Raw genomic sequence first — 56,963 nt, forward strand, 5'->3', positions numbered from 1 at the left:
TGCGTCTTCAGCTCGACCCGATCGCCCAGTTTGACCTGAGGACCCACGTAGCAGAACGGACCAATCACGCAGTCCTGACCGATCTGCGCACCGTCTTCGATGATTGCGCTTGGGTGAATGCCGCTCATGTTGTTTTTTCCATGTCCCAGTCGACATAGGCCGAGAATTCGGCTTCGGCTGCGACTTCACCATCAACGGTCGCGCGTCCATTGAACTTAAACAGCTTGCCGCCCTTCTTGCCGCGCAGGGTTTCGACATTCATCTCAAGCACGTCACCCGGCACCACCTTGCGGCGGAATTTGCATTTGTCGATGCTCATGAAATAGATCAGCAGCTCGGTATCAATGACATCCATGCCAACGCCCAGCATCACGCCCGAGGTCTGCGCCATCGCCTCGACAATGGTGACGCCCGGCATGATCGGCGTTCCAGGGAAGTGGCCCTGGAAATGAGGTTCGTTCATGGTGACATTCTTGATGCCACGGGCCGATTGATAGCCGTTGATGTCGACCACCTTATCGACCAGCAGAAACGGATAGCGATGCGGCAATATCCGCTGAATCAGCTGAATGTCGGCGCTTTTGGTTTCCGTCGTCATCGTTCACTCGTCCCGTTATTTGGATGTGTCAGTTTCCGCGTGGTTAGCAATACCGGCCCCCGAGGGCAAGCGAACCTATTCGCCTGTACCGTCCTGCAGGCCGGTTCCATCGCCAATTGCGGCATTGATGCGGGCAATCGCATCGTCGGTGATGTCGGAGGTGTCGGCGCTTAGGAATACGTTCGCGCGCTCCAGCACGACGGCGGCCCCTGTTTCGCGCATAAGCTCGATTAGAACAGGCTGCGCCAGGGCATAAAACGTCTGGCGGCTTTCTTCGCTACGCCGGGCCAAAGCGTCCAGTTTGGCGCGCTGGCCTTCGCGATGCGATTGCACCTTTTCGTCAAAGGCCTGCGCAAGAGGGCGGAAATCCTCTGGAGCCAGCTCGGCGCGTTTCTGCGTCAGGTCTTTCTCTTCGCTGCTGAGTTCCGCGACGATCCGTTCATTCTCTTCCGCGAGTTGCGCGCCCTCGGATTCGATCTCGCGCAACACGCGCTGACCGAACGCTGAATCCGCAAACAACCGGTCGCTTGAGATGGTCAGGACCAGCGGATCTCGCACGCCCAATTGCTGCGCCGCTGTTTGGGACGCAAGCACAAGGCCCAGCAAAAGGCAAAGGGCCCGAACCGGGCCCCATGCGCGTCTAGATATTCGCAACCGCATGCCGGATCAGAACCGAGCCTGAACGGTCAGGTCGAAATTCTGTTCCTTGTCGAAGTCTTCCTTCTTCAACGCTTTCGAGAAGTTGAAACGCAGCGGGCCAAATGGTGTTTCCCATAGAACCGACACACCGATGACGTGACGAATAGAGCCATCCGCACCTACAATATTTGCACCTGCGGTATTTACGTCATTGATGTTGTAAAGGTTGCCAACGTCGTAGAACAAACCGCCCCGCAGGCCAAGCTCTTCCGGCAGCCCCAAAGGGAAGTCGCTTTCGAACCGCGCAACCCAGTAGTAGTTGCCGCCGATGGCGTCGTCTTGCCCATTTGATAGATCACGCGGGCCGAGACCGGCCGGTTCAAACCCTCGGAACGTGTTCGGCCCCAGAACGAAACGGTCGATGGTACGGCTGAAGTCATTCCCCGACCAGTGAAGCGCACCGGCCTCAAGTGTCGCGCGCAGAACGACCTCTTCGTTCCATACACGGGTTTGCGCGATCGTGCGCGCCGTGGTCTTGAAGTACTTGTTGTCGCCACCCAGGCCAGCTGCATCGAAGCCAAGTTCGAACAGCACACCCGCATTCGGGTTCAGTCCGCCGATACGGCTGTCATAGACATAGGTCAGGCCAAAGCTACTGTTGACCCGCTCACCCTGTGCGATCTCCGATGTGATGACCGCACCGTTCGTCTCGTTGTCCTGTTGGGTCATTTCCGAGCGTTCCCAGCCATAGCGTACGCGCAGGGCCGACAGTTCGCCGATCGCATAGGTCAGCTGAGGGTTAAAGAACAACCGATCCGTATCATAGCTGGCAAAGCTGGAGTTCGTGGTCGCGATACCCAGGCCCAGATCAAAGCGCAGTTTGCGGCCCAGAAGGTACGGCTCGGTGAAGCTTAGCGAGTATTGCTCGGAGTCCTGAGCAGTCGAGATGGTCAGACCAAGGTTCTGCCCCCGGCCCAGAAAGTTCGATTCATTCAGGCCGATGGCGACACCGAAACCATCCGAAACCGAGTAGCTACCACCAAGGCTCAGCGAGCCGGTAGGCTGTTCCTCGACATCCACATCCAGGATCACCTGGCTTGGCGAAGACCCTTCGCGCGGCTCGACCTCTGCGTTGGCAAAGAAACCTAGTGCGTTGATCCGCTCAGCCGCTTGACGGATTTCACGTGGGTTGAACGGGTCGCCTTCCACGGTGTCGAACTGACGACGGATCACCCGGTCCAGCGTTGTTGTGTTGCCCTCGATATCAATCCGTTCCACGAAAATCCGTGGCCCACGGCTGAGGACGAATTCCACATCCAGCGTCAGATCACGCGGGTTGCGTGTTACGCGCGGTTCGACCCGCAGGAAATCCACGCCCTGCTTAACACCCAACCGCTCCTGACGCGCAATCGAGTTCTCGATCAGGGTCGGCGAATAGGTCACGCCCGGTTTGATCTTCAGAGCATCCTGATAGATCGACGGATCCACACCCGGGATCTCGCTTACGGTCGTGATTCTGCCGAACGAGAACTTCTGCCCTTCGGTGATATTCATGACCAAGAAGAAAGCATCCCGCTCGCGGGTGAATTCAACATTGGCACTGTTCACACGGAAGTCGACATAACCACGTGACAGGTAGAAATCCCGGATGACCTGTTTGTCGAACTCGATCCGGTCCCCGATGAACGTATCGTTGCGGAAGAATGTCCGCAGGAAGGTCGCCTGTTTGGTCTCAAGCACGCGACGCAAACGGCGGTCCGAGAAGGCACGGTTGCCCACGAAGCTGACGCGTTCAACCTCAATCGTGGTGCCTTCTGCAACTTCAAACACCAGATCGACGCGGTTGTCGTTTCGCCGGATGACGCGCGGGATCACAGTTGCCGATACCCGGCCTTGGGCGGAATAGACTTCGGCAATCAGGTCGGCGTCCGCCTCGGCCGCCTGCGGAGTGAATACACGGCGCGGCTCGGACGAGATCACATCCAGCAGAAGATCATCTTTGACGCGACGATTCCCTTCGATGCTGATCTGGTTGATTGTCGGGTATTCCTGCACCTCGATCACCAGAGTCGTGCCACGAGGTGTCAATTCGACTGTCTCAAAAACACCACTGTCAAGTACACGCTGATAGGCGTCGTTCAACTGACCGGCCGAAACCGTCTGCCCGGGTTCGATTCCCGTCCGTTGGATGATTGTACCTGTCTCAATGCGCCGGTTCCCCTCAACCTCGAAGGAGTTGATGGTAAAGTTTTGCGCCTGTGCTGCATGCGGCAAAGCCAGTAAACCCATTGCCGCAGTAAGAAAAAGAAATGATCGTGTGCGCCACAAAATCTTGTTTGTTGTCATCTGCCCTCCGCAGGATATACCCGCGCCTCGCCCGTCAGCCATTTTTTCTCTACCCAAAAATTTAGGACTTAATGCTGAGTAACGAGATTGAATGCGCTTGTCAAAACTCCAAAACCATCGGGGCGACGATAGGTCACCTGACACGCATTCTTATAGGGTTTTGGGGAATCAGAGACCGGCGAGATACGCGCCGCCAGCAAGCGCCAGCGCCGTTAGACCAAAGCACAAAAGCACATCCCAGTTCAGAACAAACAGGACGCTGACACTCTGATAGGATTTTTGAATAGCTTTGGTCATGGCCGCCTCATTTTCAGCGGCTATTTTTTACCTCCGAAATGAGGCATCAATGCGGCGCGATTGCGCCGCTTGCGCCACAATCAGCAAAATAGATCGTTACTGACCGAGAAGACCATGAGGCTGAGAACTACCGCAATCCCGAGGGTCATCAAAATCCGCAGGGCTTTGTCGCTGGGCGGTTTGCCCGAGACCGCCTCATAGGCGTAGAAGACGAGGTGCCCTCCGTCCAACGCCGGGATCGGGAAAAGGTTCAGAAGACCCACGGCCGTTGACAGCACCGCGATGAAGAAGATGAAGTTTTGAGCGCCCTGGCTGGCCATAGCGCCTGAGGTCTCGGCGATACCGATCGGACCCGAGATGTTACAGGTGCTGATCGCACCGGTAATCATGTGCCACATGCCGGACAAAGAACCTTCGATGATGCGCCCGGTCTGACCCACGCCACCAACCAGCGAATCCCAAAGCCCCGCAGGCTCGGTCGCGGGTTGCAGCATCATACCGCCAACGATCCCGATCCGCCAATGGGTGACGAACCCGCCATCCGGCTGAGGCTCATCGGTTCGACGCGGAGCAAGCGCGAATTCAAGCTCCGCCCCTTCACGCCAGACGTTCAACAACAACACGCGACCGTCCGAGCCTTCGACATGTTCTTTCAACTGCTCGAAGGCAAAGATCGGATCTCCATCGACCGAGGTGATGACGTCGCCCCCTTCCAGTTGGATATCAAACGCCGCACTGCGCGGTGTGACCTGCTGAATCAGCGGCGGGAACAGCCAAGGGGCTGAGACATCCAGCGTTTCGCCATCGCGCAGGACTGTATAGTCTAGCACCGGCTCGACCGGCAGCGCATCGGTGAAGTCGCTCCACGCGCCTTCTTCGTCGAAATCAGGGACTTCAATCCCGGCAATCGCCAGAATCTCATCGCCCTCCTGCAGCCCCTGCTCTGTTCCCGGCAGCGGCTTCAGTTCTCCAACCGTCAGCGGCTCACGCGTGACGCCCTGAGACCAGAAGATCAGGCCAAAGACCAGAATCGACATGACGAAATTGAACACCGGCCCTGCCGCCACAGTGGCTGTTCTCGCCCACAGGGGTGCTCCGTGCATGGTGTGGCGCAGATATTCCGGCTGCTGCTGCGCGATGTCACCCATCGCCTCTTCATCCTTGCCTGAGGCTGCATTGGCATCGCCAAGGAACTTCACATATCCACCAAACGGCAACAGCGCGATCTGCCATCGCGTGCCGCGTTTATCCACGCGGCTCCACAGAACAGGGCCGAACCCGATCGAGAACACCTCGGCATGAATACCGGACCAGCGGCCGACGATGTAGTGCCCGTATTCGTGAACCGCGACGATCGCGGACAAGGCAATCACAAAGGCCACAATCGTCCAGAGCAAATTTCCGAACTGAGGGATCAGCGAAAGTACGTCCAAAACTCTATCCTGCTCGTTTGATCACGGCTTCATCCGCCCACTTCCGTGCGAGATGGTCCGTTTGCTGTACGTTATCAAGGGTCAAAGGGGCGTTAATAAGGCCATCTTCGGCATCAAATCGGTCCAGAACGCATGAGACGACATCCGCCATGGTCGTGAATCCGATTTGGCCTGCGATGAAGTGATCCAGCGCGCGCTCTTTCGCCGCGTTAAAAACCGCCCCGGACAGACCTCCACGCGCCATCACGTCTCGGGCCAGTTTCAGCGCGGGATAACGGTTCAGGTCGGGATGGGAAAAGCGCAACTGGCTGAGCTGCGCCAGATCCAACCGCTCAACCGGCAGATCGCGCCGTTCGGGCCAGTGCAGAGCATAGCCAATTGCATGCCGCATATCCGGTGGACCCAGATGTGCCATCAGCGCCCCGTCCCGAAACCCGACCATCGCATGCACAATGGATTCGGGATGTACCAAAACCTCGATCTGAGCGGGGTCGAAGCCAAAGAATTCCCGGGTTTCAATGACTTCGAGCGCTTTATTGAACATGGATGCACTATCAATCGTGATCCGCTGCCCCATGTCCCAGTTCGGATGTTTGGAGGCCTGCGTAACGGTCGCGGACGCCAGATCCTCGAGCGGCCAATCCCGGAACGCCCCGCCGCTTGCAGTGATGATCACGCGTTCGACCGCGTCCATATCCTCACCGACCAAAGCCTGAAATACTGCCGAATGCTCACTGTCAACAGGCAGCACACGCGCATCGTTCTCGCGGGCCGTCTGCAAAACCAGGGCGCCCGCACAGACTAAAGTTTCTTTATTGGCAAGCGCCAGCGTTGCCCCCTGTTTTAGCGCCTCAATTCCGGGGGCCAGACCGGCGGCGCCAACGATCGCGGAAAGCACCCAGTCCGCGGGGCGCGCGGCGGCCTCAACGATCGCGCGCTGACCCGCCGCCACCTCAATCCCGCTGCCCTGCAACGCATCGCGCAGGTCATGTAGCCGATCCTCAAACGCGGTGACCGCGAGTTGTGCGCCAAGCCGCTTCGCATCCTCGGCCAGTTGCTGGATATTCGCGCCACCTGTCAGGGCGACCACGTCATAGGCTTCGATATCCCGCGCAATGAGGTCAATCGCATTCTGACCAATGGATCCGGTCGCCCCAAGGATCGAGACCTTGCGCATCACATCGCTCCGGGTGCGTAAACCAGCCCTGCGATCAGCACAAACAAAGCCGCGCCCATCATGCCGTCAAATCGGTCGAGAAACCCGCCATGCCCCGGTATGAGGTTCGAGCTGTCTTTGACGCCGAATTTCCGTTTGACCGCGCTTTCACAGATATCGCCCGCCTGGCTGGCCATGGACGCCAGAACCGAGACCAGAACGAACGGTACCCCGAACCCGCCATGCATTGCGAAACCCGCGCCAATCAGGCCCGCCGCGACCCAACCACCTGCCGTGCCCGACCATGTCTTCTTGGGGCTGACCTTGGGCCAGAATTTCGGGCCACCAATGGCCTTGCCCACGAAATACCCGGCAACATCCGTGGCCACGACAACCGCGATCAGCCAGACCATCCAGCCGAAGCCCATGTTTTCACGGATGGAGATGAAGCCCAGACCAGCGCCTGCAATCCACAAGGCAAACAGAAAGTACAACCCGCGCGAACGGGTGACTTGCCCAGCACCGACCAGCGCCGGAGCCACCAGAAACGGTAGCTTGTAGAGTGGCGGCACGTGATAGCTGATAATCACCGCAACCCCGGTCAGGATACCGAGCTGCACGGCCATGCCGCCGCGCTGCGGTTCGATCATGCGTACCAGTTCCCAGGTCATCAAACCGCAGGCAACCGCGATGAAGCTTTCAAACCACAACCCGCCCAGCCAGACCTCAACGGCGCCAATTGCGACCAAAACGACTGCGGACAGAATCCGTGCTGTCAGATCAGACCATCGGCCTTCGCTCATGCCAGAACCGCTCCGAAACGCCGCTCGCGCGAGCCGTAGTTCCGGCATAGACGCTCCAACTCGGCTGCGGTGAAATCCGGCCAGAGGGTGTCGATAAATTCGTACTCGGAATAGGCGGACTGCCAGAGGAGAAAGTTCGAAATCCGCGCCTCTCCGCTGGTGCGAATGACAAGATCGGGATCAGGAAGAACGCGCGTATCCAGATACTTGGGGAGGGTCTCTTCATCCACATCCTCGGGCTTTAGCTGCCCTTCGGCCACATCCCGTGCAAGACGTTTCGTGGCCCGCGCCACCTCATCTCGGCCGCCATAGTTCAACGCAACGGTCAAATGGACCAAATCGTTGTCCTTCGTCGCCTCTTCCAGCGAATCCATCAGATCGATCAGCTTGGCATCCAAGCGGACCCGATCGCCGATAAAGCGTACGCGAATGCCGTTCTCGGCCAGAGTGCGGGTTTCCTTGATGATGTAGCGCCGAAACAGGCTCATGAGGCCAGCCACTTCGACCTGAGTCCGCTTCCAGTTTTCCGTCGAAAACGCAAAAACGGTTAGGTATTTGATGCCCAACCCCGGACAGGCCTCGACCACCTCACGTACGCGCCGCGCACCTGCGTGGTGACCAAAAAGCCGAGGGCGGCCACGCGCCTGCGCCCACCGACCATTGCCATCCATGATAATTGCGACATGCTTTGGGCCAGTCTGCACGTCCGTATGGGGATCTTTGGGCATCAGTACCGGCTCAGACCTGCATGATTTCCGACTGCTTGGTCTCAAGCGCGGCATCAACAGCTTTGATCATCGTGTCGGTCAGATCCTGAACTTCGCTCTCCCAGAACTTCTGGTCATCTTCGGACATTCCGTCCGATTTCGCTTTCTTGATCTGATCCATACCGTCCCGGCGCACGTTACGGATCGAAACCCGCGCGCTTTCGGCATATTGCCCGGCAACTTTGCCCAACTCGCGGCGGCGCTCTTCGTTCAGTTCCGGGATCGGCAGCATGATGATCGTGCCGTTCAGCTGCGGGTTGATGCCCAGCCCGCTTTCACGGATCGCCTTTTCAACCTTGCCCACAAGGCCCTTGTCCCAGACATTCACCGTCACCATCCGAGGTTCAGGCACATTGACCGTGCCAACCTGGTTGATCGGTGTCATCGAGCCATAGGCATCCACCATCACCGGCTCCAGCATCGAGGCCGAGGCCCGCCCGGTGCGCAGAGAGGCAAATTCAGTTTTGAGATTGGACATCGCGCCGTCCATGCGGCGTTTCAGATCGTCGGTGTCCAGTTCGAAGTCGTCAGACATGCTGCTCACTCCCCGTCTTCAAGTGCTGTTTGGATGGGTCTTAAGCCATCGCATTTGGGATGTATAGCAATCATGAGCATGAATTGTGGCAATGACCAGAACTGTTTCGGTCCTTTTGCCGCCCAGAAGGTTAAGCCAGGGCAGTTCTGCCCCGGCTAATTTTTTAATCAGGCGTTTACGTCGACAACGACGCGGCCCTTGACCTGACCTTTCAGAATATCCGCACCCAGCTGCGGTAAATCGGACAGAGCGGCCGGATGCACCATAGCCTCCAGCTTGTCCATCGGCAGGTCGGTCGCGATGCGCTGCCAAGCCCGCAGGCGGTTGTCATAGGGCTGCATCACGCTATCGATCCCCAGAAGGTTCACACCGCGCAGCAGGAAGGGAATCACTGTTGCAGGCAACCCCGCACCGCCAGCAAGCCCAACCGCGGCGACCGAGCAGCCATACTTCATCTGCCCTAGAACACGCGCCAGCATGTCACCGCCAACTGCATCGACACAGCCCGCCCAGGTTTCGCTTTCAAGCGGGCGTTTCGTGGTTTCGTTCAGCTCTTCACGCGGCACGATGGTCGTGGCGCCAAGCGATTTCAGGTAGTCGCCGGTCTCGGGACGTCCGGTCACAGCTGCGACCTCATAGCCCAACTTGCCCAGAATGGCCGTCGCCACCGACCCAACGCCGCCTGCAGCACCAGTCACCAACACAGGCCCACGATCCGGCGTCAACCCGTGATCCTCCAGAGCCATCACCGCCAACATGGCCGTAAACCCGGCTGTTCCAACGGCCATCGCCTGCCGAGCGTCCAGACCATCCGGCAAGGGCACCAACCAATCGGCCCGAGCGTTAGCCTTTTGCGAATATCCGCCCCAATGGGCCTCACCAACACGCCAGCCGGTTAGAACCACCTTGTCACCGGGCTTGTAACGGTCATCCGAAGACGCCTCGACCGTTCCGGCATAGTCGATACCGGGAATGTGCGGATAGTTCCGAACCAGACCACCACCCTTGGCCGACAGGCACAAACCGTCCTTGTAGTTCACCGTCGAATACTCAACAGCAACCGTTACCTCTCCGTCAGGCAGATCCTCCAGCGAGAGCTGCTTGACCGAGGGGCTGGCCAAACCGCTTTCTTCATCCTTTTCCATAACCAAAGCATTGAACATATTGCTATCCTTTCATTTTTGGCGGCCAGCCCAATCCTTCACCTGGCCCAAAATATCTCGGGGGAATCGCGCAGCGACGGGGGCAAAGCCCCCTGCCTCCGCTAGATCCAAAACTGCCCCTGCACTGTCGCGCCTCGCATACCGTCAGGCGTTTCAACCTCGACCTTGGTTCCGGCGTCCCAATGGCTCAATTTGACCATACCTATCGAAACATTGGTCGCGAAATCCGGAGACCAGGCAGAAGACGTCACCTGACCCACCTGCTTTCCGTCCGCAAGAACAGGCCACGGCTGGACACAAGGCGGCACTGCATCTCCGTCAATCGCGATCGGACGTATCTGCTGCACTGGACCTTCTTTGGCCACACGCAACAACGCATCCCGGCCCACACAGCCAATTGCGGTATGCGTATTGCAGAACTTGCCCAGCCCACATTCATGCGGTGTGTTGTCGTCGGTCATGTCATTGCCGTAGGAGAGTAACCCACCTTCGATCCGCTCAATCAGATTGGGACACCCAGCCCGCACGTCCAAGTCTTCACCCGCTGAGAACAGAGCATTCCACAGAGGCATACCGATGTCGCTGCCCTCGACATAAATCTCGAACCCGCCCTGTTTCGAGTAGCCCGAGCGGGCAACTGCAAGGTCGCGCCCTTCGAATTCGAACATGTCGAACTTGAAGAAACGTATATCGCGCACACGGTCTCCGAAAACGCGGGCCATCAGCTCATCTGCCTTTGGCCCCTGAACGCCCAAGGGCGACACGTCCGGTTCATCAACCAGCACATCCAGACGATATCCGTTGGCCAACCCCTTGACCCAAAGTAACAAATCGCTGTCGGCGATAGAGATCCACCAACGATCCTCCGACAGTTTCACCGCCACGGGATCGTTCAACATACCGCCGGTTTCGTCCACAATCGGCACATAGAAGCACTGTCCGGGCAGCATGCCGCGCAGGTCACGCGGTGTCAGCATTTGCATCAGACGCGCAGCATCGGGCCCGCGCAGTTCAACCTGACGTTCGCATGAGACGTCCCAGACCTGAACATTCTTTTTCAGGTGATGGTAGTCGGCCTCGACACTTTCAAAAACCGTCGGCAACAACATCCGGTTGTACACCGTGTAGCCTTTGACACCAGCGGCTTCGACGCCTTCGGAGAACGGCGTGCGGCGCAGGCGACGAGACAGGGATATTTGCGGCATTCAGCCCTCCTTTGGCATGAAGCAAAGATCGCTGACCGGGGCCTCGGAACCGGCTTCGGTCAGCATTTTGTGTAATTGTCCACGATGATGGGTTTGATGGTTGAAGAAATGCATCACGCATTGCGCGTAAGGCAAAGTAACATCAGCCTCTTTTGCGGCTGAGTACCAAGTGAAAGGCCTCGACAGAACCTCATCGCCAAGCGTATCCGCCCAATCCGAGATCCGGTCATCCATAGCCACGCGCATAGCCAGCCAGCTGTCGAGATCGGGGCAGAGATGCACGCTTTCGTGGATGCCGCCTCCGGGTCGGTGGATATTGCTCTCTGGCCCCGGCCCTTTGTCAAAGCGTGACATCCAGATCCAGTCACCCCACAGCAAGTGGTTCGCCGTGCCCATGATCGAGCCGAAAAACGCACCGCGTTCCTGCATCAGTTCCTCGGGTGAGAGTGCTTGAAGAAATTCCGCCAACTGGCTGTTTTGCCAGTGGTTGTAGCGTGCCATTTCCCTTGCATAGGCTCCGGTGATCATCACTTAGGTCCATGCCAGTCGATCGGGCAAATCTCTGCTGATTTACCACCGAAATCCCAGACGCGCCCATAATCGCGCACTTTCGATTTGTTTCCGCGAGCCACGATGATGTCCGGCCCCATCCAGTATTTGGAGTTCGACACCATCACCGGATGCTCGGGGTCTTTACCGCCCAGCATCTCGATCTCGCCTTGGATTTTACGACCGATCGCGATCCTGCGCTTGTTGCCGTCCCGTTCGATCTGGACCGGAGCACGCTCGGCCCCGATTATCTCGCTCACCAGCATGGTGAACAGGCCCGTGGTGCCACCGGCCTGACCGCTGAAAATCTGCAGCAGCCCGTTATAGGCCTTGCCGCTCGCGCGTTCATCGACATAGGCGGCGACTTTCCACTGTCCCTCGCCCATGCGGCCCGGAATATCGACCAGAAGACCAACATTCAGGCCCGACAGATCTTCACCCTCATAATGCCCTTCGTCGATGATCACACCCATCCATGCGTGGCAGTGCCCCTCGGTCGGAGGGTGCGCACCCAATGAGACCACGCAGGGGCAGAACACATCGCATGAGCAGTTCAGGATCAACTCACCTTTGATGGACCAGTCCGTCGGGCTCATCTCACGCCGTTTGGGGTTGGGCATACGGCTGTCGATCCGCTGACTAATCGGAAGCCGGTCGGCCTCGGGTTTTCTGTTTTTCGCCATCAGCTTATCCTCCGTAAGCAAAGGGATAGATCAGCAGCACAACACCGCCTGCGATCAGTATGAACCCCATGGGTCGGGTCACAGCATGCCCGATCTGAGGGAGTTTTTCCAAAACCATGAACAAGGTCGCCAGACCCATCCATAAAAGGCTCATGACGCCACCAACAAAGCCGAGCGCCATGAAGCCCCAGCAGCAACCGACGCAGAAAGCGCCGAGCCCCAGCCCCATTCTCACACCTCCCGCAAAGCCGGTTTTCCAGTGGCCCAGGAAATAGGTCATTGGGGCGTGACAGACGCCGTGGCAAACCTCTTTCGCTCGGGTGAACTGGAAGGCGCCGACAACGATCAGCAGCCCTCCGGCCAGCCAATTGGACTTGGCAATGCCCAGCATATCGACAAACCCACCGAACAGCAGGGCAAGTTGCAAACCTGCGATCAGCGCCGCAAATCCCACCCAGACGATGAAATACCCGGCCAGTACGCCCAGCCATCCAGCCCGCGTGCCATTGGCGCTGCGGATAAGGTCGTCATAGCTGCGGAGCGTCGGCACCAGCGTAGGCAGCATCATTGCCGCCATCATGATCGCCCACATCCAGAACAAAGGTCCGAACTCGGCCATGGGCATATACATATCCATGCGCGGATCCATCGCCGCCATAGCCTGTCCCATCGGCCCTGGCCGGCCAATGAAGTCGAGGTCCATGTCTCGGCTCATCGAGAACATGACCCACCACGCCCACAGGATCACAGCATAGAACGCCAGCCACATTCCGCTGCGGAATAATGCGCGACTCATGTGATCCTCCGACTCAACTCTCTTGCTTTTCAAATGTCAGACTTTTAAATGTCAGACAAATAAAATTTTCAGACTGGCCACAAATGAAGATAGACCCCGCCAATCCCGCAGACCTCTCTGCCCAGATCGCACAGGCCATTCGGAACGCGATTGTGTCCGGCGAATTGATCGTGGATGAGCGCCTGCCCTCCGAATCAGAGCTTGCGGATCAGTTCCAGGTGTCGCGACCTACGGTGCGCGAGGCGCTGAAGCGCTTGGCAGCGCAGTCCCTGATCCGAACCCAACGCGGTGCAACCGGCGGGGCCTTTGTGAACCGGATCAGCTTTGAGGACGCCTATTCGCAGCAAATTACCACCTCGACCCTGCTGCTGTCGATGAACGCCGTTAGTTTCGACACAGCGTGCGAGGCGAGGTATGCGCTGGAGCGCGCCTGCGCGCCCTTGTCGGCCCAACGTCGCACTGCGGATCAACTGGCAACGATGCGGGCCGAGATCTTTCGTCAGGCTCAGCCAGGTCTGACCGATGAGGCTTTCTGCGCCTCGGACGTCGCCTTTCACCGCGCGCTGGTCGATGGCGCGGATAATCCAGTGTTGTCTTATCAACTGGCGGGTGCAGTCGAGGCCATGCAGCCTCTGATGAACATGATCACCTTCACCGCGCGCTCGCGCGAAGAGATCATTGCGCTGCACACCAAGATCGCCGACGCGCTTGAGGCGCGCGATGCCCCATCGGTAGACGCGACACTGATCGAACTTGAAACCTATACACGCCAACTGGCCCGAGATGTGGCCGAGCGCAAACGTAAAACCGCCTGACACTCAGGCCCGAAATCTGACGCAGACCAACAGGCAGAAAGGAAGCACGAGCAGGCAGGATGTCACCCGGCGCCAAGACCGGAACTCTCAGAACGAATTGAAGATCAATGACTTACGGGAGGATGTTATGAATACAAGACCGGACCCAACCTTTTACCCATCTGCCAAGCTGGCGATGGAGGGCCCCACTGAGACGCTTGCTTTTACGCTGATGCTCAGCCCGGATTTTTCGCAACCTGACGGGCTGGCGGTTGTGAATGTCGATCCGACTTCCGACGACTATGGAAAGATCGTCCATCAGGTCATCATGCCGGAAAAAGGCGATGAATTTCACCACTTTGGCTGGAATGCTTGCTCTTCGGCGCTGTCGCCGCTGACGGGGCACGCGTTTCTGGAACGGCGCTATCTGATCGTTCCGGGCATCCGCTCAAGCCGGATCTATGTCATCGATGTGAAGAACCCGCTTGAGGCCAAAATCCACAAGATTATCGAACCCGAAGAAGTCTTTGCAAAAACAGGATATTCCCGCCCACACACCATTCATTGCGGGCCTGAGGGCATCTATGTCAGCACCTTGGGCGGTGGCGGCGCGGACGGGACCGATGGCCCTCCGGGTATCTTCATCATGGACTGCGAAAGTTTCGAGATCATCGGACGGTATGAGATCGAACGCGGCGTGCAGGACAAACACTATGATTTCTGGTGGAACTTGCCCCGCGACTACATGGTCAGTTCCGAATGGGGTCTGCCGCCACAGTTCGAGAACGGAATCGTGGCCGAGGATCTGCTGTCCAACAAATATGGTCACAGCATCCATTTCTGGAACCTGCGCAGCCGTACCAATATCCAAACCATTGATCTGGGCGAAAACCACCAGATGGCGTTGGAGATCCGGCCTGCGCATGATCCGGTCAAACAGTATGGGTTCTGCGGCGTCGTTGTGGACACAACCAACCTGCAAGGCGCGATCTTCACATGGTGGCGAAACGACGACGGCACGTTTGAGGCCAAGAAGACAATTACCATCGACCCGCAACCGGCTGACCCGGATGACCTGCCGGACTTGCTGAAAGGCTTCTCGGCCGTTCCGCCGCTGGTGACGGATATCGACCTGAGCCTCGACGACAAATACCTCTATGTCGCCTGCTGGGGCACCGGAGAGATGCATCAATATGACGTATCGGACCCGATGAACCCGACACTGGCAGGTAAGGTCGAGATCGGTGGGATCGTCAAAAAGACCAAACATCCGAACGGTCAGGACTTTGGCTATGGACCGCAAATGGTCGAAATCAGCCGCGACGGGAAACGGGTCTACTGGACCAACTCGCTCTATTCCACTTGGGATGACCAGTTCTATCCCGGCGAACGCGGCGCGGCGATGGTCAAAGCCGACGTCGGCGAGAACGGCGGCCTGACCCTGGATCCCAAGTTCTGGGTCGAGTTCCCCGAAGGCTATCGTAGCCACCAGATCCGGTTGGAGGGTGGAGACTGTTCGACCGACAGTTTCTGCTACCCCTCGGTCTGAGTTGGACTTTCTGATGACATCAACGGCTGGCCTTTGGCTGGCCGTTGTTCTCAGCGGTGCCTATCACGGGCTGAATCCCGGTATGGGCTGGCCGCTTGCTGTCTCTTCCGCCTTAATGGAGCAACGTCAATCCGCCCTCTGGCGCGCGTTGGCGGCCCTTGCGGGCGGTCATTTCCTGGCGATGCTGGGTGTCTTGTTGCCGTTTGCGATGATGGCCGTGTTGATCGACTACCAACGCGAAATCCGCATAGGTGCCGCGCTGATCGTCATTGCGATGGGGCTGTACATTGCCGTCACACGCAACCACCCTCGGTTTTTGTCGCGCGTGCCGCCCAGCAAACTCGCGCTGTGGTCCTTTTTGGTCGCGCTGGCCCATGGCGCGGCTTTGATGCTGGTTCCGATCTATCTGGGCCTGTGCAACTTGGATGAGCTGGACGCCGGGCATCAGGCCATCTCTCAGATCATGACAACAAACACCCTGCTGGTTCTGGCCGTGGCCGCGCTGCACACGGCGGCAATGATCTTAGGAGGCGGTCTACTGGCCTATGGCGTCTATCGCTGGCTCGGGCTGCAATTCCTGTCACGCACCTGGTTCAACCTGGAACTCATCTGGGCGCTCAGCCTGATTTTGGTCGGCGTGCTGGGACTTTGGTCCGCAATCTAGTCGCTGCACGACTACCTTGCACATGTTCCGAAAAACCGCTTTGTCCTGCTTTGAAAGAAGTTAGGAGTTTTCGAAGTGTCCCAGAACACGCGCCCCACGGAGTTTCTGCGTCAGGGCAAGGCTGCCGACTGGCAGGCCGCCACTACTCATGCTTTCACGCGTGAGCTGTCAGACGGCACTTTGCCCAAGGACAAGATGCGCTGGTATCTGCAGCAGGACTATCAGTTCGTCGATGGCTTTGTTCGCCTGCTGGCCAGCGCCATCGCACACGCGCCCACCTTGGCCGACAGCGTTCCGGCCGCCCAGTTTCTAGCGGTGATCACCGGTCCTGAAAACACCTATTTCCTGCGCTCGCTCGAGGCGCTGGGCACCCAACCGAGCACCGACCCTGCCCCCGCCACCAAAGCGTTTCAGGACCTGATGGCCGAGGCGGCAGCCTCGGGCCGGTATGAGAACATGCTGGCGGTGCTGGTTGTCGCCGAGTGGGTCTATCTCAGCTGGGCCAGCCCGGAAAATCCGCCGAAACCCGATTTACCCTTCTGGTTCGCGGAATGGATCACGCTACATGCCGGGGAAGGCTTTGAAAGCGTGGTCGAGTATCTGCGCGGGCAACTTGACAAAACCTGGCCCACCTTGACGCCAGAGGCGCAAGCCGAGGTCGCAAGGCTGTTCCACCGGGCGGTCGAGCTGGAGAAAGACTTCTTTGACGCCGCCTACGCGGTGTAACCGAATAAAGGCACGATCATGGTACATATCCTCAACGTCATCGCAGCTCTGCTGACCATCGGCTTTGGCCTGTTCGGCTTTCTCGCACCTTTGCACACCGCGACGGCGCTGGATCTGGCCCCGACGAACAGCAACATGGGTCTGAGCGAGATGCGCGCCTCGGTCGGAGGGTTGTTCGTTGTCACGGGCATCGCCGTGATCTGGCTAAACCACCCAATGGCATACGCCATGCTGGGCGTAGCCTATGCCGGGGCGGCTTTGGGGCGGTTCGTGTCGGTGCTGCTGGACAATCCACCACTTGCTAAGGCCATGATTTTCGGGGGAATTGAGCTGGTCTTGGCCGTCTGGCTGATCGCCGCAAACCTGAACCGCACCCCGTGATTTACAGTGCCCTGAGGGCATTTCCGGGTTTGCATCCCGAAATCTCCTCACCTATATAAGGTCTGTCCTTCGGGACTATGGACATAAACGCGCTCGTAATAAGCGGATCGGACCCGGGGGCGGTACCCGGCGGCTCCACCAACCATCCTTCGTTTGAGGATTCTGGGGCCGAAATAGGATCGACGAACGTCTAAAGGGGTTAGCTTTGTCTCGGCTGTCTGCCACCGTTATCGGCGAAACTAGTACAATTGCAAACGACAATCGTGCTCCGGTTGCAGTTGCTGCGTAAGCAGTAGCAAGACCGAAACTTAAGCCCTTGCGCCTAGCCGCGTAAGGCGGGGTTCGCAGGTACCTGGCAACAGAAACCTGCATTTCCCCCACCTTATGTCTGCGTTTATTTCGGCTCAGATTCAGAGTTTATTCATCTCTTTTGTCCAAAGTCATCTCGGACAGACAGGAGGGCCGGGATGACCCACTCAGATATCTTGAAAGCGTGGTATTCGGAAGTTTGGGAACAAGGGAATACCGATGCAATTGATCAGTACTTTGCGCCGGAAACCATGGCCGAGGGGCTGATCCCCGAAATGCAGGTTGGCGCAGATGATTTTCGCGATCTTGTGATGGCCTTCCGGCATATTCTGGGTGAAATCTCGGTCGAGCTGCCAAAGATCATCGAAAACGGGGACTGGGTGTCCGCCATTCTGCACGTCAAAACCTGCCGCGCCGACAACGGTGCCCCGCTGGAGGTGACGGGCCAGGTCATGGCCCGCTTCAAAGGCGAAAAGATGGTCGAGGCCTACAACCAGTTCGATTTCATATCGTTTTTTGAACAACTTGGTCAGTTTCCGCAGGATACCCTGCCCGTCTGCATGACCGGTCAGCGACTGGATTGGAGCTGAACACCCAAGCCGCCTTGACCCCCAAGTTTCTGACGCGATAGCTAAGGCCATACGTACCGCGCGCATTCGGCGCACGGCCGCCATTGCGAGGAAATGGGTCATGCTTCGTGATCGAAAAAACCAGCTGTCCGAGCGCATTTTGACCGTTGGGCTAACGTGACATGACGCCTTCAGTGCGCGACCTTGTTCTGGTCTTCGGCAGAATTGGCCTTTTGTCCTTCGGCGGCCCTGCGGCGCAGATATCCTTGATGCATCAGGAGTTGGTAGACCGTCGCGCTTGGTTGTCTGAAGAAACCTATTTGCGCGCCCTGTCCCTATGCATGTTGCTGCCGGGGCCAGAGGCGATGCAGCTGGCCACTTATGCGGGTTGGCGTCTTCGGGGCGTGACCGGAGGGTTGATTGCTGGCACCCTGTTTGTTCTGCCGGGGGCAATAGTCATCTCGGCGCTGGTTCTGCTCTACGCGAGCTTCGGCACCCTGCCCCTTGTGCAAGCCGGTTTTCTGGGGATCAAGGCCACGGTCATCGTGATCGTCCTTCAAGCGCTCCTGAAGCTGTCACGAAAGGCATTGACCGACACGGAACACCGCCTCATCGCGGGGATCGGGTTCCTGGGAATCTTCCTGTTCAACCTGCCCTTTCCACTGATCATTCTGGCCGCCGCGCTATGGGGCTATGTGTCTTTCAAAGGACCCGTTGCGCAGCAAGACACCTCCCCACGCGCAAGTTTTTCCGGCACCCTACGCACGGTTGCCATTTGGGTGCCGCTCTGGCTCGGACCATTGGTCCTCCTGTCCCTGTCCAGTTATCAATTGCTCAGCGACTTGGGATGGTTCTTCGCCCGTCTGGCCGTGGTGACCTTTGGCGGGGCCTACGCTGTTTTGGCCTACATGACACAGACAGTGGTCGATCAGTATCAATGGATCAGCACCGGCCAGATGATCGACGCGCTGGGCCTTGCGGAAACCACCCCCGGGCCGTTGATTCTGGTCACGCAATTCGTCGCGATGCTGACCGGACAAATCAACGGAGGGGTCTCGCTGGCCTTCGCCGCAGGTGCGGTTGCGCTATGGGCAACGTTCGTTCCGTGTTTCCTTTGGATCTTTCTCGCCGCTCCGTATTTGGACAAACTGGCGACGCGCCCTCGGCTCTCTGCCGCTTTGCATGGCATTACGGCAGCCGTCGTAGGTGTGATTCTCAACCTCTCCGTGTGGTTCGCCTTGAACGTTCTATTCGATGTGGTCACGCAGTACAGTTGGGGGCCTGTCTCGATACCTCTGCCTGTTTGGGAATCGCTAAACCTCACTGCGGGTGCGCTCACTATCGCCGCTGGGGTATTGATTTTTCGGGCAAAATTAGGGATGGCAACGGTTCTGGCGCTGATGTCCGTCGCTGGCATCGCTATCCAGCTATTATGATCAATCCGGCGATACCCGCCCTTTCGTTTCCAGCTAAAACGCCTATGCTGGAAGTAACCACTTTCGAGGATGACACATGTCGCAAGACATCGACTATGGAAACCTGATGCACACCGCCATGCGCGGGCTGATCAAAACCGTTCTGACCGGTGTCTCTGAAACCGGGCTACCAGGCGCGCACCATTTCTTCATCACGTTCGATACAAGAGAAGACGGCGTCGACATCGCAGACTGGCTGCGTGACCGCTATCCCGAAGAGATGACGATCGTGATGCAACATTGGTTCGAAAACCTTGAGGTCGGCGAAAACGGCTTTGCGATTACGTTGAACTTCGGCGATGCGCCGGAACCGCTCTACATCCCTTACACGGCCATCAAAACGTTCGTGGATCCGTCCGTCGAATTCGGCCTGCGCTTTGAAGGACCCGAGGATGACGACGCGGAAGAGGAGTTCGTAGAAGAGGCAATTGAGGTCGAAGAACCCGAGGTTCATCACGACGCCGACGTCGTCTCATTGGACAGCTTCCGCAAGTAGTCCATCAAACCCCGTGCTCTTCGCGGGGTTTATTGTTTTTGCAAAAAGGTCTCGACCGCGCGGGATTTGTCTCCGTTGATGAAGCGCGAGAACGACAGATTCAGCCCGCCCTCGGCCAGGGTTCGATCATATTGCTGCAACTCGTAGCCGCCCTGCGCATCAATAAACAGGGAAAACACGGTCATCGTGTCCCCTTCAATCCGGCCCCAGACAAAGGGTTCTCCTTTCATTGGGTCCAGAGGCACCTCATGGCCGAACACATTCCGTTGCATGGCTGCCGAAAACACATCGGGCCGGTCCGAGGGCACAAAGTCGACCGAGAATTTCTGTTGCTTGACCCGCCCGTCCAGCTTGTAGGTCGTTGTGGTCCAGCTGACATTGAACCCGTGGCGGGTCTCATGGATCGAAACGCTCATATCCCGAGGCGTTGCAGTTCCATCTACGTCGACAACATTGGCGGATCCGGTGTAGTCCCCGACGAAGGGCGTGATACTGGATGCGTTTGCCAGCGTGCCCAGCAGGACCAGCCCCATGGCCAACAGCATGGTTTTCAACGGGATCATCCGAGCTGAGATTGGCATTTCATCCTCCACGATGGCCACACATATATTGTAGCTCAGCGGCAGGCGCGCACAATGGGGCTTGCGCGCGCGATTGGAACAATTTCACCCGCCTTGCGCCTATACCTTGGGTTTTGTTGAGTTTAAGCTGCGCGCAACTGGCCAATTGCGTTGCGGCGCTGCCTTGGCTAAACGGCATACAACTGCATACCAGACGGAGTACCCGATGTCTCAGACCCGCACCGAATCCGACAGCTTTGGCCCGCTCGAGGTTCCCGCTGACAAGTACTGGGGGGCGCAGACGCAGCGCTCGATTATGAACTTCCCCATCGGTTGGGAGAAGCAGCCCGTGGCCATCGTGCGCGCTCTGGGCGTGATCAAAAAAGCCTGCGCGATGGAGAACAAAGCGACCGGCAAGCTGGACGCCAAGATCGCCGACGCAATCATTCAGGCCGCTGGCGAGGTGATCGAGGGCAAGTTCGACGACAACTTCCCTCTGGTCGTATGGCAGACCGGCTCGGGCACGCAGTCCAACATGAACTCGAATGAAGTGATCGCAAACCGCGCGATTGAGATTTTGGGCGGCGTCATCGGCTCGAAAGATCCGGTTCATCCAAATGATCACTGCAACATGGGCCAATCGTCGAACGACACATTCCCAACCGCCATGCATATCGCAACTGCGGTCAGCGTGCGCGACGTGCTGCTACCCGGTTTGACCAAATTTGCCGAAACGCTTGAGAAAAAGGCTGCTGAATTCGCGGGTATCATCAAGATCGGCCGCACTCATACGCAGGATGCGACTCCGCTGACGCTGGAACAGGAATTCGGAGCCTACGCCCATCAGATCCGTCAGGGCATTACCCGTGTTGAGGCTGCATTGCCCGGTATCTACGAGCTGGCGCAAGGTGGAACTGCCGTTGGAACCGGGTTGAACACCCATGGTGGATGGGACGAAGCCGTCGCCGCCAACATGGCTGAAGTCACTGGCCTGCCCTTTGTGACGGCTCCGAACAAATTTGAAGCCCTGGCCGCGCATGACGCCATGGTCTTCTTGTCGGGTGCATTGGCGACCATCGCCGGGTCTTGCTACAAGATCGCCAACGATATTCGCCTGCTAGGCTCAGGCCCTCGCTCGGGTCTAGGAGAGCTGATTCTACCGGAAAACGAGCCGGGGTCTTCCATTATGCCTGGTAAAGTGAACCCGACACAGGCCGAAGCCCTCACACAGGTGGCCGCCCATGTAATGGGCAATGATGCTGCGATTAAGTTTGCGGGCTCTCAGGGTCATTTCCAGCTGAATGTCTATAACCCTATGATGTCCTACAATCTTCTGCAGTCGATCCAACTGCTGGGCGATGCCACCGACAGTTTCACTGAACGGATGCTGTCGGGCATTCAGGCCAACGAGCCGCGCATCGACAAGCTGATGAAGGAGTCGCTTATGCTGGTGACCGCTCTGGCCCCAACCATTGGCTATGACAACGCCACCACAGTTGCCAAAACGGCGCATAAGAACGGCACGACCCTCAAGGAAGAGGCCGTCGCACTAGGCTTTGTCGATGAAGAGACCTTTGACGCCGTCGTGCGCCCCGAACAGATGATCGGCCCGAAAGACTGATGGGTAAGCCGGTCAACTTGAACCGGTATCGGAAAGAAAAAGCGCGGGCCGAAAAAAAGGCCCGCGCGGATCAAAACGCGGTCGCGTTCGGGCGCAGCAAGGCCGAAAAACAGGTCGTGAAGCTGCGAAAAGACAAGCAGAACCGCGATTTGGACAATCACGAGTTGGATGAATGAGCGGCCCTCCGGTCAAACGCTCTCTGACCCTCAAGGGGCACCGGACGTCAGTCTCGCTTGAGGATGAATTCTGGCGTGCGTTCCGCGATATTGCCGAAGAAAAACAGCAGCCCATCAATGCTTTGGCTGCCGATATTGATGTTGCACGCGACCCTGATACAGGGCTGGCATCGGCCATACGTGTTTTCGTTCTGAACTGGTATCGCGACAAGCTTTGACGCTTGTCAGAGCCTCAGCTTTGAGTGTAGGCTGAATGAGAACAAAATAGGTACATTCATGAGCAAAACCGTTTTGGGTCCTGATGGCCTCGCCCGATGCGCATGGTGCCAAGCGGCGCCTGAGTTCTTCGACTATCATGACACGGAATGGGGTTACCCGGTGTCCGATGATCGACGATTGTTCGAAAAACTGTGTCTTGAGAGTTTTCAGTCCGGCCTCAGCTGGCGAACGATCCTGAACAAGCGCGAGAACTTTCGCCGGGCCTTTTGCGATTTAGATTTCAACAAGATGGCCGAGTTTTCTGAGGCTGATATCGAACGCCTTCTGCAAGATGCAGGTATCATCCGCCATCGCGGCAAGATCGAAGCCGTGATCAACAACGCCCGTCGTGCGCAGGAGTTGGTGGCGAAGGAAGGTTCCCTCGCGGCATATGTCTGGCGGTATGAACCAACCTCACCGCCAGAGCCACAGACAGCCAGCACCTCAGCCGAGTCAGTGGCGATGTCGAAAGACCTGAAAAAGAGGGGCTGGAAATTTGTCGGCCCCACCACCGTTTTTGCCTTCATGCAGGCAATGGGGCTGATCAATGATCACGCGATAGGCTGCATCAGCCGGGAAAAAGCGGCGCAGATGCGCCGCGATTTTGTCAAACCGGTTTAGGCGTCACGCCGACGCTTTGAAGATCTTGTCGATATTGCTGCCGAGGGCGGCGTTGAATTCGGCATCCGATTGCTGTTTCGAAAGCCCCTCGGTCAGCGCGCGCGAGAAGGACGCGATCATTTTGCCGTTTTGCCCCAGCAGATCACAGGCCTGCTCGGTCGAGTAACCACCTGACAGGGCCACTACGCGCAGAACACGCGGGTGATCGGCCACTTCGTCAAAGAGGTTCGCGACGCTTGGAATAGTCAGCTTCAGCATGACCTCCTGCCCTTCGGCCAGTTGGTCGAGGTTTTTCAGGATTTCGGCTTTCAGAATATCTTCGGCTTCGGCCTTGGTTTCCGAGTTGATGTTCACCTCGGGCTCGACAATCGGCACCATGCCAGCTTCGGTCACGACGCGGGCCACGTCGAATTGCTGGGCAACAACGGCGGCGATACCTTCGGCGTTGGCTTCATGAATGACCGAGCGTTCCTTGGTGCCAAACACGCCTTCCGTTTGGGCCAATGTCTCGGCCAGCCCCGGGATGGGCTTCATCATCTGCACACCGTTTGCAGTATCTTCCAGACCCTTGTCGATTTTCAGGAACGGCACGATCCCTTTGACGGACCATAGGTAATCGGCGACCTTGCGACCTTCGATCTCTTCGCCAAGGGTGCGTTCGAACAGGATCGCGCCGATCACTTTGTCCTTGGTGAAGTCATCCGCCAGGATGATCCGCGCGCGCATGTTCTGGATTTCGCCGAACATCTCCTCTTCCGAGGCGTATTGCGCGGCATCCACGCCGTAGAGCGCCAGAGCTTTCGGGGTTGATCCGCCGCTTTGATCCAGTGCTGCAATAAAGCCTGCTCCATCTGACATCTGCGCGCGCTGTTCTGCTTTGGACATAGTATTTTCCCGTTCAAGACTGATTCCGATTTCCTTCACCGCATACAGCACAGTTATGGGTGATGGTAGTTTGTTAGCGCTCAACCACGCGCAACCATATGCCATCCCGCGATCTGACCGTCAGATGAGCCACCGGAACGGGCGTTTTGTCCGGGATTGTTTCGAATCTGAAATGGCGCAGCAAAGTGGAAAGGATCAAAGGCCCCTCGACCATCGCAAACCCGGCCCCGGGACAGACGCGCGGGCCTGTCGAGAAGGGTATATAGGCCTCACGCTGACAGGTTTTGCCGTTTTCCGTGCTCCAACGATTGGGATCGAAACCATCCGGGTTGTCCCACAGCCGCTCTTGCCGATGCAGATGCCAGGGGCTGATCACGATCTGCGACCCTTTTGGAATGTCTCTGTTGCGAAACCTCTCGGGGCAACTGGCCTGCCGGACCATCATCGGCACTGGCGGATAGAGCCTGAGGGCCTCACGGAACACGTCGCGGCTGAGTTTCAGCTTGGACATCACCGCGAAAGAACGATCGTCAAGTGCTTCAGCTTCCTTCGCTAGTCTCTCCTGCCACTCGGGGTAAAGCGCCATCAGGTAGAGCGTCCACGCCAAAGCCGAGGCGCTGGTTTCGTGTCCGGCCAGAAAGAAAATCGCAACCTGATCGACCATCTCCTCCGGCTCAAAACACTTGCCGGTTTCCAGGTCAGGTGTCGTCATGATCTTGGTTGCCAGATCATCGGGCGCGCGATGCGCAGCAATCGCCGCAGCCCGATCTTTCGTCAGTTTGGCAATCAGGGCGCGGATCTCTCGCGCGGTTCCACGCGTCTTTCGCGAATGAAACCGGGGCAACCAACGTGGGAGCGGTACAAAAGCGGCGAGGTTCAACAAAGGCTGCTCGCGCTGATACGCTCGGAACCTGTCGAAGACCTGTGCGGCGATGTCGTGTTCGATGGGCACAGAAAACAGGGTTCGGAAAATCACGTCAGCGGCGGCATGGCTGGTGATCTGTTCGCACTCGACCTGCGTTCCTGCCAAAGGGCGCAGCCGATCCACACAAGCATCCGCAGCGGCGACCATGGCCGGGAACGTATCCTTCAGCCGTCCGCCCTCAAAAGCGGGGTCAATGATACGGCGCTGGTGTTTCCATGTCGCGCCGTTGGTCAGAAACACGGACTCCCCCAGCAATGGCCGCAACCCTTCGCTGATGCGGTTGGATTTCGGAAACTCATCCGGACGTTTCTTGAGGACCTCATCCACCAAATCCGGTTGATTGATCATGTAGGACCGGAAAAACGGCGTGCGAAACTCGGCCATCCACGCGCGATAGAGGCGTTGAGGCTGCGCCGACAACAGGTCCTGCCGGAACAGTTTCAGATAGCGCCAGAGAGAGACTCGATCTAGGCGAGACTGCGGCTTGGGCGGCTTCATCGGCTCGTATCCGTGTATTTCGAGACCGGCGTCTCAATCCGGCTGTTCGACGGCGCGCGGTCTTTGAACCGTTCTGCCAATGTCAGAGGTCCCGCCGTGAAGCGGAAATAGTCATAGGTGCCCGGTCGGTCAAAGGCGCAGAGGTATTGAAAATGCAGCCGAAAGAACCTCCACCGCAGGGCTTTCCATCGCTCGGGTGACAGTGTTTGGGTGAAGGCGGCGGACAGGACCAGAGGCCATGTCTTGTCGTGGCCCGCAACACCGCTAACGGCGACCGGATCACATAGGGCGAAAGAACAGCCATCCCCGGGCGCTGAGACATCCACCCATGTCAAAGTGGTTTGCGTGGACAGGAACTGAAGGTCCGACCTGAGTTTCTGAGCCTTGGGCAGGAACGAGACCATCGGCACCACTTGCCCGAGTGTCAGAAACGACAGTGCTGGCCCACTTGCGGTCTGTCTACGCAGAACATCCGCCAGAACAGAAACGCCAAGATGCGCGCCCGAGCTATGGCCGACGACCAGAACCTCATCAACATCCGTCTTTAGCGCGGCCTCGATCAAATCCGCGAACTCCTCCAGGCGGTGTTGCAGTTTGCCCGGAATCTCCCCCTGAAATTGCGCCGAGTATGCGTAATCATGCATCAGGTAATAGGCGAAAAGGCGATTGTCGATTTTGCGGAACCAGCGCAGCAAGCCATAGGCCAAAGCCAAACCCGGCAGCAGCCCCCACCATCCAGCCAGAGTGACCGCAAGGATCACGATCAACACGGCAGCGAGAAGTTGCAACAGCAGCATCCCCACCGGATAGAGCGCAGCAATCACCGGGCCCTTCCTGAGCTGCCGCAGCCTTTTTAACGTACCCGATGAGATATAGGTCCACGCCGTCTGACCAAGCTGCAAATAGGTCGCGAGAATCGAGCCCGACATGCTGTCCTGCACGATATCGGACCAGACCAGAACCTCGACATCTGTTTGAACCTCAACCCCATCCTGAACAGATGAAACATGCCAGCCAAACGGGCCGTCGCCCGTCTTTGGCGCAAGGTTGATCTGGTATCCCGAGATCTCAGCCTGCGCTTGCGACTCGGTCCGATACAGCTCGCGGTAACGCCGCGCGGGGATCGGGTCGTAGCCGGGAATGTAAAACACATGCCGCCTGCGCAGCTGTGGCTGATTTATCTGACTGCTCATGGCCTTACCTTCTGCTGCGCAGGTTAACGCAGCATTGCGGCCAAGGTAAGGTGGATCAGCCCAGAACCGCCAGCGCCGGGAAGGTTTCCAGCAGCCACCAGCTGAATTCGGTGAAGAGGCCCGTGATCAGCATGATGCCCACGAACAGAAGAAGCCCGCCCATGACCTTCTCGATCGTGCCCATATAGGGTTTGATCCGGTTCATGACACCCATTGAGCGATTCAGGAACATCGCAGCCAGCAGGAACGGAATACCCAGACCCGCCGCATAGACGCCGAGCAACAAAGTGCCCCGCGCGACCGATGCCTCAGACGCGGCCAACGACAGGATTGCACCCAACTGAGGGCCAATACACGGCGTCCAGCCAAAGGCAAACGCAAGACCCAGAATATAAGCGCCAAAGACCGAGCCGCCGGAGTCTCCGGTTTCAACCCGCGCTTCGCGATCCAGCAGAGGGATACGGAACACGTTCAGAAAGTGCAGGCCAAAGACAATCACCACCGCACCCGAGAGCTTGGCGAAAAGCACCTGATTTTTCAGAACAAACGCCCCGAAGGCCGAGGCGGTAAAGCCAAGCAGCAGGAACACGGTCGACAGCCCCAGAACGAAGAACAAGGCGGTCAAAGTCGCCTTGCGCCGGGCGCGGGCCTGATCCTGCATCTCGTTGATGCTGACGCCGCTCATATACGCCAGGTACGGCGGCACGATCGGCAGCACACAAGGCGACAGAAAACTGATCAAACCGCCGATCAGGGCGATGAACATAGCAGGCAGCAGACCCGCGTCGATGATATCTATTCCGAACATGTTTCAGCACATATGGTATGAAGGCGGCTTCGTCACGGGGCTATTCGGTCACATCCTCGTGGTTGCGCGCTGGACACTGCGCCTTGGGCGAAATATCTGAGCCTTATGTCTAATCCTACTGAAACCCTCGATGCCCTGGGCCTGTTGTGCCCTTTGCCTGTGTTGAAAGCGCGCAAAAGGTTGAAGTCTTTGCCCGGTGGTGCCGTGTTGCGCGTGCTGGCAGATGATCCTGCGGCGATAGTTGATGTCCCGCATTTTTGCGCGGAGAGCGGCCACACCCTACTGTCCCAAGAGGAAGAGAACGGCTATCAGGTCTATCTGATCCAGAAAGCGGGCTAAGACCTTGGCTGTCAAAACGAAAAAGGCGGGCCTCAAGCCCCGCCTTTTCATTTTAGCTTCTCGCTTTAGCTTCCGAGCGACCACCAACCACGCCGTTTAGGCTTGGGCGGCTCAGCCGGTTGTTCCGGCTCTTCCGAAACCGTCTCCAGAACGGGTTCGGCTGGGGTTTCTTCTACTTCGGGTGCGGCCTCAACCTCGGCAACCTCTTCGACCGGAGCGGGCTCCTCAGCCGGTTGAGTATCGACTGGTTTTTCTGCTTCCACCGCCTTAGTAGGCTCTGCCGTTTCAACGGCCTCAAAAGGTTCTTCGGCGTCTTGCGCCAGTTCCGGTGCCGCTTCTGCAACCTCAGCGAAGTCCGCCGGAGCTTCTTCGACCTGTTCCGGAGCTGTCTCAGCCTCGGCAACCACATCGACTGCTTCCACTGGGGCGTCTTCCTTGGCCTCTGCCTCCTGTTCGGGGGCATCCTGCGCTTCGGCTTCCACGTCTTTCTTCTTGCGACGCGGCGCACGGCGACGCTTGGGCTTGGCAGGCTTTTCGTCCTCGTCCGATGCCTCAGGAGCGTCGTCCGAGGGAGCCTCAGCAGCCGCGTCTTCAACAGCTTCCGATGCCTCAGCCTCCTGCTGATCGTTGCCGCCCTTCTTGCGGCGACGCCGACGACGCTTGCGCTTGGGCTTGGCGTCTTCTTCGGCCTGAACCGCCTCTTCTTCGACCTCTTCTTCTTCGGTCGCGTCGACCAGATCCATCAGCGACGCATCGACCGAGACGACCGGAGCTGTCGCTTCGGGCACGATCCGGCTAGCGGTCTTGAACTTCTCCAAAGAGAAATCGGGGCTGACCAAATGCATGTCGCCTTCGACACGCACGGACAGACCATAGCGCCCTTCGATCTGGGCGATATGTTCGCGTTTCTGGTTCATCAGGAAGTTGGCAATGCTGACCGGGCAGCGCACCAGAACCTCGCGTGAGCGGCGGCGGGTGCCTTCCTCTTCGATCTGACGCAGAATCGACAGCGCCATGTTGTCGTCCGAACGGATCAGACCGGTGCCATGACAGGCCGGGCACGGCTGCGTCGTTGCTTCAAGCATACCGGGGCGCAAGCGCTGGCGGCTCATCTCCATCAGACCAAAGCCCGAGATGCGGCCCATTTGAATGCGCGCGCGGTCGGTCTTAAGCTTGTCTTTCATCCGCTTTTCGACGGCTGAATTGTTCTTGCGCTCGTCCATATCGATGAAGTCGATGACGATCAGACCGGCAAGGTCACGCAGACGCAACTGGCGTGCCACTTCCTCGGCGGCCTCAAGGTTGGTCTTGAGCGCGGTTTCCTCGATCGAACCTTCCTTCGTCGCCCGGCCTGAGTTCACGTCGATCGCCACCAGCGCCTCGGTCACGCCGATCACGATATAGCCGCCGGATTTCAGCTGCACGGTCGGGTTGAACATCCCGGCCAGATAGCTTTCCACCTGATAGCGCGCAAACAGAGGCAGCGCGTCCTCATACCGTTTCACATTCTTGGCGTGGGACGGCATGATCATCTTCATGAAGTCCTTGGCGATGCGGTAACCGCCCTCGCCTTCGACCAGAACCTCGTCGATTTCGCGGTTATAGAGGTCACGGATCGACCGTTTGATCAGGTCACCTTCTTCGTAGATTTTTGCGGGCGCGATGGATTTCAGAGTCAGCTCGCGAATCTGCTCCCACATGCGCTGCAGGTATTCATAGTCGCGCTTGATCTCGGATTTCGTGCGTTTGGCGCCTGCGGTCCGGATGATCAGGCCCGCGCCAGTTGGCACGTCGATCTCGGCTGCGATTTCCTTCAGCTTCTTACGGTCGGGCGCATTGGTGATCTTGCGGCTGATGCCGCCGCCGCGTGCGGTATTGGGCATCAGAACGCAGTAGCGGCCGGCCAGCGACAGATAGGTGGTCAGCGCGGCACCTTTGTTGCCCCGCTCTTCCTTGACGACCTGCACCAGCAGAACCTGGCGCACTTTGATCACTTCCTGGATCTTGTAGCGACGCGGGCGCGGCTTGCGCGGAGGACGGATATCCTCGCTGTCGTCCTCATCGGCGACCGATTCAATCGAATCATCCTTGGCAGTCGCATCAGGTTTTTTCTCTTCGTCGTCTGAGTCGTCACCTTCGGCAAGCTCTGTCTCAGTGGTTTCTGCCTCAGGCTCAGCCTGCGCGGTTTCCTCAGAGTCAGCCTCGGCTTCTTCCGCATCAGCAGTAGCTTCGGGCTGTTCTTCCGCCTCGGTTTCAGCCTGCTCATCAGAGGTCGCCTCAACGGTCTCGACCTCAACAGCCTCAACCTCAGCAGTCTCTTCTTCTGCGGTCGGCGCGTCAGTGGTCTCAGACACTTCATCCTCAGAAGGTTCTTCTACCGGCGTCTCGGCAACCGTCTCCATCGGAGAGGTCCCCTCGGGCACTGTCAGATCATCGCTCTCTTCGCTGTCGTCGAGATCAATGGTCTCCATACCCGTCGGCTCGGACGTGACATCCAATGTCTCGACCGGATCGTTCGACTTGACGTCCGCTGCCTTGCTGCGCGACCGCGAACGGCGTTTCTTGGGCTTGGCTTCCTCGGCCTCGTCACGCGCCTTCATCGCCTCGGCATAGGCGCGCTCTTCCTCCATCAGCGCCTCACGGTCGGCGACGGGGATCTGATAATAGTCGGGATGAATTTCCGAAAACGCCAGGAAACCATGACGATTGCCGCCATAGTCCACGAATGCCGCCTGCAGAGACGGTTCGACCCGGGTAACTTTTGCTAGATAGATATTGCCAGCGAGCTGGCGTTTATTTTCGGATTCAAAATCGAACTCCTCGACCTTGTTTCCGTCAACCACCACAACCCGAGTTTCCTCGGCGTGGGTGGCATCGATAAGCATTTTCTTAGCCATGTGTCCTTGATGCACCGCGCCAAACGCGTTGTCCTGACCCATCCAGGCGGACAGGCACTTTTGGGGAGGTGTCTTGTACGGGCGATATCAGACGGCGCGCGGCAGGGTCTGGCGCTGTGGCCCCCTGCCCGGTCTTTCAAACGTTGCGCGCGCGTCATCGCGGTTCTTCTCCGACAGGCGCGATCTTGGTCGCCGCCTGCCCATTTATTCCTTTCGCCCGGAATTTTCCGGGCTCAGGCACTCCATTGCCCCGATCGGGGCACAATCGGTCTGCCATGCCGTGAAAGATGGATCATCACATGCGGCACAGCAGCGAAACTCAAAAAAGCGGGACTTATGGGCGTCAAAATCGCCATGCCCGTTCGGACACAATAAAAGCAGTCCTGTGGAAAAGACAATGGGCAAACGTCACGCGACCGAGAAAGCAACATAATTGACAGCGAGGTCGCAAACAGAACAGACTTAAATCTAGCGCTGCTCAGGATGGGCGTGCAAGTCCGAGGAACTGAATGCACAACGAAGTTTGGAAAATACGTCTGATCAGCCGCACGATTGGCGCGGATCGTGGGCGTGCGGCACGGGGACGCCCAGCACAGGTCTGATTTTGCTCGCAATCTCAATCACCTGAATAATCGGATATCTAAAATGAACGAACAAACTCGCAGCTCTGCAAGAACTGGCGGACGCGCAGCGCGTCGTGCTGCCCGCGCCGCAGCCCTGCCCGACCACCTGCGCCCGGTCCGCCCGGGGATGGAGGGCGGCACCTACAAGCCTCTGACCCAAGCGCAGATGGAGCGTATTCACGAAGCGGCGCTTCAGGCTCTGGAAACTATCGGGCTGGCGGACGCCCCGCAAAGCGGGATCGACTATCTGGTGGGCGCTGGCTGCACTCTAGGCGACGATGGGCGCATTCGTTTCCCTCGCGCACTGGTCGAGGACACGATCGCAAAGGCAAACCGCTCGGTCACTCTGTATAGTCGAAACGGCAAGACGGATTTGGAGCTGAGCGGGACAAAGGTTCACTACGGCACGGCGGGTGCCGCGGTCAGCATGGTCGATGTGGATGGGCGGAATTACCGCGACTCGACCGTGCAGGACCTGCACGATGCTTCTCGCATCTGCGAGCAGCTCGACAATATCCACTTCGTTCAGCGCCCCATGGTGTGTCGTGACATCGCCGACAACCTCGAGATGGACCTGAACACGATCTACGCGGCATGCGCAGGTACGTTCAAACATATCGGCACATCCTTTACAGAACCCAGCCACGTCGCCCCAGCGATGGAGATGATCTACATGATCGCCGGCGGTGAGGATAAATGGCGCGAACGTCCTTTCATCTCGAACTCGAACTGCTTTGTTGTGCCACCTATGAAATTCGCGACCGAAAGCTGCGAGGTCATGGAAGCGGTCATCAAAGCGGGAATGCCGGTCCTGTTGCTGTCGGCTGGCATGGCCGGAGCAACCGCACCGTCGACCATCGCAGGGGCCATCACTCAAGCCACAGCGGAATGCCTGGCCGGTCTGGTCTACGTAAACGCCGTCGTGCCTGGCGCGCCCGCCGTGTTTGGCACGTGGCCATTCGGTCTGGACCTTCGCACCGGAGCAATGTCCGTGGGATCGGGCGAACAGGCCCTGCTGAGCGCGGGATGCGCCCAGATGCACAATTTCTACAACCTTCCGGGTGGAACCGCCGCCGGAGCATCGGATTCGAAACTGCCCGACATGCAGGCTGGGTGGGAGCAGATGTGTTCCAACGTCATGACCGGCCTGTCTGGCGCCAACATGATCTATGAGGCCGCTGGCATGCATGCGTCCCTTCTGGGGTTTTGTCTTGAAAGCCTGATCCTGGGCGATGACCTGATCGGACAAGCGCAGCGCTGTGTGCGCGGGATCGAGGTTTCGGACGAAACTCTGGCGCTGGATCAGATTGCTGAGGTGTGTATGGGCGGGCCCGGCCACTATCTTGGCACTGATGCGACGCTCAGCCGGATGCAGGCGGATTATGTGTATCCGACCTTCGGCGACCGCACCTCACCTAAGGAATGGGCCGAATTGGACAAGCCTGACCTGATCGAAAAAGCAATCGAGCGCAAAAACGAAATCCTCTCCAGCCCGTCTGCAGCGAATTTCGACCCTCTGCTCGACGCGGAAATTCGCGCCAAATTTAACATCCACTTACCGTTGTAAGGCGATGAAAAGCGGCCCGATTTTACTCGGGCCGCTAAAATATCTCAGCAATCAACCGTTGCTTGGGGGAAGCAGACCAGCTTCTTGTGCAATGGCGATTTCATCCGCGTCCAATGCGCCATCCCCATTTGCATCCATGGCCGAGAACGTGTCGGCGTTAACCTCGGGCACGACAGCTTGAACCTCTTCGATGGTCAACACGCCATCTCCATTTGCGTCGGCTGCCGATTGCGCAGTGGCCAGAGTGGGCAGTGCGAGTGCTACCGCCGCGAGAGCGGTCAGATATTTCGGTGTCATAAGTTTGCCTCCTGAGTGAATATTTGGATTTTGCGTCCGGACGAGCGCAAGAAACCTCAGGACTGGGCCAGCGTCACCCGCATAGCGAGATCGAGGCCACTTCGCGCCAATCTCCGCGTGTTTGGCCGAGTCGCCTCTGCGGCTTGTTGCCGGGCAAAAATCCCCCATCGCGCCTCGGCAGAACTTGCCCGACGGTTTTGAGGTGATCTGGCAAAACTCAGCTCAGCGACCGGTCTTTATAGCGTTTCGGGTTAAACCTGAGACACGAATACCCTGCCACGCTTTCAGCGTTCTCGGGACATTCGTGTCACTTGATGGTTCAGGTAAAACCCGAGACGCTTTAGACAAAAAGAAAGGGGGCCGAAGCCCCCTGTCAGTTTCGCCTTCCAGGCTCATTTCGTTGACCGCCCGGTATTTTTTTGCCTGCGGCCTGGACTGCGCATGGGGCGAGCGCACCCGCCCCGTGAAAGAGTGGGAGGGAGCAATATTCCGCCCCACCCTGTTCCCGGCCAACACGGGCATGTCGGCCGAGTGGAACATGGCTTTGATGGTAAGTCTCAGCGCCATGCTCCGTATTCGTCGGGGCCGGTACATAAGGCAGCGACCGACCCCTGCACCCCGGGTTGCCGGGGCGCTAAACTCAGCTACACCCGCTTGTTGCGCCGCAAGTGTTGCATTTCATGCAGGTGCCGTTGCGCACCAGCGTGTAGTTTCCGCATTCGCCGCAGGGGTCTCCCTCATAGCCCTGCATCTTGGCTTTGGTCCGTGCGTCCATGCCGGTCGCCACAGCGGTTTCCGCCGACGCTTCAAACGCGGCTGTCGGTTCGGACATTCCGTTGAGTTCGGCCTGCGGGTTGAACATCGCCAGATCCTGCGGCAAGCGTTTCCGCAGATACCCGGTCGAGCTGATTTGCTTCAACACTTCCAAAGACTTGGACGCCGCGCTGTCGCTAACCTCGGAGACGTTGGAAACGCCTTCTTCCTCACCGCGACCCAGATCATCAAAGCTCGCGCCTTCGGGTTTCACGTGGGCCAGATCGGTGCGGTCCAGATAAGACACGGCCAGTTCGCGGAAGATGTAGTCGAGGATCGACGTCGCGTTCTTGATCGAGTCGTTGCCCTGTACCATCCCAGCCGGTTCGAACTTGGTGAACGTAAAGGCGTCGACGAATTCCTCCAGCGGCACGCCGTATTGCAGGCCGACCGAGACCGCGATGGCAAAGTTATTCATCATCGCCCGGAAGCCAGCACCTTCCTTGTGCATGTCGATGAAGATCTCGCCCAACTTGCCGTCTTCGAACTCACCGGTCCGCAGGTAAACCTTGTGGCCACCGACGATCGCCTTCTGGGTATAGCCCTTGCGGCGATGGGGCAGTTTCTCGCGATGGCTGCGGATCATTTCCTTGACCACGACCTTCTCGATCACCTTCTCGGCCAGAACGACAGCTTTTTCCTGCGTCGATCCGCTTTCCAGCACTTCTGCCGCCTCATCATCATCCTCGACCAGCGCTGCGGCCAGCGGTTGCGACAGTTTCGAGCCGTCACGATAGAGCGCGTTCGCCTTCACACCCAGCGACCAGCTGAGTTCGTATGCTTTCTGGCAATCCTCGATGGTTGCGTCATTCGGCATGTTGATCGTCTTCGAGATCGCGCCCGAGATAAAGCTCTGCGCAGCCGCCATCATAGTGATATGGCTGTCAACACCAAGGAAACGCTTGCCTTTCTTGCCGCACGGGTTGGCGCAGTCGAAGATCGAATAGTGCTCTTCCTTCAGATGCGGCGCGCCCTCTAGCGTCATAGTTCCGCAGACATGATCGTTCGCTGCGTCGATATCGGCTTTGGTAAAGCCAAGATGGCGCAGCAGATCAAAGGTTGGATCGTTCAGCTTGGTCGCCGGGATGCCCAACACGCCGGTGCAGAAATCCTCACCCAGTGTCCATTGGTTGAAGACAAACCGGATATCAAAGGCGCTTTCCAGCGCGGCATCCACCTTGGCCAGCTCATTCGGGCCAAAGCCATGACCGGTCAGCGAGGTGTGGTTGATCCCCGGCGCGTTGCCGATGGTGCCGTGCCCAACCGCGTAACCCACGATCTCTTCGATCTGAGACGAGGAATAGCCCAACTTCTCCAGCGCCGACGGCACCGACCGGTTGATGATCTTGAAGTAGCCGCCGCCCGCGAGCTTCTTGAACTTTACCAGAGCAAAATCCGGCTCGATCCCTGTGGTGTCACAATCCATTACCAGACCGATGGTGCCGGTGGGCGCGATCACGGTGGCCTGCGCGTTGCGGTAACCGTTCTGTTCACCAAGGCTCAGTGCCTCGTCCCATGCCGACATGGCCAGATCGACCAGACGTTTGTCCGGGCAGTTGTTGTGGTCCAGAGGCACGGGCTTTACGGCCAGTTTCTCATACCCATTGGCCACGCCTTGCGCTGCACGGCGGTGGTTGCGAATGACGCGCAGCATGTGGTCCGCGTTGCGCTCATAGCCCTTGAACGGACCCAGCTCTCCGGCGATCTCAGCCGAGGTCGCATATGCCACACCAGTCATGATTGCGGTCAGCGCGCCACAGATCGACCGACCCTCGTCCGAGTCGTAGCTGTAGCCCATGTTCATCAGCAGACCGCCGATATTGGCATAGCCCAGACCCAAGGTACGGAAATCATAGGAGAGTTTCGCAATTTCCTTCGATGGGAACTGCGCCATGGTCACAGAGATTTCCAGAGTCAGGGTCCACAGGCGCGCCGCATGCATGTAATCGGCCGCCTGGAACTCACCATCTTTCAGGAAGGTCAGCAGGTTCATGGACGCCAGGTTACAGGCCGTGTCATCAAGGAACATGTATTCCGAGCACGGGTTCGATCCGCGGATCTCACCGTCTTCGGGGCATGTGTGCCATTCATTGACCGTGTCGTGGAACTGGATGCCCGGATCGGCGCAGGCCCATGCGGCATGCCCGACTTTCTCCCACAGATCGCGGGCCTTTACGGTCTTGGCGACCTTGCCATCGGTGCGGTTGATCAATTCCCAATCGGCGTTTTTCTCAACAGCGGTCAGGAACGCATTGGTTACGCGGATCGAGTTGTTCGAGTTCTGACCCGAGACCGAGCTATAGGCCTCCGAATCCCAGTCCGTGTCGTAGGTGGGGAACTCGATGCTGTCGTGACCCTGCCGCGCATAATCCAGCACGCGCTTGATGTAAGTCTCGGGGATCGCGACCTTTTTGGCCTCACGAACCGCTTTCTTCAAACTATCATTCTTGTTGGGATCATACGCATCGTCCTGCGCACCGTCCCAGCTGCGGATGGCCTCGAAAATGCCGTTCAGCATCTTCTCGTGCATCTTCGATCCGGCAACGATCGAGGCCACCTTCTGCTCTTCGATCACCTTCCATTCGATGAATTGCTCGATGTCCGGGTGATCCGCATCGACGATCACCATCTTTGCTGCTCGACGGGTTGTCCCGCCTGATTTGATCGCGCCAGCGGCGCGGTCGCCGATCTTGAGAAAACCCATGAGGCCCGAGGACTTGCCGCCACCCGACAACGCTTCGCCTTCTGCACGCAGATGGCTGAAATTGGTGCCGGTTCCCGAGCCATATTTGAACAGGCGCGCTTCTCGCACCCACAGATCCATAATGCCGCCTTCGTTCACCAGATCATCATCGACGGACTGGATGAAGCACGCATGCGGCTGCGGATGCTCGTAAGCGGATTTCGACTTGGTCAGTTTGCCGGTTTTATAGTCGACATAGTGATGTCCCTGTGCCGGGCCGTCGATCCCGTAAGCCCAGTGCAGACCGGTGTTGAACCACTGAGGCGAGTTCGGCGCGGCGCGCTGGGTCGCTAGCATGTAGCGCATTTCGTCAAAATAGGCGCGCGCGTCTTCCTCGGTTGAGAAATAGCCACCCTTCCAGCCCCAATAGGCCCAAGCGCCTGCCAAACGGTCAAACACCTGTTTCGAAGATGTCTCACCTTCGAACTCGGCATCGTCAGTCGGGACCGAGCGCCACAGGAATTCAGGAACATCCTTTTCTTTGACCTTCTTCAGCTTGCTGGGAACGCCAGCCTTGCGGAAGTATTTCTGCGCGATGACATCGCTGGCCACCTGGCTCCAGCTTGAGGGGACTTGGATATTGTCCAGACGAAAGACAATTGTGCCGTCAGGGTTTCGAATCTCGGAGGTTGCCGAGACGAAATCGAGCTCCGCATACGCATCCTGCCCTGATTTGGTAAATTTTCTTTCAATCTTCATGTCCGCCGCCTTTTATTGTCCGTCAACCCTCGCTGCGGCTTGGGAAATGCAAAGCCACCAGCAATGCCGAACCTGACAGACGCAAAGGACCAACCGCTGCCCGTATGAGCGCGATACCGCCGCTGCGGTTGCACAAATGTACTCGTGTGCGTTCCGTCCCTGCCCTGCGCCCTCTCCGGCTTTCATACCAGATGTAGTGGCGTCATATTCGGCCCATACAATCTGGCGTATCTTTGCATATCAGGTCAACGACCTTTTTAAGTCATTTTTGAAATCTTTTGTGTTGACCTGTTTGTCGGGTGCTGGGCGATCTGATTCCTCCACAGAATGATCCACGGCGGGACGGCGCCGATCGCAAAACCGGCCAGATGAAATTGCCTTTTTTACCAGCATGGTTATCCGGGTTTGATCATCCAGTCCTGTGCTGGCTAAGCTGGCAGGGAATCACGTTGTGGCCTTTCGGCCATATCCTCGCGTCAACCCATTGAACAAAGAGCAGGCAAAACGATGAAGTTGCTTCAACTCGCCCCGATAGGCGCCCTGATCGCGGCCTGCACAGCACAAGAATTGCCAACGGCGTCGCGTAGCGCTCAATTCAGCGCCTACCCCGACAGATTGTTCGAAACCTTCCAGACCAGTTGCGAAGGCCCCGGCGAGACGTTCCTAAAGATCGACGCCAATTCTTTCGAATGCCGCGAGTTTCTACCACCAGACACTACAGCCTTTTTGATTCTCAGCTATGATGGCTCGCCCGAGGATCTGCCGCAGAGCATCATGCGCATGACCTCAACCAAGACCTCTGGCGGGTACCGCGTGGATGCGCGGCTGTTCTTCCAAGTGCCGCAGAAAAACGGCGCGACCGTCGAAGTTCCCGTTGAAAGCAAAACGCTGGATAAAGCGCTAAGCGCGCTCTACCAAGCGATGGGTGGTTCACCAACTTAAGTGAAGAAGTGGTCGGGGCGGCAGGATTCGAACCTACGACCCCCTGTACCCAAAACAGGTGCGCTACCAGACTGCGCCACGCCCCGGACCGTGCGCCGTTCCTAACGATGCTGATCTGATTTGAAAAGCCCTAACAGGGCCAAATCGCACTCGCTTGTGAAAAAATTTCGTGCCGCATCTGGGTGCCGGGCTGAATGCCGTAACGCGCGGACAAACCGGCGTTGATTTCAAGCACGGCAAAGATGTCGCCACCCCCTTCAATCGGGGTCAGATCACCGGGAATCGCACCTTCATGTACGCGCGTCACGACGCCCACCTGGTCCACGAAAATCATATCCAGAGGAATCAGTGTGTTCTTCATCCAGAACGCCACCTGTTGCGGTGGATCGTAGACGAAGAGCATGCCCGACCGGTTCGGCAAATTCTCGCGAAACATAAGCCCACGCGATTTCTCGGGGCCGGTCACGGCCAGTTCGACGTCAAACCGGACATGAGTCTGATCGTTGCGCAACTCGACCCGGTCAGGGCGACATTCGGCGGCCACGCCTTCTGCCAGAAATGTCACACATACTGCCAGAGAAGCCCAAAACCGCATCATGGTGTTAGTGATCCAGCGCCGCTTCCCAAGCCAAGACCTGAGCCGCCATACGGCCCCGTTTGCCATCAATCACCCGCATGGCAAGCGCTTCGCCCGGCTGCAGATCGGCAAGGCCAGAACGGCGGAGAACTTCGATATGCAAAAACACATCCTCATCCCGACCGAACACATTGGCGAATCCGAATCCCTTGCCTTTGTCGAACCATTTCACCCGTGCAGCTTCCAACGGCGCGGCCGCAATCGCCGCCGGATCCAGCTCGGCAAAGTCGGCCAACATCATTGAGTCGGCGCGCACCGGAGGATCGACAGCAACAACTTCGACCGCCTGAACACCGCGATCCGTACGATGGGTCATGATCTCGATGCCTGCCCCATCGGCGACCGAGCTCTGCCCGAAATTCCGCAACACGTTCACATGCAACAGAATATCCGGGCCGCCTTCATCAGACACAACGAACCCGTATCCCTTTGCGGGATCGAACCATTTTACGTGTCCACGAACGCGGTACATGTTGTTCAGGTCTTCAGGCACGGTGTTCCCATCGAATGATTTAGTAGTGCGTTAAGGTTTCGGTTTTTATGGCAATGGCAGGCAAATTCAAGCTGAAAAAAACCTTTGATTTCGGTCTGTTGCATTTCGCGATACGTGAACGTCATGGATTTAACCTCTGCACATCCCAAGCGGAACCCGGATCAGCCCTCCGCCATCTGAACCGATCATGCAGGCGAAATGCGCCATCGGCCCAGAATTCAATTTCAGTCGGAACCAACCGGTATCCTCCCCAAAATGGAGGGCGCGGCGGATTGGATCCAAGTTTTGCCGTCACCTTGGCAACCTCGGCCATCAGTGCTGTCCGGCTGCTCAGGGGTCGCGACTGCTTTGACGCCCAAGCGCCCAGCCGACTTTTCAGCGACCGTGACGCGTAATATTCGTCCGCCTTGGGCCCGCTTTCTCGACTGACTATACCACGAACACGAATCTGACGCCGCAAAGATTTCCAATGCATGACAAAAGCGGCTTTTTCAGCCTGATCCAACTCAGCCGCCTTGGCACTTTCATAGTTGGTATAGAAAACAAAGGCCTCCGGCTCGATGTCTTTCAAAAGAACCATGCGCGCGTTCGGCATGCCATCTTTATCAACGGTCGCCAGCGCAATCGCGTTCGGGTCATTCGGTTCATTCTGTTCGGCCTCACCCAGCCACCGCGCCGCTATTTCAAACGGATCGGAGCCAGCAAAAATGCCATCACGCTCGGTCATTTCCATCCCCTGGAAAGTATTTGTCGGAAGCCTAGGGCGATTACCCGCCGCGGGCAAGACCACACGGCCTTGAAGCAGGGCAGTCAATGGCATAAACCCATCGCAACATAACGCGACGACAGGCGGAGAACCAATCATGTCAAATCAGTTGATGGCCGGAAAACGCGGCCTCATCATGGGACTGGCCAATGACAAATCAATCGCATGGGGAATCGCCCGCGCCTTGTCCAACGCCGGGGCCGAGCTGGCCTTTTCTTATCAGGGTGATGCTCTGAAAAAACGTGTTGACCCTCTGGCAGCGCAACTCGGCAGTGAAATCGTGCTGCCATGTGATGTCAGTGACGAGGGGTCGATCGACGCTCTGTTTACTTCACTGGAAGAGAAATGGGGCAAGCTGGATTTCGTAGTCCACGCTATCGGTTTCTCGGACAAGAACGAACTGCGCGGTCGCTATGTCGACACCAGCCGTGCAAATTTCAAACTGACCATGGATGTGTCGGTCTATTCCTTTACCGCCGTGATGCAGCGGGCCGAAAAGATGATGTCCGAGGGCAGCAATGCCATTACGCTCACCTATTACGGTGCCGAGCAGGTCATGCCCCACTATAACGTGATGGGTGTCGCCAAGGCTGCGCTTGAGGCTTCGGTCAAGTATCTCGCCGAAGATTTGGGCAAGGACGGTATCCGCGTTAACTCGATCTCGGCCGGACCGATCAAGACGCTGGCCGCCAGCGGCATCGGAGATTTCCGCTACATCATGAAGTGGAACGAATACAACTCGCCCCTGCGCCGCAACGTGACGATCGACGATGTGGGCAACTCGGCCCTGTATCTGCTGTCCGACCTCAGCAGCGGTGTCACCGGTGAGAATCTGCACGTGGATTCGGGGTATCACATCGTTGGTATGAAAGCCGTCGATGCCCCGGACGTTGAAAAGGGTTAAGATAAAATGAGCGCCAAAGACCGCCTGCCCCACGAAAAAGGCTTCCACATCAGCTGGGACCAAATTCACCGCGACTCGCGCGCTCTGGCGTGGCGGCTGGATGGTCAAGGCCCGGATGACGGCGCATGGCGCGCCGTTGTCGCGATCACCCGCGGCGGCATGGCCCCCGCCATGATCGTCAGCCGCGAGCTGGACATCCGCACCGTCGATACAATCAGCGTACGCTCGTATCACCATCAGGAACAAGGCGAGGCCGAAGTTTTGAAGGCACCAGATGCAAATCTGATGGGCGATGGTGAAGGCGTTCTGATCATCGACGATCTGGTCGATAGCGGCAAAACGCTGGAACTGGTGCGCGCGATGTACCCTAAGGCGCATTTCGCCACCGTCTATGCCAAGCCCAAAGGCCGCCCCATGGTGGACACGTTCATCACCGAAGTCAGCCAGGACACGTGGATATTCTTCCCCTGGGATATGGCCCTGCAATATGTCGAGCCTTATCGCGGCACCGACTAACTTCTTCTGTTCAAAAATACCTCGGAGCGCGAGGCAGAGCCTCGCAAAGATTCTGCCATGTCCCAAACACGCACCCGGTCCACCTTCCCGCCACCAGTGATGGAGGCACGGCGTTGGTTGGACGGGGTCGTGTTTCCTGATGACCGGCCCCTCATCAATGTCAGCCAGGCTGCACCGGTTGACCCTCCGCCGTTGTCCATGCGGGAGGCCATGGCAGAGTTCGCTGTAAACGAAGACAGCGCCCATCTCTACGGGCCAGTGCTCGGCAATGCCGATCTCCGCGCCGAATTGGCCGCGGAAATCAGCAATCACTATGCCGGGCAGGTTTCAGCAGATCAGATCGCCATAACGTCGGGCTGCAATCAGGCATTCTCAGCTGTGATTTCATCGCTCACCGACGAGGGGGATGAGGTCATCCTCCCAACCCCATGGTATTTCAATCATAAAATGTGGTTGGACATGGCAGGCGTGCGGGCCGTTGACCTGCCCACGGGCGACGATCTGCTGCCCGATCCAGAGGCGGCGCGCGCTTTGATTACCGAAAAAACCCGCGCCATTTCTCTGGTGACCCCAAATAACCCGGGCGGCGTCGAATACCCGACCGAACTGGTCAGCGCCTTCTACGATCTCGCGCGCGATGCAGGTATTCGCCTGCTGGTCGACGAAACCTACCGCGATTTTGACAGCCGCAGCGGTCCTCCGCATGACCTGTTCCAAAAGCACGGCTGGGATGAGACGCTGGTGCATCTTTATTCCTTCTCCAAAGCCTACCGCCTGACCGGACATCGCGTCGGCGCGGTTGCAACCAGCGCAAGCCTGCTGGCCGAGGCCGAGAAATTTCTAGACACCGTCGCCATATGCCCCGGTCAGATCGGCCAGTTTGCCGCCCTGTGGGGCATGCAGAACCTGTCGCAGTGGCTTGCCGGAGAGCGGGACGAAATCCTCGACCGCCGCGCCGCGATTGCTGAAGGCATGCCTCAGCTCGAGGCCCAAGGGTGGCGCCTGCTGGGACTCGGCGCTTATTTCGCCTATCTCGAACACCCGTTCGACCTCCCGTCGGACGAGCTGGCGCAAAGACTGGTGCCCGAGGCCGGTATCCTGCTGCTGCCCGGCACCATGTTCATGCCTGATCATGACCCGGCCGGAAAACGTCAGGTGCGCATCGCCTTCGCCAATCTCGACCGCGCCGGGATCGCCCAATTGTTCGACCGGTTGCAGGCTCTGTCCTTCTAAGCTTGCCCCCCGGCGGTGCCCGTCGTATTCAGGGCCGCAACCGACAGGGCAAGCAGTAAGAGGGCATCATGGCCGCAGGCAAAAACAGCATCTCGAAAACCTTTGTCTGGATTCTGATGGGCCTTCTGTTCGTAGGCCTCGCAGGGTTTGGCGCCACCAGCCTGACCGGCACCATCCGCACGGTTGCGCAGGTCGGGGATGAGAGTATCTCGGTCGACGCCTATGTCCGCGAGCTTCAACGCGAAATCCGCGCGGTTGAGGCGCAGACCGGCCAAGCCCTGCAGATGTCTCAGGCGCGCGAACTGGGTCTGGAACAGCTCGCCCTGTCCCGCCTGACCGCTCTGGCCGCGCTTGATAACGAGGTTGGTCAACTGGGTCTGTCTATCGGCGACGAAAACCTGCAGGACGAGATCGTCTCGATCCCGGCCTTTCAAGGCGTGAACGGCACGTTCGACCGCGAAGCTTATCGCTTTCAGCTGGAACAGATCGGGATGACCGATACCGAGTTTGAATCGGACCTGCGCAAAGAATCCTCGCGCACCATCGTGCAGGGCGCGATCATCGGCGGTGTTGAAATGCCTGCAACGCTGACCGACACTCTGACAGACTATATTGGCGCGCGCCGCAGCTTTACCGTGGCGACTTTGGGTGCGGATGCGCTGGAAACGCCAGTCGGCGATCCGACCGATGCGCAAATCCAAGCCTACTATGACGAGAACACCGACCAATTCACCCTGCCCCGCACCAAGCGTCTGACCTATGCGATCCTGTCGCCAGAAATGCTGCTGGATACGGTCGAAGTGGATGAGGACACGCTGCGCCGCCTCTATGATGAGCGCGCCGACGAATACCAGCAGCCTGAGCGCCGCTTGGTCGAACGCCTGAATTTCCCGGATGAGGACGCCGCGAACAACGCCAAAGCCCAGCTTGAGGTCGGCGGTACAACCTTCGAGCAACTCGTACGCGAACGCGAGCTGGAGCTAAGCGACATTGATCTGGGCGACGTGACTCGCGACGATTTGGGCGAAGCTGCAGATGAGGTCTTTGCCGCGGAGCTGGACTCGGTCGTTGGCCCTTTGCCCTCCGTGTTCGGCCCGGCGCTGTTCCGCATCAACGGCTCTCTGGCGGCCAACAACGTCCCGTTCGAGGATGCCGAGCCTGCCCTGCGGGAAGAACTGGCCTCGGACCGCGCACGTCGTCTGATCGAAGCACAATCCGAAGACATCAACGATATGCTCGCCGGTGGCGCCACGCTGGAAGAGCTGGCCCAGGAAACCGATATGGAGCTGGGCCAAATCGACTGGACCCGCGACAGTGTGGATGAAGTCGCCGCATATGACGGCTTCCGCAGCGCGGCTGAGGCTGTACGCGACGGCGACTTCCCCGAGATCGACTTCCTGGAGGACGGATCAATCTTCGCCCTGCGTCTGAACGAAGAACTGGCGCCGCGCCCGGAGCCTCTGGACAGCGCCCGTGACGGCGTGGCCGCTGCATGGGTTGCCGCCGAGACCGCCAAAGCACTGCAAGAGCAGGCCAATTCTGTTGTCACCACCCTGGCAACAGATGGCGATTTCACCGCCACCGGCCTGCCGTTCCGCGTGGAAAACGCCCTGACGCGGACTGCGTTTCTGGATGACGTCCCCGCAAACTTCATGAACGAAGTTTTCGAGATGGAGCAGGGCGACCTGCGCGTCATTGGCGGCGAAGGAACGGCCCTGATCGTTCGCCTGGACGAGGTTCTGCCTCCTGCAGAAAGTGGTGAGCTACGCCAACTGAGCGACGCCCTGACCGCGCAAATGAATCAGGCACTGGCGCAGAATATCTTTGATGCCTATGTCCGCGACGCCCAAACCCGCGCTCGCCCGGTTGTCGACCAGCAGGCCCTGAACGCCGTGCAGGCGAGTTATTAAACGAGACCCAAATGGCCCTGACACCCGAATATGAAAGCTTCGCGCGCGCCTATGAAGCGGGCGAAAACCAGGTTGTATATACGCGCCTTGCGGCCGATCTCGACACACCTGTCTCGCTGATGCTGAAACTGACAGGGGCGCAGAAGGATGCCTTTGTGCTTGAATCGGTCACCGGTGGCGAAGTGCGCGGGCGCTACTCGATCATCGGTATGAAGCCCGATCTGATCTGGCGTTGCCGGGGCGAGGAGTCCGAGCTGAACCGCTCGGCCCGATTCGATGGCGAAGCCTTCACGCCGCAAGACGGCAATCCGATGGATAATCTGCGCGCGCTGCTGGCCGAAAGCCGCATCGACCTGCCCGATGATCTGCCTCAGGCGGCGGCTGGGCTGTTTGGTTATCTGGGCTATGACATGGTCCGTCTGGTCGAGCATCTGCCCGACGTGAACCCCGACCCACTGGGCCTGCCAGACGCCATCATGCAACGCCCCTCTGTCATTGCGGTGCTGGACGGCGTGAAGGGCGAAGTGACCGTCGTGTCCCCGGCGTGGGTGACCGATGGCCAGTCGGCCAAGGCCGCCTATGCGCAGGCCGCCGAGCGTGTGATGGACGCGGTGCGTGATCTGGAACGTGCCATGCCCGCCGAAACCCGCGATCTGGGCGAAGCGCATGAGGTTGCGCCTCCGGTGTCGAATTTCACCAAATCCGGCTATATGGAGGCGGTCGAAAAGGCCAAGGAGTACATCCGCGCAGGCGATATCTTTCAGGTCGTCCCAGCCCAACGCTGGACGCAGGACTTCCCGCTGCCGCCTTTTGCGCTCTACCGGTCGCTCCGCCGTACGAACCCGTCGCCCTTTATGTTCTACTTCAACTTCGGAGGCTTTCAGGTCGTGGGCGCCAGCCCCGAGATCCTGGTGCGCGTCTTCGGCAGCGAAGTGACTATTCGCCCGATCGCCGGCACCCGCCCTCGCGGCGCGACCCCGGAAGAGGACAAGGCAAATGAACTTGACCTGCTGGCCGACAAAAAGGAACTGGCCGAGCATCTGATGCTGCTGGATCTTGGTCGCAACGACACCGGCCGCGTCGCCAAGATCGGCACCGTTCGCCCAACCGAAGAGTTCATCATCGAGCGCTACAGCCACGTGATGCATATCGTCTCGAACGTGGTCGGAGAGTTGGCCGAAGACAAAGACGCACTGGATGCGTTCTTTGCCGGGATGCCTGCGGGCACCGTATCCGGCGCGCCCAAAGTGCGCGCGATGGAGATCATTGATGAGCTGGAGCCCGAAAAGCGCGGCGTTTATGGCGGCGGTGTTGGGTATTTCAGCGCGGGCGGCGACATGGATATGTGTATCGCCCTGCGCACGGCCATCGTGAAGGACCACAAGCTTTATATTCAAGCCGGCGGAGGTGTTGTCTATGACAGCGACCCCGAGGCGGAATATATGGAAACGGTCCATAAATCCAACGCCATACGACGCGCGGCGGCTGATGCGGCCCGGTTCACGGGCAACCGCAACTCATAAAGAAAGGGCGGCTGATCACAGGATCAACCGCCCTTCTCTTTTCTGCGGAAACGTTACTGAACTTCGCGTTTCATAACCGCCGAAATCGGCGCCATGGCAACCCGGTTGCCGCGATCCTCAAGCCCCCACAGCAGCAGAGCCGAGATCGTCTCGGGGCGAACGCGTCCCAGCATCACAACCGTCCCCTCCTGCCCGGCGCGGAACGCTGCCTGATCCAGGAAACGACGCATGATTTTCGGGTCCTGCCGCGCACCATCAATGTCACGGAACACCACGCCCGAGGGGATGCCATTGCGTGCGGCCAGTTTCTGGACCGTGTTCAGCCCGTTATCCTGCGTGATCAACCCACGACCGGTGGCCGCCGCAATCGACGCAACCTGATCGGCCAGTTTGCGATTGCCCTGAATTCCGCTTTCGACCCCTTCCAGAATCCCGACTGTCTCGTGCAGCGTGTCCAACCATACGGCCATCGACACCTCGGCGTCCTGCGCGCTGGCGGATTCATGCAGATCGGCCATGGCCAGAACCTCAAACCCGGCGGCGCGGTGGCGGGCCATTTTCTCGGCGGCGTCGGGATCAGAGGGGCTGATCGCAAAGCTGACGGGATATGGGAAATCCTGCAAAGCTTCGGCTCCGAAAGAGCCCTCATCATCGATCAGGATAATCGACATCAGCGGCTTGGCTTCGGGGTTTTCAAAGCTGGCAGCGTAGTCCTCGATCGGCTTTCCGGTCATCTCTTCTACGACTGCTTCATCGGCTTCGACCGGGGCATCGTCTCGTTCGGTCAGGGGGACAACGCGCGTGCCAACCAGTGAGTTGGTCGAGGTCGTATCCTCTCCGCCGATTTGGGGGAGTGCGGCCAGTTTGGGCAGATTGCGGGGTAAGGTGTCCTCATCCCCTTCCACAGCGATTGGGCTGTTTTCAAAGGGATTCTCTTCATCCAACTCAGCCTCTTCCGGTGCAAGCTGCGACGGCAGTTCAGGCAAAAGCGTCGCCACATCTTCTGGCTCGTCAGAGGGTTCCGGGGCTTCATCCACAACAACAGGTGCCGCGTCTGTTTCCGGCAAGGTGGGGGCGGTAATAGGTGCCTGCGGAGCAGCCGGCGCGTCGGTCATGACGGTCACGCTGGTTTGATCTTCGGCCTCAGGTTCCTGCAACGCGTCCTCGGCCTCAGCCACGACGGGCTGTTCGTCGGGCACCGTTTCCAGATCGGACAGATCAAGCGCCTCATCCGGCTCTTCGGCGGGTTTCGGCCCAGCAGGCGGCAATTCGACAAGATCCGCATCCGACGGGGTCTCGGCGATTTGTTCCGGTGCTTCGGGTGTTTCCACATCCACCGGTTCGGGAGCCTGGGTCTTGACCACCGGCTTATCGGCCAGCGGTGTGTTGAGCGACAACATCACCCCTACGATCAAAACAACGACCGCCCCGACGATCATTCCTCCGAAAAATCCACGCATTGCTCGTGCCTCTCGCCTTCTTATCTTGCCTCGCCCATCCTACGCCATCTTCTGTGGCGCTCGACCTGATGGCGTGTCAAGAACGGGATGTCCTCTTGACGCTGCCTCACAAGCCTGAGCATGTATGTCCGGACATTATACCGTGGCCCGGGGCTGCATCGCCAGCCTGAAATGCCCAAGCGAAGACAAGTGCCAAATGCTGCTGCTGATCGACAACTACGACTCGTTTACCTACAACCTGGTGCATTATCTGGGCGAACTTGGGGCCGAAATGGTCATTCGCCGAAATGATGCGCTGGACGTGCAAGAGGCCATGGCGATGAATCCCGCCGGTATCCTGCTGAGCCCCGGACCCTGCGACCCGGATCAGGCGGGCATCTGTCTTGCCCTGACCGAAGCTGCGGCCGAAACCAAAACTCCGCTTTTGGGTGTCTGCCTGGGGCATCAGACCATCGGGCAATCCTTTGGCGGCAAGGTCGTGCGCTGCCATGAGATCGTGCATGGCAAGATGGGCACCATGAACCACACCGGCAAAGGTGTTTTCGCCGGGCTTCCTTCACCCTTTGAGGCCACGCGCTATCACTCGCTGGTGGTTGAACGCGAGAGCCTACCCAACTGCCTCGAGATCACGGCAGAGCTGGAAGACGGCACCATCATGGGTCTGCAACACAAAGAGCTGCCCATCCACGGCGTCCAGTTCCACCCGGAATCCATCGCTTCCGAGCATGGCCACGCCCTGCTAAAGAACTTCCTGCAAGAGTTGAAAGTCCCCGCATGAGCGACGCCCTGAAACCGCTGATCGGAGCGTCCGCCGACCGCCCCTTGACCCGTGCCGAGGCCGAGCAGGCCTTTGCCATCCTCTTCGACGGCGAAGCCACGCCCAGCCAGATTGGCGGTCTGTTGATGGCGATGCGCACGCGTGGCGAGACGGTCGAGGAGTACGCCGCCGCCGCCGCCGTGATGCGCGCCAAATGTAATGCGGTGAACGCACCCGACGGCGCGATGGACATCGTCGGAACGGGCGGTGACGGCAAGCACACCCTCAATATCTCCACCGCGACGGCCTTTGTGACTGCCGGGGCCGGTGTGACGGTCGCCAAACACGGCAACCGCAATCTCAGCTCGAAATCGGGGACCGCTGATCTGCAGTCGCAGATGGGGATCAACGTGATGGTCGGCCCTCAAGTGGTTGAAAAGGCGCTGAATGAAGCCGGTATCTGCTTCATGATGGCCCCCATGCATCACCCTGCGATCGCTCATGTCATGCCCTCGCGACAAGAGCTTGGAACCCGCACGATCTTCAACATTCTCGGGCCATTGACCAACCCTGCAGGCGTGAAGCGTCAGCTAACCGGTGCCTTCACGCGCGAGCTGATCCGTCCTATGGCCGAAACGCTGGGTCTGCTGGGGTCCGAGCGCGCGTGGCTGGTACATGGTTCAGACGGCACGGATGAACTGACAATCACCGGCATCAGCTGGGTCGCCGCTTTGGAAGACGACCGCATCAAGGAGGTCGAACTGCATCCCGAAGATGCTGGCCTGCCCGTCCATCCGTTCGAAGACATCGTCGGCGGCGCACCCGAAGACAACGCCGTCGCGTTCCGCGCTCTGCTCGACGGCGCGCCCTCGGCCTACCGCGATGCGACGCTGTTGAACGCGGCGGCCGCTCTGGTCGTGGCTGATGCCGCGTCAGATCTGCGCGAAGGTGTTGAAATGGCTGCTGAAAGCATCGACAGTGGCAAAGCAAAAGAAAAAGTTACCGCACTAGCGCGGATCACACAGGAAGCTGCATGACCGAGACCGTTCTGGACAAAATCAAAGCCTACAAGCTGGAAGAAATCGAAGCGGACAAGGCGCAAAAATCCCTGGATGAGCTTGAAAGCGAAGCCAGGAGCGCACCCGAGGTTCGCGGCTTTGCCGAAGCTCTGCGTAAAGCCGCCCGGTCTGGCTATGGCCTGATTGCCGAGGTGAAAAAGGCCAGCCCGTCCAAAGGTTTGATCCGTCCCGACTTTGATCCGCCGCTTCTGGCGAAGGCCTATGAAGAAGGTGGTGCGGCTTGTTTGTCGGTTTTGACGGATACGCCCAGTTTCCAAGGTGCCAAGGAATACCTGACCGCCGCACGTGCCGCGACCAACCTGCCTGCGCTGCGCAAGGATTTCATGTATGACCCTTATCAGGTGGTCGAAGCACGCGCTTTGGGCGCTGACTGCATTCTGATCATCATGGCCTCGGTCGAGGACAGTCAGGCCGCCGAGTTGGAGCAAACGGCGTTTGACTGGGGCATGGACGTCCTGATCGAGGTTCATGATCAGGAAGAGTTAGAGCGCGCAACGGAACTCAAGAGCCCGCTGATCGGGATAAATAACCGCAATCTCAAGACCTTCGAGACCACTCTGGATACAACGCGCCGCCTGTCCAAGTTGGTGCCTGGAGATCGCACCATCGTCTGTGAAAGCGGCTTGGGTACACCCGAGGATCTGGCGGATATCGCTCGTTACGGCGCGCGCTGCTTTCTGATCGGTGAAAGCCTGATGCGGCAGGATGACGTTACCTCGGCCACCCGCCACATCCTCTCCAACCCGCTGATACCCGGGGTGATGTGATGCCTCTCACCCATTTTGATGCGCAGGGACAGGCTCATATGGTCGATGTCTCGGAGAAAGAGGTGACCGACCGCGTGGCCGTGGCCGCCGGCCACATCAAGATGGCCCGAGAAACCTTTGATTTAATTTCAGAAGGTCGCGCCAAGAAAGGTGACGTACTGGGTATCGCACGGCTTGCGGGAATCATTGGGGCCAAGAAAACTCCGGACCTGATCCCGCTTTGCCACCCTCTGCCGGTGACCAAGGTCGCGGTCGAGTTGACGCTTGATCCCGACCTGCCCGGCGTTCAGATTGAGGCGACCGTCAAGACCTCGGGCCAGACAGGCGTTGAGATGGAGGCCCTGACCGCCGTCTCGACAGCGGCGCTGACGGTCTATGACATGACCAAGGCGGTCGACAAAGCGATGGAGATCGGCGGCATTCGCTTGTTGTTGAAAGACGGCGGTAAATCAGGGCGTTACGAAGCGACATGATCACTGTCGAAGACGCCCGCGCCCTGCTTTTTGATCTGGTTGAGACCCTTCCCGTAGAAACCGTCCTTCTGGCCGAGGCCGCAGGTCGTGTCCTGTCGCAGGACGTGAGCGCAACGCGCGATCAACCGCCTTTCGCGGCCTCATCCATGGATGGCTATGCAGTCAAAGCGGCCGAGGTCGAATTGCACGCCATGTTCAAACTGGTGGGTGAATCGGCAGCCGGAAACCGCTTTGACGGCGTGGTGGGTCCGGGTCAGGCCGTGCGGATATTCACCGGCGCGCCGGTGCCGGAAGGTGCTGATTTCGTTGTGATTCAGGAAGATGTTGATCGTAAGGGCGACCTGATCACCATCAGCGACGATCCCGGCCAAAAGACCAACATCCGACCGGCGGGCATTGACTTCACAAAGGGCACCACAATCACCGCCCCGCGCGTGATCCGCCCCGAGGATATGGCGCTTATGGCGGCGATGAATATCCCTCAGGTCCCCGTGACGCGGAAACCTCAGATCGCGTTGATCTCGACCGGGGATGAGTTGGTGATGCCCGGAGAGGTTCCGGGTCCGGATCAGATCATCGCGTCCAATACGTTCGGCCTGAAGGCGCTGTTGGAGCGTGAGGGCGCGCATGTTCGCATCCTCCCCATCGCGCGGGATACCGCATCGTCGCTGGAAACCGCCTTTGGGCTGGCCAAAGGTGCGGATCTGGTGGTCACGATCGGAGGCGCCTCTGTCGGCGACTATGATCTTGTTTCTGACGTCTCCGAGGCGTTGGGCATGGATAGGTCCTTCTACAAAATCCGTATGCGACCCGGAAAACCTCTGATGGCGGGTCGCATGGGGGATGCAGCGATGGTCGGACTGCCTGGAAACCCTGTGAGCGCAATGGTTTGCGGCTATTTGTTCCTTGTTCCTCTGGTACGGCGGATGCTGGGGCTGGAGGCCATTCTCAACCCGTTCAAAACGACCGTATTGACGGAACCGCTTGCAGCCAATGGTCCGCGTGAACACTACATGCGCGCTGTTTTCGATGAAAACGGCATTCGGGCCTGCGCGGATCAGGACAGTTCTTTGCTGAGCGTTCTGGCCGACGCCAATGCTCTGCTGATGCGCCCGCCTCAGGATCCGGCCTTGCCCGTAGGGGCCAAAGTTCAGTACCTGCCGCTGTAGAACATCCTCAAAATCGTTGACACAAAACGTGAACATGCGTAGAACAAATGCAAACGCATAAGCGACGAGGTATGAGCGATGCTGACCAAGAAGCAGCTGGATTTGCTGGAATTCATCCACAAACGCGTACAAGCAGACGGCGTTCCGCCCAGCTTTGACGAAATGAAGGCGGCGTTGGACCTTCGATCCAAATCCGGCATCCACCGACTGATCACAGCGCTTGAAGAACGCGGCTTTATCCGGCGTCTGGCGCACCGCGCCCGCGCGATTGAGATTGTCAAACTTCCAGAGAGCTTAGGCGGAGAGCCCACGGCGGGCTTCACCCCCCGCGTGATCGAGGGCGACAAGCCCGAAGGCCCGCGCCCTGCCAATTTCGAGCCGGTTTCGGTCGACGCGATGGAACTGCCGGTTATGGGCCGGATCGCAGCCGGTGTGCCGATCGAGGCGATCAGCCATGTCTCACACCGCGTGGCGGTGCCCGGCCCGATGGTCTCGGGTCAAGGGTCGCATTACGCGCTTGAGGTCCGCGGAGATTCGATGATCGACGCCGGGATCAACGACGGCGATGTTGTGGTGATCCGCGAAACCTCAACCGCAGACAATGGCGATATCGTTGTTGCTCTCGTCGAGGATCAGGAGGCGACGCTGAAACGGTTCTTCCGCCGTGGCAAAGCCATTGCGCTGGAGGCCGCGAACCCCGCCTATGAAACCCGCGTTCTACCGCAGGAAAAGGTCAAGGTTCAGGGCCGTCTGGTCGGGTTGATCCGGACCTACTGATTGTCCGTTTTCGCGCGGGTCCCCGTGGCTTTCGGGGACCACAGCCGGTTGCCGGATATGTCGGCGCTTGAGGTCATTTTCCCGCCTGAAATTGACAGGCTTCCGGTTTCATACAGCCGGTCCGGGTCGAAGATGGTGCAACCTCCACTAAGTTTCAGATCGACCGAAGACACAATGATCTGACCGGTTTTGCATTCGTCAAACTCAAGCGCCGCGCGTTTGCCGGTGAGGTGGATCACCTCGGCCCCGGTTAGAGCGATCCTTTGAACCCGATCCGCATTGCCAGGCCATCGACTGGCCGCCTGCCCTTGCGTCAGACCGTCTCCGTCATTCTCAAGCCAGACCGTGGCCACGAATCCACTGCCCTTTTCTTTGCTGAGCGCGCGGCCCTCTCTGGTCAAGACGCCGACCAGCCCACCGGATTCGGCGATCAGAACCTCAGGCCGACTGTCCGAGGTCCAAAGCGCGAAAGCCACGACCACCGGAGCCACCCCGACCCATCGCGCACGGCCCTGCCACAAAGCCAGCCAAAGCGCCCCTAACGCGATCATGGGCAGAACAAACCATGGCGGGCCGACCACATAGCCCTGAGATCCGTCCAACCCGGACACCCAGTTCGCGATCATTAATATCCAACGCAGTCCAAGCCCCATGACCTCAAGCGCGATCCACTCCAGCCCGAAAGGTGCCAACAGCGCCGAGACAACGGCTGCGGGCACGACGATGAACCCCATGACCGGCACGGAAAGCAGATTGGCCAGCAGGCCGTAATGCGACATCGTATTGAAATGCGCAGCTCCGATAGGTGCGGTTGCAAGGCCCGCGATGGCAGAGGACATCAGAAGGCCAATAGCGGCTTTGGACCATTTCGGCCCCGGCATCGGCCCAAAATCACGCAGCGCTCCGAACACAGCGACCAGAGCGGTGGTCGCCGCGAAAGACATTTGAAAGCCGGGGCTGAGCAGGGTTTCGGGGCGAAGGGTCAACACGATCAATGCAGCCACCGCGACGGCCCTCAGCGAAATGGCGCGCCGGTCGATCAGAACTGCTCCGAACATGACGCTGACCATGACAAAGGCCCGTTCGGTCGCGACATTGCCGCCGGACAGCATCAGGTAAATAACGGCGGCCAACAACGCACATCCAGCGGCGAGTTTGCGGACGGGTACACGGAGGGCCAGCGCGGGGATTGCAGACAATCCAACGCGGCAGACCATGAAGACAAACCCGGTCAGAAGCCCCATATGCAGGCCCGATATCGCCAACAGATGCGCTAGATTTGACGCGCGCAGCGCATCGAGCGTGTCCTGCCCCATGCCGCTGCGGTCGCCTGTTGTAACAGCGGCTGCGAACCCGCCGACCTCACCCGGAAGATGGGCCCGCACGTGGTCTGAGATTGCCATGCGAATGGCCGTGACCCGAACGCCCTTCACCGCGTCCTGCGGCGGCGCGATGGTCATCACCGGTACCCGGGTGTACCCAACGGCACCCAGTCCCTGAAACCAGGCGTGACGACGGAAATCGAACCCTCCGGGCTCGACAGGGCCTTGCGGCGGGGACAGATGCGCCGTGGTCATGATCCGTTGTCCCGGCGCGATGGGCCCGACCTGGGAATGAACGGAAAGACGGATGCGCTGCGGACGTCGGTGCTCTGGCACGTCCCCTACCCGCACCTGATCCAACGTCAATCGCAGCGCATCCGAGGCGGAGCGGTCCATGGCAACGACCCTCCCCTCGACAGGGCCATAGTATCGCCACGACAGAACCGGTTCCGCCACCATGTGGGCGCGGGCACCTGCCAGCAGAAAGCCAGCCGCCACCAGCGCCCCCCCGATTGCCAACGCGCCCCATCCGGCGGGCAACACACGACCCAAGCCGATCAAAGCCAAACCTGCGACGGCCAAACCCAGGTACAAAGGCCCCTCAGGTTCGAACCGCAATCCGAAATAGAGACCGATCCCAAGGGCCAAACACACCGGAGACCACGGAAACAAAAACCCGATCTGGTTCAGCAGCGCCAACCGGATCTGTGCGAGAACGCGCATGGTTGCCCCCGTCCTTGAGGCTCGTTAGACAGGCGCCAAGCTAAGCCCATCGCGGTTACCAAAAGGTTAATCAACACAATGTCCGATCAGGTCGTCACCCGTTTCGCCCCTTCGCCTACCGGTTTTCTTCACATTGGCGGCGCGCGCACTGCGCTGTTCAACTGGCTCTATGCGCGTGGACGCGGCGGTAAGTTCCTGTTGCGGATTGAGGACACGGACCGCGAACGTTCGACCCCTGAGGCCACGGCGGCCATCCTGCAAGGGATGGAGTGGCTAGGTCTGGATCATGACGGAGATGTCATCAGCCAGTTCGAAGGGGCTGCGCGCCACGCCGAGGTGGCGCATCAGCTTCTGGCCGAAGGCAAAGCCTACAAATGTTTCTCGACTCAGGACGAAATCGCGGCCTTTCGTGAGCAGGCGCGGGCCGAGGGTAAATCGACCCTGTTCCGCAGCCCGTGGCGCGATGCTGATCCGGCCACGCATCCGGATATGCCCTTCGTGATCCGCATCAAGGCCCCGCAAGACGGTGCCACCGTGATCCGTGACCAAGTGCAGGGTGACGTTACCATCCGGAACGACCAGTTGGACGACATGATTCTGCTGCGCTCGGATGGGACACCGGTCTATATGCTCGCGGTTGTGGTGGATGACCACGACATGGGGGTGACCCATGTGATCCGGGGTGACGATCACCTGAACAACGCTGCGCGCCAGATGATGATCTACGAGGCGATGGGCTGGGATGTTCCGGTCTGGGCCCATATCCCACTGATACACGGGCCCGACGGCAAGAAGCTGTCGAAACGTCACGGGGCCCTCGGCGCGCAGGAATATCAGGCGATGGGCTACCCCGCCGCAGGGATGCGCAACTATCTGGCCCGGCTCGGCTGGAGCCACGGCGACGACGAGTTCTTTACCGATGAACAGGCCAAAGAATGGTTCGATCTGGGCGGAATCGGCAAAAGCCCGGCGCGGTTCGATCTGAAAAAGCTCGAGAACCTGTGCGGCCAGCATATTGCGATCTCAGATGATGCTGCGCTGCGGCGTGAAATCGAAGCCTACTTGGCGGCGGCCGACCTGCCACCTCTCTCAGAAACACAATCCAGTGATCTGGAAAGCGCGATGTATTGTCTCAAGGACCGCGCTCGGACTTTCCCGGAACTGCTTGAAAAAGCGCATTTTGTACTGACCTCGCGCCCCATCGAGTGCGATGAGAAAGCCCAAAAGGCGCTGTCATCTGTATCCGATGGTATACTGAGTGAATTGACGCCGCAGCTGCAAAATGCTAGCTGGTCCCGGAACGAGCTGGAGGAGGCTCTGAATTCCTTTGCAGAAGCAAAGGAGGTCAAGTTCGGTAAGCTGGCAGGCCCGCTTCGGGCGGCATTGGCGGGTCGGGCAGTCACTCCTTCGGTTTTTGACATGATGCTTGTGCTGGGGCGCGATGAAACCCTGGCGCGGCTTTCTGAAGCAGCGGATTAAACCCAATCTTCATATTCGGGTAACGCTGCACCGCTAACACACCCGGGCTGCGCGCCCGCGCGCAGCCATTGCCCGCAGGTCAGGGCAATGAACTGACCTGCGCACAAATGAAGAAGGGACAACCATGACTGATAGCAATAAGACAGCAACTCTGACCGTCCATGGCAAAGAGTATGAGTTGCCCGTTCACTCTCCAACTGCCGGGCCTGATGTTGTCGATATTCGCAAGCTTTACGGTCAGGCAGGTGTGTTCACCTACGATCCCGGCTTTACTTCGACTGCCAGCTGCGACAGCACCATCACCTATATCGACGGCGACAAAGGTGAGCTGCTGCACCGCGGCTATCCGATTGATCAGCTGGCCGAGAAATCCCACTTCCTCGAAGTCTGCTACCTGCTTCTTTACGGAGAACTGCCGGGCGCGAACGATCTCGAAACATTCGAATCCACGATCACGCGTCACACCATGCTGCACGAGCAGATGCAATATTTCTACCGCGGCTTCCGTCGCGACGCGCACCCGATGGCCATCATGGTCGGTGTTGTCGGCGCGATGTCGGCCTTCTATCACGATTCG

The 56,963-nt window shown here is 58.6% G+C and carries 56 protein-coding genes, 1 tRNA gene and 1 other RNA gene (2 of these 58 cut by a window edge); 29 read left to right on the forward strand and 29 right to left on the reverse strand.

The window, feature by feature from the left end; translation table 11 throughout:
* From lpxA to ACR0KL_RS01210, 15 genes are all read right to left on the reverse strand, one after another.
* On the reverse strand, window positions 1-128 hold the 5' end (the start) of the coding sequence (gene lpxA, locus ACR0KL_RS01140; RefSeq protein ID WP_170373766.1) for an acyl-ACP--UDP-N-acetylglucosamine O-acyltransferase. Its footprint begins 658 nt before the window's first position; the window shows 128 of its 786 coding nt (coding positions 1-128); its start codon is at window positions 126-128; its stop codon lies off the left edge, out of view.
* A complete protein-coding gene (gene fabZ / locus ACR0KL_RS01145) occupies window positions 125-598 on the reverse strand; it encodes a 3-hydroxyacyl-ACP dehydratase FabZ (RefSeq protein ID WP_480776558.1) in 474 nt (157 codons plus the stop codon). The genes lpxA and fabZ overlap by 4 nt, the downstream gene beginning before the upstream one ends.
* Window positions 599-673: 75 nt before the next feature.
* Window positions 674-1,192, reverse strand: a complete 519-nt coding sequence (locus ACR0KL_RS01150; protein WP_480554400.1) for an OmpH/Skp family outer membrane protein — start codon at window positions 1,190-1,192, stop codon at window positions 674-676.
* Between the two features lie 72 nt (window positions 1,193-1,264).
* Complete coding sequence (gene bamA, locus ACR0KL_RS01155; RefSeq protein WP_480776559.1) at window positions 1,265-3,583, reverse strand: outer membrane protein assembly factor BamA; 2,319 nt, start codon at window positions 3,581-3,583, stop codon at window positions 1,265-1,267.
* A gap of 168 nt (window positions 3,584-3,751) precedes the next feature.
* Complete coding sequence (locus tag ACR0KL_RS01160) at window positions 3,752-3,880, reverse strand: hypothetical protein (RefSeq protein WP_419737989.1); 129 nt, start codon at window positions 3,878-3,880, stop codon at window positions 3,752-3,754.
* 80 nt (window positions 3,881-3,960) lie between these two features.
* Window positions 3,961-5,313, reverse strand: coding sequence for an RIP metalloprotease RseP (gene rseP / locus ACR0KL_RS01165; protein ID WP_480776560.1), 1,353 nt, complete (start codon window positions 5,311-5,313; stop codon window positions 3,961-3,963).
* 4 nt (window positions 5,314-5,317) lie between these two features.
* Window positions 5,318-6,490 carry a 1-deoxy-D-xylulose-5-phosphate reductoisomerase gene (dxr, locus tag ACR0KL_RS01170; RefSeq protein WP_170676094.1) on the reverse strand — a complete coding sequence of 391 codons (1,173 nt, stop codon included), beginning with the start codon at window positions 6,488-6,490 and terminating at the stop codon, window positions 5,318-5,320.
* The gene (locus ACR0KL_RS01175; RefSeq protein WP_480776561.1) at window positions 6,490-7,272 is read right to left on the reverse strand and encodes a phosphatidate cytidylyltransferase; all 783 of its coding nucleotides are present in this window, start codon (window positions 7,270-7,272) and stop codon (window positions 6,490-6,492) included. The genes dxr and ACR0KL_RS01175 overlap by 1 nt, the downstream gene beginning before the upstream one ends.
* A complete protein-coding gene (locus ACR0KL_RS01180) occupies window positions 7,269-8,000 on the reverse strand; it encodes an isoprenyl transferase (RefSeq protein ID WP_170676096.1) in 732 nt (243 codons plus the stop codon). Before ACR0KL_RS01180 ends, ACR0KL_RS01175 begins: the two co-directional genes overlap by 4 nt.
* A gap of 10 nt (window positions 8,001-8,010) precedes the next feature.
* Entirely contained in the window at window positions 8,011-8,574 is a 564-nt protein-coding gene (frr, locus tag ACR0KL_RS01185) for a ribosome recycling factor (RefSeq protein WP_170373774.1), read from the reverse strand.
* Window positions 8,575-8,741: 167 nt separating this feature from the next.
* Complete coding sequence (gene acuI, locus ACR0KL_RS01190) at window positions 8,742-9,737, reverse strand: acryloyl-CoA reductase (protein ID WP_170487026.1); 996 nt, start codon at window positions 9,735-9,737, stop codon at window positions 8,742-8,744.
* A gap of 101 nt (window positions 9,738-9,838) precedes the next feature.
* Entirely contained in the window at window positions 9,839-10,942 is a 1,104-nt protein-coding gene (locus ACR0KL_RS01195; RefSeq protein ID WP_480670970.1) for a dimethylsulfoniopropionate demethylase, read from the reverse strand.
* Entirely contained in the window at window positions 10,943-11,470 is a 528-nt protein-coding gene (locus tag ACR0KL_RS01200) for a DinB family protein (RefSeq protein ID WP_170676098.1), read from the reverse strand.
* A complete protein-coding gene (locus ACR0KL_RS01205; protein ID WP_170458301.1) occupies window positions 11,470-12,174 on the reverse strand; it encodes a DUF1326 domain-containing protein in 705 nt (234 codons plus the stop codon). Before ACR0KL_RS01205 ends, ACR0KL_RS01200 begins: the two co-directional genes overlap by 1 nt.
* A 4-nt stretch (window positions 12,175-12,178) precedes the next feature.
* The gene (locus ACR0KL_RS01210) at window positions 12,179-12,970 is read right to left on the reverse strand and encodes a DUF2182 domain-containing protein (protein WP_170676099.1); all 792 of its coding nucleotides are present in this window, start codon (window positions 12,968-12,970) and stop codon (window positions 12,179-12,181) included.
* Between the two features lie 83 nt (window positions 12,971-13,053).
* On the opposite strand from ACR0KL_RS01210, the gene ACR0KL_RS01215 reads away from it, so the two are divergent.
* The 9 genes from ACR0KL_RS01215 (at window position 13,054) to ACR0KL_RS01255 (ending at window position 19,933) form a co-directional block, all read left to right on the forward strand.
* Window positions 13,054-13,785 carry a GntR family transcriptional regulator gene (locus ACR0KL_RS01215; RefSeq protein ID WP_170487018.1) on the forward strand — a complete coding sequence of 244 codons (732 nt, stop codon included), beginning with the start codon at window positions 13,054-13,056 and terminating at the stop codon, window positions 13,783-13,785.
* A 127-nt stretch (window positions 13,786-13,912) separates the two neighbouring features.
* A complete protein-coding gene (locus ACR0KL_RS01220; RefSeq protein WP_170676100.1) occupies window positions 13,913-15,313 on the forward strand; it encodes a selenium-binding protein SBP56-related protein in 1,401 nt (466 codons plus the stop codon).
* Window positions 15,314-15,326: 13 nt separating this feature from the next.
* On the forward strand, window positions 15,327-15,977 hold the full coding sequence (locus tag ACR0KL_RS01225) for a hypothetical protein (RefSeq protein ID WP_170373782.1): 651 nt from the start codon (window positions 15,327-15,329) through the stop codon (window positions 15,975-15,977).
* Between the two features lie 75 nt (window positions 15,978-16,052).
* Complete coding sequence (locus tag ACR0KL_RS01230; RefSeq protein WP_170676101.1) at window positions 16,053-16,703, forward strand: TenA family protein; 651 nt, start codon at window positions 16,053-16,055, stop codon at window positions 16,701-16,703.
* Window positions 16,704-16,721: 18 nt separating this feature from the next.
* Complete coding sequence (locus tag ACR0KL_RS01235; RefSeq protein WP_170638655.1) at window positions 16,722-17,084, forward strand: DUF4345 family protein; 363 nt, start codon at window positions 16,722-16,724, stop codon at window positions 17,082-17,084.
* A gap of 25 nt (window positions 17,085-17,109) precedes the next feature.
* Window positions 17,110-17,457, forward strand: a transfer-messenger RNA (tmRNA) gene (ssrA, locus tag ACR0KL_RS01240).
* 94 nt (window positions 17,458-17,551) lie between these two features.
* A complete protein-coding gene (locus ACR0KL_RS01245) occupies window positions 17,552-17,983 on the forward strand; it encodes an ester cyclase (protein WP_170676102.1) in 432 nt (143 codons plus the stop codon).
* A gap of 161 nt (window positions 17,984-18,144) precedes the next feature.
* Complete coding sequence (chrA, locus tag ACR0KL_RS01250) at window positions 18,145-19,398, forward strand: chromate efflux transporter (protein ID WP_170676103.1); 1,254 nt, start codon at window positions 18,145-18,147, stop codon at window positions 19,396-19,398.
* A gap of 76 nt (window positions 19,399-19,474) precedes the next feature.
* Window positions 19,475-19,933 carry a ClpXP protease specificity-enhancing factor SspB gene (locus tag ACR0KL_RS01255; RefSeq protein WP_170638653.1) on the forward strand — a complete coding sequence of 153 codons (459 nt, stop codon included), beginning with the start codon at window positions 19,475-19,477 and terminating at the stop codon, window positions 19,931-19,933.
* A 29-nt stretch (window positions 19,934-19,962) separates the two neighbouring features.
* Here the strand turns inward: ACR0KL_RS01255 and ACR0KL_RS01260 are convergent, their stop codons facing one another.
* Window positions 19,963-20,478 carry a hypothetical protein gene (locus tag ACR0KL_RS01260; protein WP_425083199.1) on the reverse strand — a complete coding sequence of 172 codons (516 nt, stop codon included), beginning with the start codon at window positions 20,476-20,478 and terminating at the stop codon, window positions 19,963-19,965.
* A 241-nt stretch (window positions 20,479-20,719) separates the two neighbouring features.
* Between ACR0KL_RS01260 and fumC the strand changes: the two genes are divergently transcribed.
* Genes fumC through ACR0KL_RS01280 form a run of 4 tightly spaced genes read left to right on the forward strand, consistent with a single transcriptional unit; the run spans window position 20,720 to window position 23,169 of the window.
* Window positions 20,720-22,114, forward strand: coding sequence for a class II fumarate hydratase (gene fumC, locus ACR0KL_RS01265; protein WP_170676104.1), 1,395 nt, complete (start codon window positions 20,720-20,722; stop codon window positions 22,112-22,114).
* Window positions 22,114-22,290 (forward strand): DUF4169 family protein, encoded by a 177-nt coding sequence (locus ACR0KL_RS01270; protein WP_170638651.1) that lies wholly within the window; start codon window positions 22,114-22,116, stop codon window positions 22,288-22,290. The genes fumC and ACR0KL_RS01270 overlap by 1 nt, the downstream gene beginning before the upstream one ends.
* Entirely contained in the window at window positions 22,287-22,508 is a 222-nt protein-coding gene (locus ACR0KL_RS01275) for a ribbon-helix-helix domain-containing protein (RefSeq protein ID WP_170659606.1), read from the forward strand. The genes ACR0KL_RS01270 and ACR0KL_RS01275 overlap by 4 nt, the downstream gene beginning before the upstream one ends.
* Window positions 22,509-22,566: 58 nt before the next feature.
* Window positions 22,567-23,169, forward strand: coding sequence for a DNA-3-methyladenine glycosylase I (locus ACR0KL_RS01280; protein ID WP_170676105.1), 603 nt, complete (start codon window positions 22,567-22,569; stop codon window positions 23,167-23,169).
* A gap of 3 nt (window positions 23,170-23,172) precedes the next feature.
* Here ACR0KL_RS01280 and ACR0KL_RS01285 read toward each other — a convergent pair whose 3' ends face one another.
* From ACR0KL_RS01285 to ACR0KL_RS01300, 4 genes are all read right to left on the reverse strand, one after another.
* Window positions 23,173-24,054, reverse strand: coding sequence for a fructose bisphosphate aldolase (locus ACR0KL_RS01285; protein WP_480776562.1), 882 nt, complete (start codon window positions 24,052-24,054; stop codon window positions 23,173-23,175).
* A 73-nt stretch (window positions 24,055-24,127) separates the two neighbouring features.
* Complete coding sequence (locus ACR0KL_RS01290; protein WP_480776563.1) at window positions 24,128-25,477, reverse strand: cytochrome P450; 1,350 nt, start codon at window positions 25,475-25,477, stop codon at window positions 24,128-24,130.
* The gene (locus ACR0KL_RS01295) at window positions 25,474-26,670 is read right to left on the reverse strand and encodes a hypothetical protein (protein WP_480776564.1); all 1,197 of its coding nucleotides are present in this window, start codon (window positions 26,668-26,670) and stop codon (window positions 25,474-25,476) included. Before ACR0KL_RS01295 ends, ACR0KL_RS01290 begins: the two co-directional genes overlap by 4 nt.
* A 55-nt stretch (window positions 26,671-26,725) precedes the next feature.
* Window positions 26,726-27,478 (reverse strand): cytochrome c biogenesis CcdA family protein, encoded by a 753-nt coding sequence (locus tag ACR0KL_RS01300; RefSeq protein WP_170373794.1) that lies wholly within the window; start codon window positions 27,476-27,478, stop codon window positions 26,726-26,728.
* A 105-nt stretch (window positions 27,479-27,583) separates the two neighbouring features.
* On the opposite strand from ACR0KL_RS01300, the gene ACR0KL_RS01305 reads away from it, so the two are divergent.
* Entirely contained in the window at window positions 27,584-27,817 is a 234-nt protein-coding gene (locus ACR0KL_RS01305) for a sulfurtransferase TusA family protein (protein ID WP_170548534.1), read from the forward strand.
* A gap of 65 nt (window positions 27,818-27,882) precedes the next feature.
* Here ACR0KL_RS01305 and ACR0KL_RS01310 read toward each other — a convergent pair whose 3' ends face one another.
* Window positions 27,883-30,714: a ribonuclease E/G gene (locus ACR0KL_RS01310; protein WP_170676109.1), complete on the reverse strand. Its 2,832-nt coding sequence runs from the start codon at window positions 30,712-30,714 to the stop codon at window positions 27,883-27,885.
* A gap of 645 nt (window positions 30,715-31,359) precedes the next feature.
* Between ACR0KL_RS01310 and ACR0KL_RS01315 the strand changes: the two genes are divergently transcribed.
* Window positions 31,360-32,904, forward strand: a complete 1,545-nt coding sequence (locus ACR0KL_RS01315) for a trimethylamine methyltransferase family protein (protein ID WP_170676110.1) — start codon at window positions 31,360-31,362, stop codon at window positions 32,902-32,904.
* Between the two features lie 51 nt (window positions 32,905-32,955).
* Here ACR0KL_RS01315 and ACR0KL_RS01320 read toward each other — a convergent pair whose 3' ends face one another.
* Together ACR0KL_RS01320 and ACR0KL_RS01325 are read right to left on the reverse strand one after the other, a co-directional pair.
* Window positions 32,956-33,201, reverse strand: a complete 246-nt coding sequence (locus tag ACR0KL_RS01320) for an EF-hand domain-containing protein (RefSeq protein ID WP_170638644.1) — start codon at window positions 33,199-33,201, stop codon at window positions 32,956-32,958.
* Between the two features lie 640 nt (window positions 33,202-33,841).
* Entirely contained in the window at window positions 33,842-37,456 is a 3,615-nt protein-coding gene (locus ACR0KL_RS01325) for a vitamin B12-dependent ribonucleotide reductase (RefSeq protein WP_480776565.1), read from the reverse strand.
* Between the two features lie 507 nt (window positions 37,457-37,963).
* Here ACR0KL_RS01325 and ACR0KL_RS01330 point away from each other — a divergent pair.
* Window positions 37,964-38,398, forward strand: a complete 435-nt coding sequence (locus ACR0KL_RS01330; protein WP_480776566.1) for a hypothetical protein — start codon at window positions 37,964-37,966, stop codon at window positions 38,396-38,398.
* 9 nt (window positions 38,399-38,407) lie between these two features.
* On the opposite strand, the gene ACR0KL_RS01335 is transcribed toward ACR0KL_RS01330, so the two are convergent.
* From ACR0KL_RS01335 to pdxH, 4 genes are all read right to left on the reverse strand, one after another.
* Window positions 38,408-38,484: transfer RNA gene (locus ACR0KL_RS01335), tRNA-Pro, on the reverse strand.
* A gap of 44 nt (window positions 38,485-38,528) precedes the next feature.
* Window positions 38,529-38,996, reverse strand: coding sequence for a DUF192 domain-containing protein (locus ACR0KL_RS01340; RefSeq protein WP_170676113.1), 468 nt, complete (start codon window positions 38,994-38,996; stop codon window positions 38,529-38,531).
* A 4-nt stretch (window positions 38,997-39,000) separates the two neighbouring features.
* Complete coding sequence (locus ACR0KL_RS01345; protein ID WP_170373801.1) at window positions 39,001-39,528, reverse strand: cold-shock protein; 528 nt, start codon at window positions 39,526-39,528, stop codon at window positions 39,001-39,003.
* A gap of 121 nt (window positions 39,529-39,649) precedes the next feature.
* Window positions 39,650-40,255 (reverse strand): pyridoxamine 5'-phosphate oxidase, encoded by a 606-nt coding sequence (gene pdxH, locus ACR0KL_RS01350; protein ID WP_170676114.1) that lies wholly within the window; start codon window positions 40,253-40,255, stop codon window positions 39,650-39,652.
* Window positions 40,256-40,391: 136 nt separating this feature from the next.
* Between pdxH and fabI the strand changes: the two genes are divergently transcribed.
* The 5 genes from fabI (at window position 40,392) to trpE (ending at window position 46,380) form a co-directional block, all read left to right on the forward strand.
* Window positions 40,392-41,198: an enoyl-ACP reductase FabI gene (fabI, locus tag ACR0KL_RS01355; RefSeq protein ID WP_480776567.1), complete on the forward strand. Its 807-nt coding sequence runs from the start codon at window positions 40,392-40,394 to the stop codon at window positions 41,196-41,198.
* Window positions 41,199-41,204: 6 nt separating this feature from the next.
* A complete protein-coding gene (gene gpt, locus ACR0KL_RS01360; protein ID WP_170373804.1) occupies window positions 41,205-41,714 on the forward strand; it encodes a xanthine phosphoribosyltransferase in 510 nt (169 codons plus the stop codon).
* A gap of 57 nt (window positions 41,715-41,771) precedes the next feature.
* Entirely contained in the window at window positions 41,772-42,947 is a 1,176-nt protein-coding gene (locus ACR0KL_RS01365; protein ID WP_480776568.1) for an aminotransferase, read from the forward strand.
* A gap of 68 nt (window positions 42,948-43,015) precedes the next feature.
* Window positions 43,016-44,857: a SurA N-terminal domain-containing protein gene (locus ACR0KL_RS01370; RefSeq protein ID WP_480776569.1), complete on the forward strand. Its 1,842-nt coding sequence runs from the start codon at window positions 43,016-43,018 to the stop codon at window positions 44,855-44,857.
* Window positions 44,858-44,868: 11 nt separating this feature from the next.
* The gene (gene trpE / locus ACR0KL_RS01375) at window positions 44,869-46,380 is read left to right on the forward strand and encodes an anthranilate synthase component I (RefSeq protein WP_170466788.1); all 1,512 of its coding nucleotides are present in this window, start codon (window positions 44,869-44,871) and stop codon (window positions 46,378-46,380) included.
* A gap of 53 nt (window positions 46,381-46,433) precedes the next feature.
* Here the strand turns inward: trpE and ACR0KL_RS01380 are convergent, their stop codons facing one another.
* Window positions 46,434-47,840 (reverse strand): divergent polysaccharide deacteylase family protein, encoded by a 1,407-nt coding sequence (locus tag ACR0KL_RS01380; protein WP_170676119.1) that lies wholly within the window; start codon window positions 47,838-47,840, stop codon window positions 46,434-46,436.
* Window positions 47,841-48,036: 196 nt separating this feature from the next.
* Here ACR0KL_RS01380 and ACR0KL_RS01385 point away from each other — a divergent pair, with 196 nt between their 5' ends.
* The 6 genes from ACR0KL_RS01385 (at window position 48,037) to lexA (ending at window position 52,862) form a co-directional block, all read left to right on the forward strand.
* On the forward strand, window positions 48,037-48,618 hold the full coding sequence (locus tag ACR0KL_RS01385) for an aminodeoxychorismate/anthranilate synthase component II (protein WP_170659780.1): 582 nt from the start codon (window positions 48,037-48,039) through the stop codon (window positions 48,616-48,618).
* Window positions 48,615-49,634, forward strand: a complete 1,020-nt coding sequence (trpD, locus tag ACR0KL_RS01390; RefSeq protein ID WP_170676120.1) for an anthranilate phosphoribosyltransferase — start codon at window positions 48,615-48,617, stop codon at window positions 49,632-49,634. Before ACR0KL_RS01385 ends, trpD begins: the two co-directional genes overlap by 4 nt.
* Entirely contained in the window at window positions 49,631-50,443 is an 813-nt protein-coding gene (gene trpC / locus ACR0KL_RS01395; RefSeq protein ID WP_170676121.1) for an indole-3-glycerol phosphate synthase TrpC, read from the forward strand. Before trpD ends, trpC begins: the two co-directional genes overlap by 4 nt.
* Window positions 50,443-50,916, forward strand: a complete 474-nt coding sequence (moaC, locus tag ACR0KL_RS01400; RefSeq protein ID WP_170676122.1) for a cyclic pyranopterin monophosphate synthase MoaC — start codon at window positions 50,443-50,445, stop codon at window positions 50,914-50,916. The genes trpC and moaC overlap by 1 nt, the downstream gene beginning before the upstream one ends.
* A complete protein-coding gene (locus ACR0KL_RS01405) occupies window positions 50,913-52,085 on the forward strand; it encodes a molybdopterin molybdotransferase MoeA (RefSeq protein ID WP_170676123.1) in 1,173 nt (390 codons plus the stop codon). Before moaC ends, ACR0KL_RS01405 begins: the two co-directional genes overlap by 4 nt.
* A gap of 78 nt (window positions 52,086-52,163) precedes the next feature.
* The gene (gene lexA, locus ACR0KL_RS01410) at window positions 52,164-52,862 is read left to right on the forward strand and encodes a transcriptional repressor LexA (protein WP_170548481.1); all 699 of its coding nucleotides are present in this window, start codon (window positions 52,164-52,166) and stop codon (window positions 52,860-52,862) included.
* On the opposite strand, the gene ACR0KL_RS01415 is transcribed toward lexA, so the two are convergent.
* A complete protein-coding gene (locus ACR0KL_RS01415) occupies window positions 52,856-54,907 on the reverse strand; it encodes a ComEC/Rec2 family competence protein (RefSeq protein ID WP_170676124.1) in 2,052 nt (683 codons plus the stop codon). The genes lexA and ACR0KL_RS01415 overlap by 7 nt on opposite strands.
* Before the next feature lie 78 nt (window positions 54,908-54,985).
* Here ACR0KL_RS01415 and gltX point away from each other — a divergent pair, with 78 nt between their 5' ends.
* Complete coding sequence (gene gltX / locus ACR0KL_RS01420; protein WP_480776570.1) at window positions 54,986-56,386, forward strand: glutamate--tRNA ligase; 1,401 nt, start codon at window positions 54,986-54,988, stop codon at window positions 56,384-56,386.
* 124 nt (window positions 56,387-56,510) lie between these two features.
* Window positions 56,511-56,963: the 5' portion of a citrate synthase gene (gene gltA, locus ACR0KL_RS01425; protein WP_170676126.1), read on the forward strand. The gene runs 843 nt beyond the window's last position; 453 of the gene's 1,296 nt are visible here — the first part of the coding sequence; its start codon is at window positions 56,511-56,513; the stop codon falls past the right edge of the window.

It is taken from the genome of Ruegeria sp. C8 (genome assembly GCF_056537565.1).

Coding starts and splice junctions, on each gene's coding strand:
- fabZ (WP_480776558.1), bottom strand. CDS start 598: ATGACGACGGAAACCAAAAGCGCCGACATTCAGCTGATTCAGCGGATA.
- bamA (WP_480776559.1), bottom strand. CDS start 3,583: ATGACAACAAACAAGATTTTGTGGCGCACACGATCATTTCTTTTTCTT.
- ACR0KL_RS01160 (WP_419737989.1), bottom strand. CDS start 3,880: ATGACCAAAGCTATTCAAAAATCCTATCAGAGTGTCAGCGTCCTGTTT.
- dxr (WP_170676094.1), bottom strand. CDS start 6,490: ATGCGCAAGGTCTCGATCCTTGGGGCGACCGGATCCATTGGTCAGAAT.
- ACR0KL_RS01175 (WP_480776561.1), bottom strand. CDS start 7,272: ATGAGCGAAGGCCGATGGTCTGATCTGACAGCACGGATTCTGTCCGCA.
- ACR0KL_RS01180 (WP_170676096.1), bottom strand. CDS start 8,000: ATGCCCAAAGATCCCCATACGGACGTGCAGACTGGCCCAAAGCATGTC.
- frr (WP_170373774.1), bottom strand. CDS start 8,574: ATGTCTGACGACTTCGAACTGGACACCGACGATCTGAAACGCCGCATG.
- acuI (WP_170487026.1), bottom strand. CDS start 9,737: ATGTTCAATGCTTTGGTTATGGAAAAGGATGAAGAAAGCGGTTTGGCC.
- ACR0KL_RS01195 (WP_480670970.1), bottom strand. CDS start 10,942: ATGCCGCAAATATCCCTGTCTCGTCGCCTGCGCCGCACGCCGTTCTCC.
- ACR0KL_RS01200 (WP_170676098.1), bottom strand. CDS start 11,470: ATGATCACCGGAGCCTATGCAAGGGAAATGGCACGCTACAACCACTGG.
- ACR0KL_RS01205 (WP_170458301.1), bottom strand. CDS start 12,174: ATGGCGAAAAACAGAAAACCCGAGGCCGACCGGCTTCCGATTAGTCAG.
- ACR0KL_RS01210 (WP_170676099.1), bottom strand. CDS start 12,970: ATGAGTCGCGCATTATTCCGCAGCGGAATGTGGCTGGCGTTCTATGCT.
- ACR0KL_RS01215 (WP_170487018.1), top strand. CDS start 13,054: ATGAAGATAGACCCCGCCAATCCCGCAGACCTCTCTGCCCAGATCGCA.
- ACR0KL_RS01220 (WP_170676100.1), top strand. CDS start 13,913: ATGAATACAAGACCGGACCCAACCTTTTACCCATCTGCCAAGCTGGCG.
- ACR0KL_RS01225 (WP_170373782.1), top strand. CDS start 15,327: ATGACATCAACGGCTGGCCTTTGGCTGGCCGTTGTTCTCAGCGGTGCC.
- ACR0KL_RS01235 (WP_170638655.1), top strand. CDS start 16,722: ATGGTACATATCCTCAACGTCATCGCAGCTCTGCTGACCATCGGCTTT.
- ACR0KL_RS01245 (WP_170676102.1), top strand. CDS start 17,552: ATGACCCACTCAGATATCTTGAAAGCGTGGTATTCGGAAGTTTGGGAA.
- chrA (WP_170676103.1), top strand. CDS start 18,145: ATGACGCCTTCAGTGCGCGACCTTGTTCTGGTCTTCGGCAGAATTGGC.
- ACR0KL_RS01255 (WP_170638653.1), top strand. CDS start 19,475: ATGTCGCAAGACATCGACTATGGAAACCTGATGCACACCGCCATGCGC.
- ACR0KL_RS01260 (WP_425083199.1), bottom strand. CDS start 20,478: ATGCTGTTGGCCATGGGGCTGGTCCTGCTGGGCACGCTGGCAAACGCA.
- fumC (WP_170676104.1), top strand. CDS start 20,720: ATGTCTCAGACCCGCACCGAATCCGACAGCTTTGGCCCGCTCGAGGTT.
- ACR0KL_RS01270 (WP_170638651.1), top strand. CDS start 22,114: ATGGGTAAGCCGGTCAACTTGAACCGGTATCGGAAAGAAAAAGCGCGG.
- ACR0KL_RS01275 (WP_170659606.1), top strand. CDS start 22,287: ATGAGCGGCCCTCCGGTCAAACGCTCTCTGACCCTCAAGGGGCACCGG.
- ACR0KL_RS01280 (WP_170676105.1), top strand. CDS start 22,567: ATGAGCAAAACCGTTTTGGGTCCTGATGGCCTCGCCCGATGCGCATGG.
- ACR0KL_RS01285 (WP_480776562.1), bottom strand. CDS start 24,054: ATGTCCAAAGCAGAACAGCGCGCGCAGATGTCAGATGGAGCAGGCTTT.
- ACR0KL_RS01290 (WP_480776563.1), bottom strand. CDS start 25,477: ATGAAGCCGCCCAAGCCGCAGTCTCGCCTAGATCGAGTCTCTCTCTGG.
- ACR0KL_RS01295 (WP_480776564.1), bottom strand. CDS start 26,670: ATGAGCAGTCAGATAAATCAGCCACAGCTGCGCAGGCGGCATGTGTTT.
- ACR0KL_RS01300 (WP_170373794.1), bottom strand. CDS start 27,478: ATGTTCGGAATAGATATCATCGACGCGGGTCTGCTGCCTGCTATGTTC.
- ACR0KL_RS01305 (WP_170548534.1), top strand. CDS start 27,584: ATGTCTAATCCTACTGAAACCCTCGATGCCCTGGGCCTGTTGTGCCCT.
- ACR0KL_RS01310 (WP_170676109.1), bottom strand. CDS start 30,714: ATGGCTAAGAAAATGCTTATCGATGCCACCCACGCCGAGGAAACTCGG.
- ACR0KL_RS01315 (WP_170676110.1), top strand. CDS start 31,360: ATGAACGAACAAACTCGCAGCTCTGCAAGAACTGGCGGACGCGCAGCG.
- ACR0KL_RS01320 (WP_170638644.1), bottom strand. CDS start 33,201: ATGACACCGAAATATCTGACCGCTCTCGCGGCGGTAGCACTCGCACTG.
- ACR0KL_RS01325 (WP_480776565.1), bottom strand. CDS start 37,456: ATGAAGATTGAAAGAAAATTTACCAAATCAGGGCAGGATGCGTATGCG.
- ACR0KL_RS01330 (WP_480776566.1), top strand. CDS start 37,964: ATGAAGTTGCTTCAACTCGCCCCGATAGGCGCCCTGATCGCGGCCTGC.
- ACR0KL_RS01340 (WP_170676113.1), bottom strand. CDS start 38,996: ATGATGCGGTTTTGGGCTTCTCTGGCAGTATGTGTGACATTTCTGGCA.
- pdxH (WP_170676114.1), bottom strand. CDS start 40,255: ATGACCGAGCGTGATGGCATTTTTGCTGGCTCCGATCCGTTTGAAATA.
- fabI (WP_480776567.1), top strand. CDS start 40,392: ATGTCAAATCAGTTGATGGCCGGAAAACGCGGCCTCATCATGGGACTG.
- gpt (WP_170373804.1), top strand. CDS start 41,205: ATGAGCGCCAAAGACCGCCTGCCCCACGAAAAAGGCTTCCACATCAGC.
- ACR0KL_RS01365 (WP_480776568.1), top strand. CDS start 41,772: ATGTCCCAAACACGCACCCGGTCCACCTTCCCGCCACCAGTGATGGAG.
- ACR0KL_RS01370 (WP_480776569.1), top strand. CDS start 43,016: ATGGCCGCAGGCAAAAACAGCATCTCGAAAACCTTTGTCTGGATTCTG.
- trpE (WP_170466788.1), top strand. CDS start 44,869: ATGGCCCTGACACCCGAATATGAAAGCTTCGCGCGCGCCTATGAAGCG.
- ACR0KL_RS01380 (WP_170676119.1), bottom strand. CDS start 47,840: ATGCGTGGATTTTTCGGAGGAATGATCGTCGGGGCGGTCGTTGTTTTG.
- ACR0KL_RS01385 (WP_170659780.1), top strand. CDS start 48,037: ATGCTGCTGCTGATCGACAACTACGACTCGTTTACCTACAACCTGGTG.
- trpD (WP_170676120.1), top strand. CDS start 48,615: ATGAGCGACGCCCTGAAACCGCTGATCGGAGCGTCCGCCGACCGCCCC.
- trpC (WP_170676121.1), top strand. CDS start 49,631: ATGACCGAGACCGTTCTGGACAAAATCAAAGCCTACAAGCTGGAAGAA.
- moaC (WP_170676122.1), top strand. CDS start 50,443: ATGCCTCTCACCCATTTTGATGCGCAGGGACAGGCTCATATGGTCGAT.
- ACR0KL_RS01405 (WP_170676123.1), top strand. CDS start 50,913: ATGATCACTGTCGAAGACGCCCGCGCCCTGCTTTTTGATCTGGTTGAG.
- lexA (WP_170548481.1), top strand. CDS start 52,164: ATGCTGACCAAGAAGCAGCTGGATTTGCTGGAATTCATCCACAAACGC.
- ACR0KL_RS01415 (WP_170676124.1), bottom strand. CDS start 54,907: ATGCGCGTTCTCGCACAGATCCGGTTGGCGCTGCTGAACCAGATCGGG.
- gltX (WP_480776570.1), top strand. CDS start 54,986: ATGTCCGATCAGGTCGTCACCCGTTTCGCCCCTTCGCCTACCGGTTTT.